The organism is Neorhizobium tomejilense (genome assembly GCF_964254135.1).
Classification (GTDB): Bacteria; Pseudomonadota; Alphaproteobacteria; order Rhizobiales; family Rhizobiaceae; genus Neorhizobium; species Neorhizobium tomejilense.
The window spans coordinates 3394032-3435000 of sequence record NZ_CAXUSO020000001.1 but is presented as its reverse complement, the minus strand read 5'-3'; the positions used below and the strand labels follow the sequence as shown (position 1 = coordinate 3435000).

35 protein-coding genes, 1 tRNA gene, 2 rRNA genes and 3 pseudogenes (2 of these 41 only partly in view) are annotated in these 40969 nt (G+C 57.4%); 26 read left to right on the top strand and 15 right to left on the bottom strand.

The genetic code is table 11. The features are described from left to right. The 3 genes from ACSQ3G_RS17125 to ACSQ3G_RS17115 all read left to right on the top strand — a co-directional run. Nucleotides 1-1644: ribosomal RNA gene (locus ACSQ3G_RS17125) — 23S ribosomal RNA — on the top strand; it begins 1157 nt to the left of the window's first position. A gap of 241 nt (nucleotides 1645-1885) precedes the next feature. After that, nucleotides 1886-2000 (top strand): 5S ribosomal RNA (gene rrf, locus ACSQ3G_RS17120). A gap of 212 nt (nucleotides 2001-2212) precedes the next feature. Then, nucleotides 2213-2289: transfer RNA gene (locus ACSQ3G_RS17115), tRNA-Met, on the top strand. On the opposite strand, the gene ACSQ3G_RS17110 is transcribed toward ACSQ3G_RS17115, so the two are convergent. Beyond that, nucleotides 2246-3145 (bottom strand): hypothetical protein, encoded by a 900-nt coding sequence (locus tag ACSQ3G_RS17110; protein WP_436111733.1) that lies wholly within the window; start codon nucleotides 3143-3145, stop codon nucleotides 2246-2248. The genes ACSQ3G_RS17115 and ACSQ3G_RS17110 overlap by 44 nt on opposite strands. A 165-nt stretch (nucleotides 3146-3310) precedes the next feature. Here ACSQ3G_RS17110 and istA point away from each other — a divergent pair. Beyond that, nucleotides 3311-4880 (top strand): annotated as a pseudogene (gene istA / locus ACSQ3G_RS17105) (IS21 family transposase). Continuing rightward, nucleotides 4810-5544 carry an IS21-like element helper ATPase IstB gene (gene istB / locus ACSQ3G_RS17100; RefSeq protein ID WP_142843351.1) on the top strand — a complete coding sequence of 245 codons (735 nt, stop codon included), beginning with the start codon at nucleotides 4810-4812 and terminating at the stop codon, nucleotides 5542-5544. The pseudogene istA and the gene istB overlap by 71 nt, the downstream one beginning before the upstream one ends. An 11-nt stretch (nucleotides 5545-5555) precedes the next feature. On the opposite strand, the gene ACSQ3G_RS17095 is transcribed toward istB, so the two are convergent. Then, a complete protein-coding gene (locus tag ACSQ3G_RS17095; RefSeq protein ID WP_436110893.1) occupies nucleotides 5556-5885 on the bottom strand; it encodes a dsDNA nuclease domain-containing protein in 330 nt (109 codons plus the stop codon). Nucleotides 5886-6392: 507 nt separating this feature from the next. On the opposite strand from ACSQ3G_RS17095, the gene ACSQ3G_RS17090 reads away from it, so the two are divergent. From ACSQ3G_RS17090 to ACSQ3G_RS17050, 9 genes are all read left to right on the top strand, one after another. Further along, nucleotides 6393-7538 carry a hypothetical protein gene (locus ACSQ3G_RS17090; RefSeq protein WP_436110892.1) on the top strand — a complete coding sequence of 382 codons (1146 nt, stop codon included), beginning with the start codon at nucleotides 6393-6395 and terminating at the stop codon, nucleotides 7536-7538. A 22-nt stretch (nucleotides 7539-7560) separates the two neighbouring features. Further along, entirely contained in the window at nucleotides 7561-8667 is a 1107-nt protein-coding gene (locus ACSQ3G_RS17085) for a hypothetical protein (RefSeq protein WP_436110891.1), read from the top strand. A gap of 30 nt (nucleotides 8668-8697) precedes the next feature. Further along, on the top strand, nucleotides 8698-9876 hold the full coding sequence (locus ACSQ3G_RS17080; protein WP_436110890.1) for a hypothetical protein: 1179 nt from the start codon (nucleotides 8698-8700) through the stop codon (nucleotides 9874-9876). Between the two features lie 12 nt (nucleotides 9877-9888). Beyond that, nucleotides 9889-11559: a hypothetical protein gene (locus tag ACSQ3G_RS17075; protein WP_436110889.1), complete on the top strand. Its 1671-nt coding sequence runs from the start codon at nucleotides 9889-9891 to the stop codon at nucleotides 11557-11559. A 12-nt stretch (nucleotides 11560-11571) separates the two neighbouring features. Next, the gene (locus tag ACSQ3G_RS17070) at nucleotides 11572-12084 is read left to right on the top strand and encodes a hypothetical protein (protein ID WP_436110888.1); all 513 of its coding nucleotides are present in this window, start codon (nucleotides 11572-11574) and stop codon (nucleotides 12082-12084) included. 860 nt (nucleotides 12085-12944) lie between these two features. Further along, nucleotides 12945-14441 carry a Wadjet anti-phage system protein JetA family protein gene (locus tag ACSQ3G_RS17065; RefSeq protein WP_436110887.1) on the top strand — a complete coding sequence of 499 codons (1497 nt, stop codon included), beginning with the start codon at nucleotides 12945-12947 and terminating at the stop codon, nucleotides 14439-14441. Next, nucleotides 14431-15120, top strand: a complete 690-nt coding sequence (locus ACSQ3G_RS17060; protein ID WP_436110886.1) for a DUF4194 domain-containing protein — start codon at nucleotides 14431-14433, stop codon at nucleotides 15118-15120. Before ACSQ3G_RS17065 ends, ACSQ3G_RS17060 begins: the two co-directional genes overlap by 11 nt. Next, nucleotides 15117-18563 carry an SbcC/MukB-like Walker B domain-containing protein gene (locus tag ACSQ3G_RS17055; RefSeq protein WP_436110885.1) on the top strand — a complete coding sequence of 1149 codons (3447 nt, stop codon included), beginning with the start codon at nucleotides 15117-15119 and terminating at the stop codon, nucleotides 18561-18563. The genes ACSQ3G_RS17060 and ACSQ3G_RS17055 overlap by 4 nt, the downstream gene beginning before the upstream one ends. Next, a complete protein-coding gene (locus tag ACSQ3G_RS17050; RefSeq protein ID WP_436110884.1) occupies nucleotides 18563-19768 on the top strand; it encodes a Wadjet anti-phage system protein JetD domain-containing protein in 1206 nt (401 codons plus the stop codon). Before ACSQ3G_RS17055 ends, ACSQ3G_RS17050 begins: the two co-directional genes overlap by 1 nt. Before the next feature lie 168 nt (nucleotides 19769-19936). On the opposite strand, the gene ACSQ3G_RS17045 is transcribed toward ACSQ3G_RS17050, so the two are convergent. Continuing rightward, complete coding sequence (locus tag ACSQ3G_RS17045) at nucleotides 19937-20167, bottom strand: hypothetical protein (protein WP_436110883.1); 231 nt, start codon at nucleotides 20165-20167, stop codon at nucleotides 19937-19939. A 520-nt stretch (nucleotides 20168-20687) separates the two neighbouring features. On the opposite strand from ACSQ3G_RS17045, the pseudogene ACSQ3G_RS17040 reads away from it, so the two are divergent. The 4 genes and pseudogenes from ACSQ3G_RS17040 to paoC all read left to right on the top strand — a co-directional run. Continuing rightward, a pseudogene (locus ACSQ3G_RS17040) lies at nucleotides 20688-20821 on the top strand (mandelate racemase/muconate lactonizing enzyme family protein); the annotation flags it as partial. A 220-nt stretch (nucleotides 20822-21041) separates the two neighbouring features. Beyond that, entirely contained in the window at nucleotides 21042-21680 is a 639-nt protein-coding gene (gene paoA, locus ACSQ3G_RS17035) for an aldehyde dehydrogenase iron-sulfur subunit PaoA (RefSeq protein WP_371674738.1), read from the top strand. Further along, nucleotides 21677-22627: an FAD binding domain-containing protein gene (locus ACSQ3G_RS17030; RefSeq protein ID WP_105420636.1), complete on the top strand. Its 951-nt coding sequence runs from the start codon at nucleotides 21677-21679 to the stop codon at nucleotides 22625-22627. Before paoA ends, ACSQ3G_RS17030 begins: the two co-directional genes overlap by 4 nt. Before the next feature lie 3 nt (nucleotides 22628-22630). Next, nucleotides 22631-24829 (top strand): aldehyde oxidoreductase molybdenum-binding subunit PaoC, encoded by a 2199-nt coding sequence (gene paoC, locus ACSQ3G_RS17025; RefSeq protein ID WP_436110882.1) that lies wholly within the window; start codon nucleotides 22631-22633, stop codon nucleotides 24827-24829. 258 nt (nucleotides 24830-25087) lie between these two features. On the opposite strand, the gene ACSQ3G_RS17020 is transcribed toward paoC, so the two are convergent. The 5 genes from ACSQ3G_RS17020 to ACSQ3G_RS17000 all read right to left on the bottom strand — a co-directional run bounded on the left by ACSQ3G_RS17020 (nucleotide 25088) and on the right by ACSQ3G_RS17000 (nucleotide 29313). Continuing rightward, nucleotides 25088-25507, bottom strand: coding sequence for a cyclophilin-like fold protein (locus ACSQ3G_RS17020; protein ID WP_436110881.1), 420 nt, complete (start codon nucleotides 25505-25507; stop codon nucleotides 25088-25090). Continuing rightward, nucleotides 25504-26190 carry a DUF4405 domain-containing protein gene (locus ACSQ3G_RS17015; RefSeq protein ID WP_436110880.1) on the bottom strand — a complete coding sequence of 229 codons (687 nt, stop codon included), beginning with the start codon at nucleotides 26188-26190 and terminating at the stop codon, nucleotides 25504-25506. Before ACSQ3G_RS17015 ends, ACSQ3G_RS17020 begins: the two co-directional genes overlap by 4 nt. Before the next feature lie 62 nt (nucleotides 26191-26252). Beyond that, nucleotides 26253-26693, bottom strand: a complete 441-nt coding sequence (locus ACSQ3G_RS17010; protein WP_436110879.1) for a hypothetical protein — start codon at nucleotides 26691-26693, stop codon at nucleotides 26253-26255. Between the two features lie 216 nt (nucleotides 26694-26909). After that, nucleotides 26910-28019 (bottom strand): alpha/beta hydrolase, encoded by a 1110-nt coding sequence (locus ACSQ3G_RS17005; RefSeq protein ID WP_436110878.1) that lies wholly within the window; start codon nucleotides 28017-28019, stop codon nucleotides 26910-26912. Nucleotides 28020-28080: 61 nt separating this feature from the next. Then, nucleotides 28081-29313, bottom strand: coding sequence for an MFS transporter (locus tag ACSQ3G_RS17000; RefSeq protein WP_436110877.1), 1233 nt, complete (start codon nucleotides 29311-29313; stop codon nucleotides 28081-28083). A gap of 97 nt (nucleotides 29314-29410) precedes the next feature. Here ACSQ3G_RS17000 and ACSQ3G_RS16995 point away from each other — a divergent pair, with 97 nt between their 5' ends. The 4 genes from ACSQ3G_RS16995 (at nucleotide 29411) to ACSQ3G_RS16980 (ending at nucleotide 32962) form a co-directional block, all read left to right on the top strand. Continuing rightward, nucleotides 29411-30298 (top strand): LysR family transcriptional regulator, encoded by an 888-nt coding sequence (locus tag ACSQ3G_RS16995; protein WP_436110876.1) that lies wholly within the window; start codon nucleotides 29411-29413, stop codon nucleotides 30296-30298. 359 nt (nucleotides 30299-30657) lie between these two features. Beyond that, nucleotides 30658-31380 carry an AraC family transcriptional regulator gene (locus ACSQ3G_RS16990; protein ID WP_436110875.1) on the top strand — a complete coding sequence of 241 codons (723 nt, stop codon included), beginning with the start codon at nucleotides 30658-30660 and terminating at the stop codon, nucleotides 31378-31380. Nucleotides 31381-31517: 137 nt separating this feature from the next. After that, complete coding sequence (locus tag ACSQ3G_RS16985) at nucleotides 31518-32147, top strand: hypothetical protein (protein WP_436110874.1); 630 nt, start codon at nucleotides 31518-31520, stop codon at nucleotides 32145-32147. Between the two features lie 38 nt (nucleotides 32148-32185). Next, complete coding sequence (locus tag ACSQ3G_RS16980) at nucleotides 32186-32962, top strand: L-iditol 2-dehydrogenase (RefSeq protein WP_436110873.1); 777 nt, start codon at nucleotides 32186-32188, stop codon at nucleotides 32960-32962. A gap of 294 nt (nucleotides 32963-33256) precedes the next feature. On the opposite strand, the gene ACSQ3G_RS16975 is transcribed toward ACSQ3G_RS16980, so the two are convergent. Together ACSQ3G_RS16975 and ACSQ3G_RS16970 are read right to left on the bottom strand one after the other, a co-directional pair. After that, nucleotides 33257-34165: a dihydrodipicolinate synthase family protein gene (locus ACSQ3G_RS16975; RefSeq protein WP_436110872.1), complete on the bottom strand. Its 909-nt coding sequence runs from the start codon at nucleotides 34163-34165 to the stop codon at nucleotides 33257-33259. Nucleotides 34166-34182: 17 nt separating this feature from the next. Next, on the bottom strand, nucleotides 34183-34821 hold the full coding sequence (locus ACSQ3G_RS16970) for a LysE family translocator (RefSeq protein ID WP_436110871.1): 639 nt from the start codon (nucleotides 34819-34821) through the stop codon (nucleotides 34183-34185). Between the two features lie 129 nt (nucleotides 34822-34950). Here ACSQ3G_RS16970 and pdxR point away from each other — a divergent pair, with 129 nt between their 5' ends. Then, nucleotides 34951-36459 carry a MocR-like pyridoxine biosynthesis transcription factor PdxR gene (gene pdxR, locus ACSQ3G_RS16965; protein WP_436110870.1) on the top strand — a complete coding sequence of 503 codons (1509 nt, stop codon included), beginning with the start codon at nucleotides 34951-34953 and terminating at the stop codon, nucleotides 36457-36459. Nucleotides 36460-36577: 118 nt separating this feature from the next. Here pdxR and ACSQ3G_RS16960 read toward each other — a convergent pair whose 3' ends face one another. Together ACSQ3G_RS16960 and ACSQ3G_RS16955 are read right to left on the bottom strand one after the other, a co-directional pair. Next, a complete protein-coding gene (locus tag ACSQ3G_RS16960; RefSeq protein WP_046604592.1) occupies nucleotides 36578-36883 on the bottom strand; it encodes a hypothetical protein in 306 nt (101 codons plus the stop codon). A 302-nt stretch (nucleotides 36884-37185) separates the two neighbouring features. Then, nucleotides 37186-37542, bottom strand: a complete 357-nt coding sequence (locus ACSQ3G_RS16955; RefSeq protein WP_436110869.1) for a hypothetical protein — start codon at nucleotides 37540-37542, stop codon at nucleotides 37186-37188. A 497-nt stretch (nucleotides 37543-38039) separates the two neighbouring features. Between ACSQ3G_RS16955 and ACSQ3G_RS16950 the strand changes: the two genes are divergently transcribed. After that, nucleotides 38040-38756 carry a Crp/Fnr family transcriptional regulator gene (locus ACSQ3G_RS16950; RefSeq protein ID WP_105404480.1) on the top strand — a complete coding sequence of 239 codons (717 nt, stop codon included), beginning with the start codon at nucleotides 38040-38042 and terminating at the stop codon, nucleotides 38754-38756. A gap of 75 nt (nucleotides 38757-38831) precedes the next feature. Next, nucleotides 38832-39077: a DUF6894 family protein gene (locus tag ACSQ3G_RS16945; RefSeq protein WP_105404479.1), complete on the top strand. Its 246-nt coding sequence runs from the start codon at nucleotides 38832-38834 to the stop codon at nucleotides 39075-39077. 7 nt (nucleotides 39078-39084) lie between these two features. On the opposite strand, the pseudogene ACSQ3G_RS16940 reads toward ACSQ3G_RS16945, so the two are convergent. Continuing rightward, nucleotides 39085-39797 (bottom strand): annotated as a pseudogene (locus tag ACSQ3G_RS16940) (Crp/Fnr family transcriptional regulator). Nucleotides 39798-39980: 183 nt separating this feature from the next. Between ACSQ3G_RS16940 and ACSQ3G_RS16935 the strand changes: the two are divergent. Further along, complete coding sequence (locus ACSQ3G_RS16935) at nucleotides 39981-40307, top strand: response regulator (RefSeq protein WP_436110868.1); 327 nt, start codon at nucleotides 39981-39983, stop codon at nucleotides 40305-40307. A 191-nt stretch (nucleotides 40308-40498) separates the two neighbouring features. On the opposite strand, the gene ACSQ3G_RS16930 is transcribed toward ACSQ3G_RS16935, so the two are convergent. Together ACSQ3G_RS16930 and ACSQ3G_RS16925 are read right to left on the bottom strand one after the other, a co-directional pair. After that, nucleotides 40499-40804, bottom strand: coding sequence for a DUF982 domain-containing protein (locus ACSQ3G_RS16930; RefSeq protein WP_436110867.1), 306 nt, complete (start codon nucleotides 40802-40804; stop codon nucleotides 40499-40501). A 91-nt stretch (nucleotides 40805-40895) separates the two neighbouring features. Continuing rightward, nucleotides 40896-40969, bottom strand: the 3' end of a protein-coding gene (locus tag ACSQ3G_RS16925) for a sigma-70 family RNA polymerase sigma factor (protein WP_436110866.1). The gene runs 427 nt beyond the window's last position; 74 of the gene's 501 nt are visible here — the last part of the coding sequence; its start codon lies beyond the right edge, outside the window; the stop codon is at nucleotides 40896-40898.

Here is a 40969-nt window from a genome sequence, read left to right as displayed (position 1 = left end):
CTTTGCGCCGAAAATGTAACGGGGCTAAAGCCATGCACCGAAGCTGAGGATACGTGACTTGTCACGTGTGGTAGCGGAGCGTTCCGTAAGCCTGTGAAGGAGGACCCGTGAGGGCCTCTGGAGGTATCGGAAGTGCGAATGTTGACATGAGTAACGATAAAGAGGGTGAGAGACCCTCTCGCCGAAAGACCAAGGGTTCCTGCTTAAAGTTAATCTGAGCAGGGTTAGCCGGCCCCTAAGCCGAGGCAGAAATGCGTAGGTGATGGGAACCACGTTAATATTCGTGGGCCTGGTGGTAGTGACGGATCGCAAAAATTGTTCAACCTTATTGGATTGGTTGGGCAGTGGGGCGGTTCCAGGAAATAGCTCCACCGTATAGACCGTACCCGAAACCGACACAGGTGGTCAGGTAGAGTATACCAAGGCGCTTGAGAGAACTATGTTGAAGGAACTCGGCAAATTGCACGCGTAACTTCGGAAGAAGCGTGACCCCATTTTGGGCAACCATAATGGGGTGGCACAGACCAGGGGGTAGCGACTGTTTATCAAAAACACAGGGCTCTGCGAAGTCTAAAGACGACGTATAGGGTCTGACGCCTGCCCGGTGCTGGAAGGTTAAGAGGAGAGGTGCAAGCTTTGAATCGAAGCCCCAGTAAACGGCGGCCGTAACTATAACGGTCCTAAGGTAGCGAAATTCCTTGTCGGGTAAGTTCCGACCTGCACGAATGGCGTAACGACTTCCCCGCTGTCTCCAACATAGACTCAGTGAAATTGAATTCCCCGTGAAGATGCGGGGTTCCTGCGGTCAGACGGAAAGACCCCGTGCACCTTTACTATAGCTTTACACTGGCATTCGTGTCGGCATGTGTAGGATAGGTGGTAGGCTTTGAAGCGGGGACGCCAGTCTTCGTGGAGCCATCCTTGAAATACCACCCTTATCGTCATGGATGTCTAACCGCGGTCCGTTATCCGGATCCGGGACAGTGTATGGTGGGTAGTTTGACTGGGGCGGTCGCCTCCGAAAGAGTAACGGAGGCGCGCGATGGTGGGCTCAGACCGGTCGGAAATCGGTCGTCGAGTGCAATGGCATAAGCCCGCCTGACTGCGAGACTGACAAGTCGAGCAGAGACGAAAGTCGGTCATAGTGATCCGGTGGTCCCGCGTGGAAGGGCCATCGCTCAACGGATAAAAGGTACGCCGGGGATAACAGGCTGATGACCCCCAAGAGTCCATATCGACGGGGTTGTTTGGCACCTCGATGTCGGCTCATCGCATCCTGGGGCTGGAGCAGGTCCCAAGGGTTTGGCTGTTCGCCAATTAAAGCGGTACGTGAGCTGGGTTCAGAACGTCGTGAGACAGTTCGGTCCCTATCTGCCGTGGGTGTAGGAATATTGACAGGATCTGTCCCTAGTACGAGAGGACCGGGATGGACATATCTCTGGTGGACCTGTTGTCCTGCCAAGGGCATAGCAGGGTAGCTATATATGGAATGGATAACCGCTGAAGGCATCTAAGCGGGAAACCAACCTGAAAACGAGTATTCCCTATCAGGGCCGTGGAAGACGACCACGTTGATAGGCCGGGTGTGGACGTGCAGCAATGCATGAAGCTTACCGGTACTAATCGCCCGATTGGCTTGATCGTTCTCATTGACCATGCTCATCAAGCTTTGCTTGATGATGCCAAAGACCTTTGTCCTGACGCTGTCGCATCCTTCGGATGCTACGCTGCGGACGGCCCGCCAAACGATTGGCGACGGCCGCTGGCCTGTATGGGTGCCAAAAGCACTCGTCAGATCTGGAAAGGTTCAAAGACGTGTTCATAAGACTAAAAAATGAGGCCTCATCGCCTCAACCAGCTTCTCAAAAATGTTGCGCTTCGCTGACCTGGTGGTCATTGCGGGGCGGCCGCACCCGTTCCCATTCCGAACACGGCCGTGAAACGCCCCTGCGCCAATGGTACTCCGTCTCAAGACGCGGGAGAGTAGGTCGCTGCCAGGTCTGCTAAACGCAACATATCTTCTCATTCACGAAAACTAACGGCCCTTAAGCCGACCAAAGGGCCGCCCACAAGCGGCCTTTCGTCGTTCAAGGGAAACTTGCAGTGCGTCCCTTACAGGAGACAAATCGCCTTCGGCAATTTGCTCCGGCAGAAGTGTAAACTGCCAAGCAGTTTACGCACCGCGATAAATCCCGCAGGGATTTACGCTTTACGCGGGGTGGAGCAGCCCGGTAGCTCGTCAGGCTCATAACCTGAAGGCCGCAGGTTCAAATCCTGCCCCCGCAACCACTGACACTTGTAAATTCTCCCACTCGGGAAACTTCTTCAAAAGCTCCTCAGCATATTCGCTGAGGAGCTTTTTGCGTTTCTGCTCCGTATCGATCTCGCCGGACGCAATCCGCGCCAGCAGATCGTTCTGGGCAGCGGCCACGAACTGCTGCTGCATTACGTCGATCACATCCATCGATGCCATGATATTGGCGATGTCGCCGTGCACCTGCAGGGTTGCCGGCTGATGGCCGGGTGTCTTGCCGATCACCACCGTCTGAATGAGGTCACGGATGATCGGCATCAGGCCCCGCTTGGCCTGCTCGTCGGCATTGTTGCGCGCGAGGAACAGCAGCTTCCGAATGGCGATCTCCGTATTGGCCGGATTGAACTGCGCTTTGAGCTTTGCGATCTTTTCCTGGAAGTCCTCCGCTGGCGCCTGCGTGCCGGCAACCTCCAAGACCAGTTTCTCGCGCGTTACTTCCAGTTCATCGAGTTGGTCGTCCAAGATGGCGAGGCGAGGGCGGCCTTCGGCATGACGTTCCTGGATCTGCTGCATCAGGCTCGTCTGCTTCGTTTTGATTTTTGCGAGCTCGGAAGCTACCTGATCCGCACGGGAGGGGACGCTCTTCAGCTTGTTCACCTCATGGGCAATCATCTTCTGCGAAATCCGGTCGAAGATGTCGATGCAGTAGAAGGCAACGGGGATACAGTTAAGCACGCGCTCCTCGAGTTCGTGCCGGGTGATCGTCTTGCTGTTCCCGCAGCAGGCGCCGCCAAGCTCATCAATCGGCAGGCGCTTCTTGCGGTTCGTGCAGCTATAGCGATCCTTGCCCGAGATAGCGTAGGGGCCGCCGCATTCTTCACATTCCAGCATGCCGCTCAGGAGGTATTCCGGCCGGTGTGTTGCATTGAGCCGGTTGCTCTGACCTGTGTTTCGGCGTGGAATATTGACCCCTCTGGCGGGGTGACCGGCGTCCAATTTTGACCCCCCACCTGTTTCGTCTGACCATCTGTCTTTTGAAGGCGGATGGAGGGGGAGTTGAAGCGAGTGGATACGATTGCGCGTGTTCGTCGAGCCTTCCATGTGCAGGGCTGGTCGGTGAAGAAGATCGTCCGGGAGCTGCATGTGTCCCGCAACACGGTCCGCAAGATTTTGCGATCCGATGAGACCGACTTTTCCTATGAGCGAGAACGGCAGCCGTTGCCGAAGACTGGAGCTTGGAAGGCCGAGATCGAGCGATTTCTGGCAGCCAACGAAGGTAAGCCTTCTCGGGAACGGCTGACGCTGATCCGGATTTACGAAGAGCTTCGGGCACTGGGTTACGACGGCAGCTACGATGCGATCCGACGCTTTGCGAAGAGCTGGTCGAAAGATCGAGGCGTTGTGACGGCTGAGGCTTATGTGCCGCTCTACTATGCACCGGGCGAGGCCTATCAGTTCGACTGGAGCCATGAGATTGTCCTGATCCAGGGCGTGACGACGACGGTGAAGGTGGCGCATGTCCGGCTCTGCCACAGCCGGATGATGTTCGCCCGAGCCTATATGCGCGAGAGCCAGGAGATGGTGTTCGATGCCCATGACAAGGCCTTCGCCTTCTTCCGTGGCACCTGCACGCGCGGCATCTACGATAACATGAAGACTGCGGTCGAGGCGGTGTTCGTCGGCAAGGAGCGACAATACAATCGCCGCTTCCTGCAGATGTGCAGCCACTATCTGGTCCATCCCGTTGCCTGCACGCCAGCATCCGGCTGGGAGAAGGGGCAGGTCGAGAACCAGGTTGGCCTCGTGCGTGAGCGCTTCTTCACACCACGCCTCAGGGTTAAAAGCCTGGAGGAACTGAATGTCTGGCTGCTCGACAAATGCGTTGCCTATGCCAAGGCCCATAGCCATCCCGAGCAGACGACCCAGACGATCTGGCAGATGTTCGAGGCCGAACGCGGCAGCCTCGTGCATTATGTTGGCCCATTCGATGGCTTCCACTGCGTTCCGGCCTCGGTGTCGAAGACGTGCACTGTCCGTTTCGACAACAGCAAATACTCCGTCCTGTCGACCTCCGTCGGCCGTCCTGTGGAGGTCCACGCTTATGCTGATCGGATTGTCATCAAACAGGACGGGGTGACGGTCGCTGAGCACCGGCGCAGCTTCGGCCGTGGCGACACCGTCTACGATCCCTGGCACTATGTCCCCGTCCTCGCTCGCAAACCCGGTGCCTTGCGCAACGGCGCTCCTTTCCGGGAATGGGTTTTGCCAGCCGCGATGGAGAAGGTGCGCAAACGGTTGAAGAGCGTCGATGACGGTGATCGGCAGATGGTCACCATACTCGGATGTGTTCCCGCTGATGGTCTCACGGCAGTTGAGGCTGCTTGCCAGGAAGCGCTTGATCACGGCGTCTGCTCTGCCTCGGTGATCATCAACATTCTGGCTCGAAGCCGCGACCAGGCTCCCGCCGCAACCCTGCAAATCCCGGATGCGCTTCGACTGACCCATGAGCCGGTCGCCGACTGCGCCCGTTACGACAGGCTCAGGAGGGCAAGTTGATGGAACGCACGCAGGTTCTCGAACTGATGAGCACGCTGAAGCTCTACGGAATGCGCAGTGCCTACGATGAGGTCATGGGCAATGGCATCAAACGGCAGCACGAACCGCCGCGCATTGTCGGTGACCTCCTGCAGTCGGAGATCGCCGAGAAGCAGGCACGCTCGATCCGCTACCAGCTCAGCATCGCCAAGCTGCCGTTGGCAAAAGATATTGACGACTTCGACTTCGCCGATACGCCCGTCAATGAATCCCTGGTGCGTGAACTGGCCACCGGCACGTTCGTCGCCGACCAGCGCAATGTCGTTCTCGTCGGCGGCACGGGAACCGGCAAGAGCCATCTGGCTATCGCAATTGCCCGTGCGCTCATCCGCAACAGCACACGCGGTCGCTTCTTCAACGTCGTCGATCTGGTCAATCGGCTGGAAACGGAAACACGCAATGGCAAGCAGGGTCGGATGGCGGATTACCTTACACGCCTCGACTTCATCATCCTCGATGAACTCGGCTATCTGCCGTTCGCACAGGCCGGTGGTCAGCTCCTGTTCCACTTGATCAGCAGGCTTTACGAGCGCACTTCGATCATCGTCACCACGAACCTCGCCTTCGGCGAATGGCCGTCGGTGTTTGGCGATGCGAAGATGACGACAGCTCTCCTCGACCGGCTGACCCACCATTGCGAGATCGTGGAAACCGGCAACGAGTCCTGGCGCTTCAAAAACCGATCTCAAAGCTAAAGCCGAAGAGCCTAAACACCCGCACTTGGCCTACCCTCTGCAACCCCGGCCAGCGCCGGGCAGGCCAAGCGCTGATCGCCTACAGGGGGGTGAAGATTGCACGCCGATAAGGGGTCAACATTCCGCGCCGATTGACACTCCGCCAAGAAGTCTTCGTGGTGTTCGCAGTAGAGGGCGATGTAGTTGAACGTGCCACGCCGTACAGCGGCAAGAAGCACCACGCCATATTGATGTTGGTAACGGAAGTTGCGTTCGGTCTCGTCACCGGGATCCCCGCTGGCTGTCGTATTTAGCCGAGCATGGACGTTGACTTCCTGTGATTGAATATCGCCACTACACAAACGCAGCGATCCGTTTGTTCTGATTCATACTTGCCCCCTATGCCATGCTATTCGGATTCCACTTGCTCGACAACGACATACACGGTTGATCTACCATCGCTTTGCACTTGTTTGGAATGCCGCGTCACCTGCAAAACTCGCGCCCCTAAGCAATTAAATCCCAGCATCCGGCTCAGCAGATATTCCGGGCGGTGCGTGGCGTTGAGCGGGTTGGTCAATGATGCGTCACAAGAGTTCGCCTTAACGAAACGGATGTGCCACCCACCGTTGATTTGGACAATTGGTGACATGGCCTGCATCGACTTCGAGATCTCGAATTACACAATATACCGAAATTCAGTGCATGAACGGCAGTCACCACCACGGGCTCGGCTTGGCAATAACAGAAGCCAAGGCAGGTAAAAACCGGTCTAAGCCTTTTGCAATATTAGAAGAAATTTTATAAATCATATTGCAACAAGATGAATATGTGATTTACTTCCGTACAACTAACAGGGGGGGGCGAACATGAATGGTGGACTCTTTAGTCCTAGACTCTGCATTTTTGTGTTTATTATTATATTTCCCTTGGAATCTTTAGCAAAAGATCGAATTTTTGAGCTTTGGCGTGGGCAGTTGTCGCTTTCAAATTACGACTGCGAAAGCAGGGGATCGGACGGCATTATAATTGATGAGCCTGTTACGATTAATGCGAATGGACCGTTGTTAGAAGTTCGCTGTCCGTCGGTGATATTCAAGGGAAATGGTCGTCTAGATGTAATTGGGGATATTACTTTGTACGCTGATCGTTTGGCTGGACCACTTAATATTGTCGCCGCTCATAAAGAAACGATTTTGCCATCTTCGAACCCCGCCCTTGGTGGCGCCTCTGGCAAAAATGGGCGCTATGGAGAACAGGGACATTCAGCCCAACGTGCCCCCAGAGCTATGTTTGCCAAATTCCCAAAATCGCAACGCGATGGCGAGAGGGGAGGAAACGGGGCGAGCGGGACGTCAGGAAGGCCGGGAAATAGCGGAGACAATGGGGCCGCTGGCGCCAAGGGCCCTGACGTTACACTTTTCCTGAACTGGATCGACCCCGGCACCTCCCTCTCTATTCAAATAACTGGAATGAGCGGGCAAAATGGCGGCGTCGGTGGCGCAGGTGGTGATGGTGCAAATGGAGGTAACGGTGGGGATGGTGGCCGTGGCTCTGACGCTACCTATGTTTTCTTGCCGGGCCGTGGCGGCGTCGGAGGTCGAGGCGGAGACGGCGGCTCAGGTGGCAATGGCGGAAGTGGCGGAGACGGTGGACGCGGTGGTAAGGGTGGGGCTATTCATGTCGTCTATTCGCCCAACAGTTTCCTCGAAATATCTGATCTGCCACAAAATCTCCTTAGCGTAGGTGGCATGCCGGGACGCGGAGGCATGGGGGCAGTTGGTGGTATCGGTGGACTGGAAGGCATTAGCGGAAAGGGAGGTATCGGTGGGCGAGGCGGGGCTAGTGTGCCGCGCGGAAAAAGCGGCGCAATCTCAACGAACGGCAGAAGAGGCAAGCCAGGCGCAGTCGGCGCAATTGGCGAAAATGGACTTCTTGGCGATGTGGGAAATATTTGGTGGGGCGACGATAAATACTCACCCGAGAATATTATAGACTTTCTATTGGATAATTAGAGCCTAGCATAGGAAGGGAAAGATGATGCGTCTTAAAGCTTTTCTTACGGCAATAATTTTGGTGCCCACCGGCGCACATGCAGAACCCGCGGTCTGGAGCGGGGAGATTCCTCTTGACGGTGGATACGACTGTAAGCTCGCCAATGCCGAGGGCATTGTTGTCCGCGGCAACGCTGTTCTAGTGAATCCTAACGACAGCCTTACCAATGGTATAGTTCTGAAAATAAGTATCCAATGCCCGAGTTTAGTATTCGAGCCCGGCAGCGAACTACGTTCGATCAGCGCGCTTGATATTCGCATTGGTGGAACATCCAGTGGCCCCATCCTCATTAGAAATACGCGCGGCTACAATGGGCTCGACGCAAGTCCGACACGTGACATTTGGGCGTCACGCAAGATGCGAAACGGCGAGCCAGGCAGGTCTGGAACCAACGGGCAAGATGCCCGGGGCTGCTTGTTTAACGACCGTCAATCATCCACTGGCCAAAATGGCCAGTCCGGCCAGGCGGGTGAATCGGGCCGGTTGTTTGTAGCATCAGCAGGGGCAAACGGAGAGAATGGTGGCACCGGAGGAGATATCACCTTTGTCTCTCGTTTTCTCGCGCCGGGCTCGACTTTGACCATTATCTCCAATGGGGGAGCCGGTGGTGATGGCGGTCGGGGCGGCCGCGGAGCCGATGGTGGCGATGGCGGGAATGGCGGCAATGGTGGAAAGGGTGGTAGCGCCAATGATTGCCATTCGGCAAGCCGAGGCGGAAATGGCGGCAATGGCGGCAATGGCGGCGATGGAGGAGATGGGGGCCCGGGCGGTCATGGCGGACACGGCGGAAATGGGGGAGATGCGCTTGTGCTAATTCAGTCAGTTGTCCCATCGAATTTCGTTCCAAATATCAGCACCCTAGGAGGTGTACCTGGACTAGGCGGATTAGGCGGAGAGGAAGGAAGAGGAGGCAGGTCTGGCCATTCTGGAACTGGCGGCGCCGCTGAGATTGGATTTGCTCAGAATGGTGAATTGGGCATCAATGGAAAAGCGGGGATGAATGGCCTGCCGGGACCTGTCGCTCTAGCGGGCAAGTCCGGACAAGTGGGTAATGGGAGTTTTGGCGTATATAAGACAATTAAAGAATAACATCATGCAACTTTAGTTCAGGAGGCAACAATGTTCAGGAGATTTACTGCACTTTTTCTCACCGGGCTTGCAGCCGCACCCGCGGCCGCTGAGCCTGTAATTTGGAGCGGGGAGATTCCGCTTAGTGGCTATGATTGCAAGATCGCCAATACCGACGGGATCGTGGTCCGTGGCGCCGCAGTGCTGGTGCATCCCAGCGACAGGATGACCAGCGGAACGATTGAAGAAATCAATATCCAATGCCCGAGCCTGGTTTTCGAAGCAGGCAGCGAACTGCGTTCGATCAGCGCACTAGATATTAGGATAGATGGAACCTCCAGCGGTTTTATCTTGATTAGAAATACGCGCGGTTACAATGGGCTCGACGCAAGTGCGACTCATGATATCTGGGCGCCGCGCAAGATGCGAAACGGGGTTGCGGGCGCGTCAGGAAATAGCGGAAACAGTGCTCGCGGCTGCTTGGGAATTGACGAACGCCGGTCGTCTCCCGGACAACACGGCCAGCCCGGTCAACCTGGTGAATCGGGTTTGCTGTTTACAGCACCAGCAGGTGCAAACGGGAAGAATGGTGGCACCGGAGGAGATATCACCTTTGTCTCCCGTTTTCTCGCGCCGGGCTCGACTTTGACCATTATCTCCAATGGGGGAGCCGGTGGTGATGGCGGTCGGGGCGGCCGCGGAGCCGATGGTGGCGATGGCGGGAATGGCGGCAATGGTGGGAAGGGTGGTAGCGCCAATGATTGCCATTCGGCAAGCCGAGGCGGAGATGCCGGCAATGGCGGTGATGGAGGTAATGGAGGCAACGGCGGCCCAGGTGGAAACGGCGGCAACGGCGGAAATGGCGGAAATGTCATTGCAGCGGTCCAGGAAGGTGCTGGAACGAGTGTCCTACCTAAAATTACAAATATCGGTGGAAGAGGCGGGGATCCCGGATTCGGCGGTGAAAAGGGGCTTGGCGGAATTGGGGGAATCGGTGGGACCGGCGGTTGGGGCGGTGATGGCGAAGATGGCATATTTGGCGATAGAATTGACGCCAAAGCCCCCGGTGGGAATGGTAGTGGTGGTGCAAACGGTGTGAAGGGAACTGATGGTTTGGAGGGACCCCTGGGGCAGCCGGGAACCGACGGACAAAACGGTCGAATTGGCAACGGCTTCAGTGGCGCACTTCCAAAGGAAGCGGTCGATAAGCTTTTCAAACTCGGAAGCTGATGGGAGACAGAAATGTTGCGCTTTTATCTTTTTGCTTTTCTTTGGGCGACGCTGACAACAGCGAGTGCCACCGACCTTCAAACTGCACTGGACGGCCTGACAAAAATCAGCTTTGGAAGGGAATCTGCCTTAACGATCGGGGATGCCGTAGATGTCATTGATCCGTCCGTTCCGAAAGAGAGGTGTGTAAAATATGCTTCGGATCAGATAGCCGAGGACTCGCCCGGGGCCGTAGAATCAAAAATCTCTTATCGATTCATCAAAAATATCGATCAATTCGAGAACACATTTAAGTTAAATTACAGTGTAGAAGCGACGTCCTCTGCGAATTTCGCGAAAATTATTAGCGGAGAAAGCACTCTAAAAAACTTTGGAACGTTCGAAAATTTTTTGAAACGAGACAAGGGGAGCGCACTTATAGTCATAGAAGCGACAGCCCTGCATGGTCGCGACTTTATTCGAGATTTTGAACTTAAGGACGATTTCAAGGCCTTAATTGCAGCGCGAAATTTCAAAGAGTTTCGCGCTCGATGTGGAACACATCTGGTTCGAGGCTGGAATCGTAAATCGTCGTTGCATGTAATCATTGAAATTGACAATGTCAGTGAAGAAGCGAAGATCGCCATAGAGAATACTATGGGAGGTTCTGCGGGCGGCACTGTGAACGTAGCAGATGTGATCGGTGCCTCCGGCAAGGTTTCCGCTTCGACCACAATTGCAAATACCCTGCGGCTTGCCAGCCAAGTTGGAAAGGTCTCGGCTCGTGTAGAATCAGTTGGCGGAACCGGCATCGGAACCCTCGCGGGCATCGTCAATGGCGGAAACCTTACAGATCCGAATTTCATCACCAATCTGATGAACGCTATCGCGACGACGGCAAAAGATTTTACCAAAGCTAATGCGCCGCCGGATCAGTTTATTTTAATAACTCACCCTCAAGTGAATGCTGGCGTAGTCGAGTTTGACGAAGTTGACTTTGATAAGCTTGAGAAAATCTACAAGTCACTCGTTCGGGTGGATCAACGAGTCGAGCTATACAGAAGGTATAGAGATACAGATTATAATCTTTGGGCTAATTATCTGCGTATCACATCAGAAAAAGTCAGCCTCCTTCGTGATACACTGGTTAATATGTACCAACGATGCCGAAATAACGGCGATTGCTCGGGGATGGTTCCTGCAACTATTGATGGTTTGATTCTCGATGACCTGTTGACGGCAGGGAATTTTGAAATGCAATGCATTCATTCTTATCCTTTCGAAGACAAAGTAAATGAACAAGTCTTAGACAGCTTTAACTACCTCTCCTCCATCGCAGTCATCTGGAAAGGGAAGGTAAACTTTCTAAAATCCATCGAATTGGACACAGCACGTGTCAGCATGATCACGCCAGATTTCAAAATGTCGGTTGTTCCATTCGAGCCCAATAACAAGCAGCGAATGCGCCCTGAATCCGATGGAAATAGTGGGCGCCTTTACCTGGACATATACAGGGAAACAGTCGATCCCCGAGTGGTCATAAAGGACAACCAACTAAGCCTCGATGCCCTTCGAGAAATCAGGAGAAAGGTTGCCCAAAGTGTATTTGTGATCCGATACCAGAGCCTTGATGGTCACGATCTGGAACAAACACTTGGCCGACCGGGGATAGATCGTTGCCCTATTACGGACAAGGAGAACTAGGTGAGGTTTAGTATGAACTGGAAGTGGAAAACGTTGATCGTGTTATCCATGTCGTGGTTATCATTCCATGATGCACGCGCCGATGATTGGCTTCCGGGCGTGAAGGAGGAAAAATGGATAGATTTGAACTTTGTTCCATGTGACGGAATGGGCGCGACTGCCTCTGGCAATATCGAAGTTAGAATAGGCTATATGAAGAATGGGGATGTGCTAAAGGTCTCCGATTGGCAGTTGAGAACCCGTTATTTCCATGATCATTCCCCATCCGCGAATCTGAGCTACCAAAGTCCAGATGGCGGCAAGGGATCGGTGAGGTTTGAGGCCGCCTGGTTTCCCACAATTGGGCCAGATGATGGATCTAAGTATCTTTTTCTGGCCCGCAAGGGAAATCAAGATGGGGCCGCCGGACAGACACCGTTCACAATGAAAGCCGGAACGCCCGTAGACGTAACCGTGATATCGCTGTTCCCGCAATTTGGAGGGACATGTGTGGCAAGCTTTTCCAAAAATTTGACCTTGCCGTAGAGCTAGAGGCTTCCAAAAAAGAGGTGGTAATTTTTCCTAAAACTCCTCTAGAACTGGAGGGAGGTTGTGTCTCAGATCAACTGCCTGAGCGCTTTGATTCTGTGCTTGCTGTTGGCCCGGCTGTTGGCCTGGCGCGTGGTCTTACGCATCTCGGGCGGCTCGACGCGAATGGCTTTTGTGACATCGTAGATGTTCGCCGATCCATCGCAGAGCTTGCCAATCGATACCTAATTGGACGTGGTCAGATCGAAGAATACGTCTTATGTGCGACAGCACTCGACTTCAGGAATGACCGGCGCTTCTCGTGGCTTTTGGTGGTTCGTAGAGATCGTGAAAGCCCGCATAGGTATCGGGTGTGGCATACCATAAATCGCCTCGCGCATGAACGCGCTTGTTCTCCAGCGGTCTAGACAATTGATTTGTTTGACAGCAGTTGATGTCCTATCAAGGCGGCGAATTTACAAGTCTCCGCTGGTTCAGGCCCCCGCAACCAAATTCCCAAAACTGAGCCCATACATAACAAAGCCCCCTCGTGGGGCCTTTTGCGTTCTAAGCCTCCATACGAAACAAAAGTCCCTGGGACGTCAACGCTCTTCGGGCGTTGCGAACCAGTGAATGCCATCAAATGGACGCTCACTGAACATGATGTCGCAGGAATTTAGGCTCTGTTCGGAGAACAGATAGCGACTTTTGACGCCCTTTCCCCCGCTCGACTTCGAGGTCGCCGACAAGAGTACCGTCAGTCATGCATCCGAAGGCGGACACTATTTACAAAGCTCTATATATGGGTAGATTGATGATGCAACCCTGAGCTTTATTTTTCTATGTCCTTATTCAAGCATCTTCATGACGACGCATTTTTGATCTTTTCGCGCAAGCATCGCTATCTCTATGAGGCGGCGCTGCTTGAAATTTACGACCGTTGCTTTTCAAGCGGATCGAGCTTTCCAACCCGCCAGGAGCTGGTTCATGCGATTTATGATCTCGTGGGTCGCCGGCCGGATCTGCTGCTCGACGAAGACGATCTAGTGGAGGGATTGCCGGAGGTCGTCTCCAAAGGACGACGAAGGCTCAAGTTCGCAGGAACTGGCGGGGAGACCGGCGATCGCGTTCTCAAGGCGGCGCAGCAGATCTATCAAGGGCTGGTGCGAACCGGCTGGCTGGAAGAGGAAGAGTATGGACTGAAAATTACAGTCGATATGCCGATGGGGGCACTGTTGGTCGTCCAGCGACTGTCGAGCTTAAACTCGGATGTGTCGCAGCGGTTTGGCGGTCTCGTCGTGCATATCAAAACCAGTCTTGAGCTGGTCGAAAAGCTATCGGTTGGAAGTCCCGAAAAGACCCGGTCGAGCGCCGTGCATGCGCTGCGCGAAGCACGCGTGCAGGCCGACCAATTCGTCAGGACGCTGCGGGCGATCCTGGCGGACCTGCGGCGGATCCGTAAATCGCTGCTGGAGTCGAAAAACCTTCGCCAGAAGATGGATACCTATTTCGAAGAGTTCATCGGCGAGCTGATCCTCAAGGATTTTCAGGCGATCCTCACGTTCAACCATCCCTATCGTTTCCGCGATCAGATCATTGGCATGGCGCGGCGAATTGTTAACACGCCTGATCTTCTGGATATCGTTGCGGCCGGATATGTCGAAATCGGTATCAAGCCGGATGCGGACGGAGCTCGAGACGAGGCGGTCAGCGATCTACTGTCGATCGAAACGACATTCGAGACCGTCACCGAAATGTTCGAGCGTATCGCAAGCTTTCGTCGAGGACTGGAAATGCGGCTGCGCAATACCGTCAAATATGCTGAGCAGGGCGAACGCGGTCTGTCGTCGCGTGCAAGAGCGCTGGTGGCGCGGATGGAGGCGCTGCTCGCCGCCGACCCGGACCGTTACGCGGAGCCGAGCGTTCCTTCGCAGATTGCCCGGATTTTTGTTCCGTGGTCGGAAAGACAACTGGCACCGCAACGGCAAGCAAGGTCGGCAATCGAGGTAAAGCCGTTGGCCGCGCGGCCCTTCGATCCGGTCTATGAATTTAGAAAACGCATGCGGGCGGAATATCTCGAACGGATTTCTCCGTCTCCCGAGCGAGTCAGGCAATTTTTGCAGTGCATATCGGCCCCCTATCACACAATCGAAGCCCGCTTCGTCGTGCTTCGAACCATCGACGATTTCCTCGCTTTCGATGCGGCCAGGCGTTACGCGCTCACCCAGGAAATACCCGGCCCGATCGGTCGCGAATTCGAACTGCAATACTTGCCCGATAGCCAACCGCACGACTGCGAATGGCTTCGCTGCAGTAATTTTTCCATCCGCCGTTTGGGTGGCTCCACCCGTCAAGAGGTTCGGCATGCTGAGTGAATTCGATGCGCTTGAAGATGCCTATGGCGCGGAAAAAGCGGCGGACCTGCGCAAGGCATGCCGCTACATGTTGCGAACCCAGTTTGCCTATTCCGGAGATCGCGGCACGGCAAATGTTTACAACACTCTGACCGACAGTCGTTTTCGGCGCATTGCCGATCAGTTTTTTGAAAGCATCGGCTATCAGGTTCACAGAAATGCCGAGGAGCAATGGGTCGGTATCCTGTTGACCGATGACGATCCATCCTCCGTTCCCAGGATGCGGCTCGACGAGACCATGGTGGTTCTGGTGCTGGGTAGTCACTGGCAGGAAGAAGCGGATCTCGGCAACCTGTTTGACCGGGCGACAGCGGTGACGACCTTCAATGTGCTTCACGAACGGTATAGGGACATGCTGCAGAACGCCGGCAAGCCTGCGATTGCACCGGGACGTTTTCTCGACCTGCTCAAGGACGTCGCGCTGCGCAATCTGATCTCGGTCGGAGAAGTCGATTACGACGCCCAAGATCGGGAGATCGAAATCCGACCGATGATCAAGTTCGTCAGCGGCGCCGATGCGCTCGCACGTCTTGAAACCTATGTGAAGGCCGAGGAGCGCGGCATGCGTTCGCGCGCTATATCGGCTGTGGGGGAGCTGCTCCGCCCCGGTATCTCCGTTTCGGAAGGGGATACGGCATGATGGAACTATGCCGCATCACGCTGGTCAACTGGCATCTATTCGATGCCGAAGATATCGATGTTCAAGGCAATTTCGGTATTTTGGGAGAAAACCGTTCCGGAAAATCGACGATCCTGGACATGGTTCAGGTGGTGCTGACGGGTGCCAACCGGCATTATCTGCGGCTGAACGCCGTTGCCGGCGAAGGCGCCAAGGGGCGCTCGGTTCCCAAACGCACCGTGCTGACCTATTGCCTGGGGATGCTGGGTGACGGGAATGTTCGCCGCAGCGAGGCCCTGACCTATATCGCGCTTGGCTTCGCTGACCGGGAGAAACAACGGCCGCCGGTCACGATCGGCCTTGCCATCGAAGCCCGGCAGACGGATACCTCCGAAACGGTCCTCGGTCGGTTCGTCGTTACCGGAAAGTTGTTGACGGCGGGAGATTTTACCGAAAAACGCTCCGATGGCGTCTATGCCGCGCATTGGGATGACGTGAAGACCCGCATCATCGATGCCGTCGGGGCCGGGCATTTCATCAACCATCGTGACAAGGCCATGGACTTCGTGCGTGAATATATGCGCCGGCTCGTGCCCAGTCTTCCCAATGCCGAGCAAAGTGCAGCGGCGTTGTTGAAAGCGATCGTCAATGCCATGGCTCTCAACCAGGGTTATTCCGCAACCGAGTTCGTCCGGCGTTTCATTCTCGAAGACAATCCGATCAACATTCGCGATCTGCGCGCTTCGATTGAGACCTATCGAAGCGTCAGCGCAACGATCGTCACCCTGCGTGAAAAGCTTGAGGCTCTGACCGAGATTCGCGAGCTTGTCGTCGCCTTTGAGGAAAGCCTCGCTCAGAAGGCGTTGGAAGTCTGGCTGGCACGTCGGGCGCAATGGCTTGCCTCGAGGGCGGAAAACCGGGCGTTCAAGCAGCAGATCGTCGAAGCGTGCCGTTTCATCGACGCTGAGCAGGAAGACCGGGATATTGCCAACGAGGGGATCAGAGAGGCCGAGCAGGAAATCGAGCGGCTGAGAAAGGCGATCGCCGCGCATGGGGCAAAGACCGGTCGCGATCAATGGCTGGAAGTGTTGAGCGGCAAGATGGCCGAGAGCGATAGGTTCAAGAAAGAGATCGAAAAACGATGCCGATCGGCGACGGCGCTTGACGGACTGATATCGGGTTTCGACGATGAGGCCTGTATCAAGGTCTATTGCGGATTGGTTGACGGGTTGAGCGGCGGTGTTGATCGCTCGGCATTGAAAGTGGCCGAACAGGAGCTTCGCGCGCGGGCGCCCGGCATCGTGGAGGCGGTGGGCAAGCGTTATCGGGAAACATCGGCGAAGATCATATCGCTGGAAAAGGAGCTCGGCGATATTCTCAGGGTTCTGGGTAATACCCGCGGGTCAGGAGGTGCAGCCTATCTTCTGGATCAGACGAACGAGCTGATACGCCGGCTTCGAAGCCGCGGCATGGATGCGAGGCCGCTTTGCGATCTCCTCGATATCAATGACGAAAGCTGGACAGTTGCGGCGGAAGGCCTGCTGGGGCGCGACCGGGAGGCGGTCTTCGTGGAGCGGCACAACATTCTTGAAGCGACGGCCATTTTTCGCGAGGGCCGTCGTGAGTTCAAGGGTGCTTCGCTCGTCAGCCTGAACAAGCTTGAGGAGTTTCGTGACGCGCCGCAACCGGGGACATTTCCGACGCTGTTTCGCTCGCAGGATGCCGACGCCAAGGCATTTCTTCTACGTCGGTACGGCAATGTGCGTCTTGCTCTGACATCGGAGGAGTTTAATCAGCGTGGGCGCGCACTGATGAAGGATGGCCTTTATGACGACGGGCTCGTCCGCAGTCACCGGGCAGCCACCGATCACAAGATCGGCAAGGCAGCGCAAGCGGCTCATCTCGTTATCCTGCAGCAAAGTTTCGTACAGAAGACCGAGGCACTATCTGATCTGCAGATTGAGGAAAAGCTGTTGGCAGGCGCCTTGGCGGCTCTCGATATGCAGGATGCCGATCTGCTGGCGGATGTTCTCGAAGAACGCGATGAATGCATGCGGCGCATGCGCGACGCTCGCGACAGGATCGCGGCCATCGATGCCGCCGGCGACGAGGGCCTCAACGAAAAACTTCGCGCCCAGAGAGTTTTTCAAGACCGCAAGAAGGAAGAACTAAGGACGATTGAGGCACGCGTCAGCAAATATCTTCTTGATGTCGCGGTCGCTGAAAGGAGCTTGAAGGGCGGGGACTCCATCGAGGGCTCCGCCATGAACCTGTCCGTCGCCAACGCGCTCTATCGCGCTGAGCGGCGGCAGTATCAGTACCCGGCGGGTGGCGCAGCCTATCGCCAGCGGTTGAGTTCCCTGCGCCGTCGATCCGACGAGCCCATGCCTGCCGGCCAAGCCGCCCGCAGCGAAGCCGCGGCACATCGCAAACTCGGGAAGCAGGCAGAGGAGGCCGAAGCGCGCGCCCGTGATCGAAACCGTCGTGCCGAAATCGAGGCGCGAAGCGCCTTGCACCGCTATTTCAACAACGCCAAGTTTGGCGTGAGTTCGCAGGTCGGGCCTGAGAGCGACTTGCTGGGCGCCGTAAAACTCTGGATGAACCTGCTGATAGAGGACATCGAAAGCAACGAACTGAGGCGTTACGAAGACAAGGCAAGGGAAGCATCTGAACGGGCGTCCGTTCTGTTCCGCGGCGAATTCGTGAATGCTCTCAACACGCGTGTTTCAAAAATGGAAAGAGATATCGAGGCGCTCAATCGCAGCTTGCGCGGTCATCCGTTTCACAACGAAATCTATTCGTTTCATCGGACCGCCGAAGCGCAGTTCCTGCCGATCCTGAAAATCATCGAAATCAGCCGGATGTCGGACGATGCGCTAGACGCCCTTTTTAAACCCGATCTGCCGGATGATTATCCGCATAAGGACACTATTCAGGCCGTCGAACAATTGCTGGAAGATCCTGACAAGGAGGTTTCGGCTTTTGAAGACTATCGGAATTTCTATGCCTTCGAGATCCATATGGAGGATGTCAGCACGAAGGCTCGCACCCGCTGGGAGACGCGGCGCAATACCGGCTCAGGTGCGGAACAGCAGGTGCCGCTCTATGTTGCCATCGGTGCTTCACTGGCAGCCGTTTATGGCAACGCGGGATCTCATGGCGGGCCAAAAGGCATGGCGCCGGCGCTATTCGATGAAGCCTTCTCCAAGATGGACGGCAAAAACCAGCGGGCGATGATGAGTTTTTACGCCGATCTCGGACTTCAGGTCGTCATCGCAGCACCATTGGAAAAGAAACCCGTCATCATCGGCTATGTCCACAGCCTGGTCGAGATCGACCGTATCGGCGAACAATCCTATGCCAACGTCGTCCAAATCGGCAAACGTGCTCGCGACGAAATTCTGGCGATGAACCCGGAAGCGCTGAGTGATGCCGAGATCGCCGCTCGGATGGCGGCGGAGTAATGTCGGTGGCGCGTGGCCGCAAGTTCACCCATGCGCGCGATCTGCTGCATGATCTGCTCGACCGTTACGAGCAAGGGGTCGCCCAGCCCGTCGGATATCCCGACTATTCCGGTTTTGCCGATGTCAAGGCAGGGGACACCTTTTCGAGATCGATCGAAGCTGCGGAGCGTAGCGGTGGTGTCGTGCGCGTACAGGACATCGGTCGCCGGCGCGGTGAGCTGAAGCTGGTGCGGCTGATCGATGCGCCACTGCTTTATGAGCATCTAAGGCGCACACCCAGCCAGCAGACGGCTTCGGCCGTTGGCGACGAGATGCTGAGCGGGCTAATCATTCACCCGGCCATCCGTGAAACGGCCCTGTCGGCAGTCGAAGCATGGTCGCGAAACCGCAAATGGTCTTACCTTGGCATCGACGATGCGGTGTCGATGCGCAATGCCGTCAGGCTGGCCCAAGCCATCATCGAACAGCAGCATCTGGATCTGGATTACCGGACATTTTCCCGCCGCATCGTCGCCGATAGCAAAGCGCTGGAAAGGCTGGAAGGGGCGGTTCTGCAACTGGTCGGCGCTGTTCTCGATCTGCCCCCGGCCAGCAGTCCGCGCTCGGCTTTTGCCGCACTGGGTCTAGAACGGTTCAGCCCGCCATTGCTGCTCTCCGGCAGATTTTTGCTGGACGGTGTTTCTGTTGCACCGTCGCTTTCCTATCTCGGTATTGCGCCATCAGCGATGATGGCGGTCAGTTTCGATCGGCGGCCCGATTACGTGCTGACGATCGAGAATTTTGCGAGCTTCAACCGGCATGTGCTGGAGGCGGATGTGGATAGACTGGGGTTGACGCTCTATGTCGGCGGCTATCCGTCTCTGGCGGCCCAGAAAGCGCTTGCGGAGCTTGCTGCCAAGCTGCCCGAGACGGTGCCGTTTTTCCATTGGTCGGATATCGACCCGGACGGCACCTGGATTTTCAGAACCATCGAACGAGCGCTCGGTCGCCAGCTATGGCCGCATCTGATGTCCCGCCACCTCGCGGAAACGTTCGGGGAGGCGACGACAAGGCGCATCATGCTGCGAAAGGGGGACGTCGGGGGGTCTATGATAGCAGATCTTGTCAACTACCTTACCCAGCCAGACGCAAAGATCATGGAACAGGAGCAAATTGAGCCTAAGATTCCAAACAGAAGTGATTACTTTGATGGGCGTCCTTTGTGATGCGAGAGGACCCGCTGCTTTAAGCTATTGTTGTCGATCGCCAGCTTGTGGGTCCAGTGGCCGACAGATTGCAATGTTTTTTAAAGCGGCCTAGATGGCAGTCTGCAAGGACCGGACGCGTCACCCGGGTCGCACTGCCCCTCTCGGAGCTTCTCTGTCTCGGCTGCTCTACTGGTGCTGCTGGCACGACTGTTGGCCGGACGCTGTCTCAGCCGTCATGTTAGCCAAGATGGCGACGTATTCATCGGCGGCGTCGGCGAGGATCAGTGCGATTTCTTGCCGGCTGAGCCCTTCCTGCTGAAGGCGCTCAATCATCTCCAGCATCGCGGCTTCGACCCTAAAGCGGTGCGCAGGTGCCGGTTCATATGATTCATCGGGTGTCTGAGTTCGCATGTCCATGATGTATTTCCCCGTGTAAGGGGAGCATTGCACACCGTCCGTTGTCCGCAAGCAGATGCTTAATTAACAGTTAACGCGATCGCCCTGCGGCTGCCCAAGTCAGACCAGACTCGTGCCGTACCTGGATCGGGCGTTTTCCGAGACCGGTGAGGAGGAGACCTCGTAGAGTGGATCACTGGTCAACGCGGATGTTGACGAGGAACAGGCATTGGGAGACGCGCTGAAATCAGCATCCGCGTTTCATCCCTTAACAAGAGCAGTTCACGGAAGTTTCGCGTGCCTGGAAATTTTGTTGAAGCTCTAGAGACGCTCGATCATCCAATGCGGGTTAGTTTTTCGCGAGTGAGAGCCACCTGGAACGTTCCATCCGACAAGAGCTCAACGAGATAGCCATTGGGCGTATAGTAAATCACCGTTGGAGGCGCCTTGTCGCCGGCGGATGGGTCAGCTTCCCGTGTAGCCTCTATGACCGTCACTACGGATCCTCTCTCGTTCAAGCAGCTAATCAGTTGCTCCCTTGGGCCCGCCATATCCGGTCTCGGATGCGCCGGGCCTCGGCGTCGAGTCAACGAGGAACTGATCGCCAGACAGAGCTTCGAGTTCCGGGAGGCTCCGCACCTGAAACGTCGCGATGGTTCTGTTACGAACTGGTAGAGAAACTTATGGTCGCGGGCCGTGGATTTTCGGCATGGCCGAGCAGAAGATGGCCAGCGGTGAAAGGACGCGATATCGGCGAAGTTCGACAATGATTTATGTTCAGCATCGATAGGTCCATGCGAGAATCAGGTACTAATCACCTGTTTTCGCCGCACTAGCTTCAGATTGCGCTGCCGGTCGTAGCGCCTCATGTCCATTTGTGGAACTGGAGCTGGCTATGCAAAACCCAACCCAACTTGAAATCTCCCGCCGGAACTTACTTATCTCGTCTGCCGCAACTGTCGCGGCGACCAGCGCCGTGCCGCTCGCAGCGGCGGCGCAATCTTCGGGAAGTAAGATGAACCTCAGCACCTCTGTCGCATTTTCTGTCAACGGCGAGCAGCGCGAATTGATCGTCGATAACAGGACCACGCTGCTCGACGCCTTGCGCGAACATCTCCATCTGACCGGAACGAAGAAAGGCTGCGACCACGGGCAATGTGGTGCCTGCACCGTCATGGTGGACGGTCGTCGCGTCAATTCCTGTCTGACGCTTGCCGTCATGCACGAGGGAGACGAGATCGCCACCATCGAAGGTCTGGGCGAACCGGGTAGGCTCCACCCGATGCAGGCGGCTTTCGTGAAGCACGACGGTTTCCAATGCGGTTACTGTACACCTGGGCAGATCTGTTCCTCGGTGGCCGTCCTTGAGGAGATCAAGGCGAATATTCCGAGCCATGTGACGGCCGACCTTACCGCGCCGGCTTCGGTTAACGTAACGGAGATTCGCGAGCGCATGAGCGGCAACATCTGTCGATGCGGCGCCTATTCCAACATCGTGGATGCGATCACGGAAGTCGCGGGGACAAAAGCATGAGAGCCTTCACCTACGAACGCGCATCGTCGATCGAGGCCGCGGCCAAGGCGGCCGCATCCAGCCCGACCGCCAAGTTCATTGCCGGCGGTACCAACCTGCTCGATCTGATGAAGCTCGAGATCGAAGTGCCGACCCATCTGATCGACGTTAACGGCCTTGGCCTCGACACGATCGAAAGGACGCAGGAGGGCGGTCTGCGTATCGGCGCTCTGGTGCGCAACACCGATCTTGCCGCGAATGATATCGTTCGCCGCGACTACGGGCTGCTTTCCCGCGCCCTGCTGGCAGGTGCCTCGGGTCAGCTCCGCAACAAGGCGACCACTGCGGGTAATCTCCTGCAACGCACCCGCTGTCCGTATTTCTACGATACCAACCAGCCCTGCAACAAGCGGCAGCCTGGCAGCGGCTGTTCGGCTATCGGCGGTTTCAGCCGCCAGCTGGGAATTGTCGGGGTCAGCGATGCGTGTATCGCGACACACCCGAGCGATATGGCGGTCGCCATGCGCGCTCTCGATGCGGTCGTGGAAACCGTGAAACCGGGCGGGCGACGTCATGCGATCCCGATCGCGGAGTTTCATCGCCTGCCGGGCGACACGCCGCATCTCGAAACCGTCCTGGAGCAAGGTGAGCTCATAACCGCCGTCGTTCTGCCGGCGCCGATCGGCGGACGTCACATCTACCGCAAGGTTCGCGACCGTGCATCCTATGCCTTTGCTCTTGTTTCCATCGGTGCGGTTATTCAACCCGACGGTACCGGGCGTGTCGCAGTCGGCGGGGTGGCCCACAAGCCATGGCGGCTTGAAGCGGCAGACGCCGAGCTTGCGAAGGGAGCCAAGGCGACCTCCGCGGCGCTTCTCGCAGATGCGCGGCCGACGGAGCAGAACCGGTTCAAGATAGATCTGGTCGAGCGCACGCTCGGTGCCGTGATCGCAGAAGCGAGGGGTTGAGCCATGAAGTTCGACACACCAGCAACGACTAACCCGATCGACCAGCTTAAAGTGGTCGGGCAGCCCATCCACCGTATAGACGGTCAATTGAAGACCACGGGCCGAGCGAAATACGCCTACGAGTGGCATGACACCAACATTCCTTACGCTTATGGCTATCCGGTCGGGGCATCGATTGCCAAGGGCCGGATCAGATCGATGGACGTCGCAGCAGCTCAACAAGCGTCAGGCGTCCTCGCTGTTGTCACCACGCTCAGCGTCGGCGACCGCAAGAAGGGGAAATTCAACACCGCGAAGCTGTTTGGCGGTGACGAGGTGCAGCATTACCATCAGGCGATCGCCGTCGTGGTCGCCGAGACTTTCGAACAGGCCCGTGCCGCAGCGGCATTGGTCAAGGTCGACTACGCCGTGGAGGCTGGTGCCTTTGACCTGAAGGAGGCGATGAAAACCGCCGAAAAGCCGGATGAATCACAGCAGCCAGACACCGCAGTCGGCAATTTCGACGGCGCTTTTGCAAGCGCCGCGGTTACATTGGACGAGACGTACACAACGCCGGACCAATCCCACGCGATGATGGAGCCGCATGCATCGATCGCGGCATGGAATGGTGATGAGGTGACGGTATGGACCTCCAGCCAGATGATCGACTGGTGGCGAAGCGACCTTGCCACAACGCTTGATATCGACAAGGAAAAGATCCATCTGATGTCGCCGTTTATCGGCGGTGGGTTTGGCGGCAAGCTCTTCTTGCGGGCGGATGCCGTCTTGGCGGTTTTGGGAGCCCGCGCGGCGAAAAGGCCGGTCAAGGTTGCTTTGCCGCGTCCGTTCATGATGAACAACACCACGCACCGGCCGGCGACGATCCAGCGGATCAGGATCGGGGCAGAGCGTGACGGAAAGATCACGGCGATTGCGCACGAAAGCTGGTCGGGTGACCAGCCCGGGGGCCAGCTCGAAACCGCGGTCGCGCAGACCCGTCTGCTTTATGCCGGGGCGAACCGGATGACGGCGATGCGGCTTGCGGCACTGCATCTCCCCGAAGGCAACGCGATGCGCGCGCCGGGGGAAGCTCCAGGGTTGATGGCGCTTGAGATCGCGATCGACGAGATGGCCGAGAAGCTTGGCATGGATCCTGTGCAGTTCAGGATCCTCAACGATACGCAAGTGGATCCCGAAAAGCCGGAGCGTCCTTTCTCTCACCGCGACCTTGTCGGCTGCATGAAGCTTGGCGCCCAACGCTTCGGCTGGAACAGCCGAGGCCGGCCAGGCGCTCGCCGCGACGGGAACTGGTTGATTGGCCACGGTGTCGCAGCCGCGTTCCGCAACAACCTCGTCCTGCCGTCTGGAGCCCGTGTGCGACTAAATCGCGAGGGGATCGTCACGGTCGAAACGGATATGACGGATATCGGTACCGGCAGCTATACGATCATCGCCCAGACCGCGGCCGAAATGTTGGGCCTACCCCTCGACAAGGTCGCGGTGCACCTCGGGGATTCGCGTTTTCCAGTGTCTGCTGGTTCCGGTGGGCAGTTTGGGGCGAACTCTTCGACGTCAGGCGTCTATGCCGCCTGCGTCAAATTGAGGGAAGCCATTGCGGCGAAGCTTGGCTTCAACTCCGCTGATGTCGTGTTCGAAAACGGCGAGGTGCGCTCTGGCAACCGGTCTGTTCCGCTTGCGCAAGCAGCAGGCGAGGAGGGGCTCGTCGGCGAGGACACGATGACGTGGGGCGATCTGACCGAGACGCATCAGCAATCGACATTCGGCGCCCACTTCGTCGAGGTCGGGGTCGATGTTGCGACTGGCGAAAGCCGTATCCGCCGCATGCTTGCAGTCTGCGCCGCAGGTCGGATACTCAATCCGATCACCGCACGCAGCCAGGTGATCGGTGCCATGACAATGGGAGCGGGCGGGGCGCTGTCGGAGGAACTGGCGGTCGATACGCGTCGCGGCTTCTTTGTCAATCACGACCTGGCAGGTTATGAGGTGCCGGTGCATGCGGACATTCCGCATCAGGAAGTGATATTTATGGATGAAACTGACCCGATGTCGTCGCCTATGAAGGCGAAAGGTGTCGGCGAACTCGGTCTCTGTGGTGTGGCCGCAGCCATTGCCAATGCTATCTATAACGCATCGGGCGTCCGAGTACGTCACTATCCGATCACGCTCGATAAGCTGATCGGCGGTCTTCCTGAAATTGCCTGAGCAGGAGAGGCGGCGGCTTTATCGAGCCGCCGCCAGAGAATTGGCTCGAGCAGGTGACGGACGAACAATACGGCAAGCAGTTTTCCCCGTGATGGACGGGGTCGCGAGTGGGTATTTCTTATTGTCAGCAAGGGTTGGCGCTGAAGCAAAGAGAAAGCGTCGTAGCGGCAAGGTTCTGCTTGATGATCAGGTCCTTCGATTGGCTGACGATCGAACACCTGTTTCCCCGGTGCCATAACAGAATGTTTTGCGAACATCTCAGCGAGTTTTTTCGACTTTGATGGTGAGTTTACCGGGTCGGTCAAAGATCGAGACGTCGCCTTGGATCTGGCCCAAAATCACGATGCCAGGCTGCGGTACGCGTCCCTCACGGTAGTAGATGACGAAATCGCCCGAACTCCAAAGACCGAGTGTACCGGCGGAGAAGTCTCGCTGACGGGGAGCGGCTGGCAGGGCGGCGGGCAGGTCGCCTGTCTTTTCCTGACGAAGATGATCGTCCATCTCGATTGTCAGCGGCAGCATCGCGGCAAGCGCTCGAGCGGCCGCGTTGTCAGCCAGTTCGGCGGTGACGTTGCCCCAATCAGATGAAATCACAATGCGGTCCTGCGCCAAGGCGGATCCTCCCAGGTTAAGCGTTAGAACAGCTGCGAGAAAAGTCGCACCCATGATCTGTTTCACGTCTCACCCTTCGTTGCCGGAATACGCGTCTTGTTAACTGCTCTCAGACAGAGCATCGCGTAGTGTGAAATCACAACCACGCCTGCCATCACACCCGTCCAGTGCGCGAAAAAAGGCGCCAGGGAGCTGGTGAAACCCCAGAATTCCAGGCTGTAGCCGAACATCAGCTTGGTCGACACGCCGAGAGCCGCAAAGCTCCAGGCGCCAAAGCACAGGAGCAGCACAGCGATCAGCCGTAAACTAGTGGTTCCGATCCGAGACGGAGAGACTCTGAAAACGGTTCCCGCCACTGTCATCACGCGCGCCCAATGGGTGCCGGCATGAATTGCAACGATTATCGCGACCCAATAGGCCGAGAACCAGTGAAGCTCTATGACGCTCACATTATTGGTGAACTGCGCGAAGCTCAGTACCGAGCGTGAGATCAGCACGCTGGTCACCACCAGTACCGCCATGGTGATCCCAAGCCAGGCATGTATCACCACGACCATCCAGCGACGAACATCGTAACGACCGCTACGGAGCTTCAAGAACCAGCGCCTGTTCATGGTCAGGTGCCATCCAAGAAGCCCGAACATGGCCATTCCAAAGATCTCATGCGGACCATTGTCGAGCCACCAGTAGGCGAGAGCCAGCATAAGCAGCGCCGCCATGCTTGCGGGAAGAACGAGGCGATCGGTCATCAATCGAAGCATTCAAGTACCTCGTCGGCGTCAAAGCGGATCATCATCGGAAATGGCGCCGCTCAGCGTGAACATGAATTGTTCGGACTGACGCGAACGATGGCAGGAGTAGCAACGGGCGACATTTTCGTCGGCCTTGACGGTCCGATCCGGCAGAACCACTGGTATTCCCATTGATCTGCGCCGGCTCCGATCTTCTGTGCCACGAGATAGCGCGTCAGAACGTCGCTTTGATAATCGACGAGAACCATATGGCTGCCAGTCGGAACAGGTTGCCCGGCTTTGAGCGCCGAGAGAGCGGCAGGGCTCGTCAGCATATGCTCGCGGGTGATCCCCCGTCGGACCGTCGTATAATGCTCGAGCTGTTCGAGAGGCGGAAACGTAACCGAGTTGGATGCCGCAAGCGCTGAGGTTCGCAATAGCTCGGTCTCGACGACCAAATAGCCTGTCAGGACAACTGCGAGGGGCGCAACCACCAAGCCGGACCAGTGAAAGAATTTCATGGGCTTTACCCTTTAAGTGGATCGTGAAAGGGCATCACGCCCGTCTGCTCGGTCCGCCGCCTTTAAGAGCGGCCGATATGGGTTTGCCGCTGCACAGAGTGCTAAGCTTGGGATTGGAGTCTTCCCGCGCGTCTCGACCGAATGTCGAACAGACATCAGCCGAGACGAGGTGGGGATGGCACCAAGAAGCGTCAGTTGACTTCCTGGCTCCTGGTTTCAGACGAGGTGCTGGTCGAAGAAGCCCTTCAGTTTGTCGAAGGGGATGAGATCGACGCGGTCATAAAGATCGACATGGCCAGCACCCTTGATCCAGACGAGTTCCTTCGGCTCCGAAGCCCGATTGTAGGCGTCCTGGCTGAATTCCTTCGAATGGGCCTGGTCGCCAGAGATGAACAGCATCGGGCGGGGCGAGATCGTCTCGATGTCGTTGAAAGGATAGAAGTTCATGAACTTGACGCTGCTGCTCAGAGTCGGCTTCGTCGTCGTCTGTCGGGCCACTCCAGCAGGTGTGAACTCGCCACGCGGCGTCCGGTAGAAGTCGTAGAACTCGCGCTGGACAGGATCCGTATCGGCCTTCAGTTCGAGCGTGGTGCCGCCGATATACTGGATTTCAACGCCATCGGACTCGGCCCAGCGCTGTTCGGCGGCCATCGCGATAAACTGCTTGCGCTGTTCGACCGTCTGCGACTTGTTGAGCGCATCGCGGAAAGCAGCGCCCATGTCGTACATGCTGACCGTGGCAATCGCCTTGATGCGCGGATCGATCTTGGCGGCGCTGACAACAAAGCTGCCGCTACCGCAGACCCCGATCGCGCCGATATTCCGTCGGTCCACGAACGCGTGCGAACCGAGGAAGTCGACGCCGGCGCTGAACGCTTCGGCATAGGCCTCGGGAGATACGAGATTGCGCGACTGTCCTTCGCTCTCGCCCCAGAACGGAAGGTCGATCGACATCGCGACAAAACCCTGCTCGGCCATTTTGGTGGCATAGAGGTTTGCGCTTTGCTCCTTCACCGCTCCCATGGGGTGGCCGACGATAATTGCCGGATTTTTCAGCGCCTGGTCGATGTCCTTGGGGAGAAACAGGTTACCCGCAACATTGGTCTGATCCTGGGTCTTGAACCCGACCTTCTGCAGGGTCACGCGATCACTGGTATAAAAGTTGGATGCGCCTTTGGACATGTCTTGGGCCTTTGCGAAAGTGGTGTCGAGGATGGACATGGCGCCGAGAGCCGCTGCGCCAGCGCCTGCCATCTTGAGCAAGTGGCGGCGGTCGATCCCGGTGCTCGTGGTCTGTGCGTCGTCCTGGTTTGTTGCGACGGTCATCTGCAAGTCTCCTTGAGTGGTAATGCGATGGAAAATGATCCCGATGGTACGCTGTTGATGTTCAGCGGTGTGACGAACGCCATGCTGCCGCAGCGAGAAGGGAAGAGCCGGCCAACAGGGCTGCGGCGAACAGGAAGGTGGTCCACCAGCCGATGGCGTCGAACAGGACGCCGCCTGTTGAAGCTCCAAGCGTAATGGCGAGCTGGATGGTTGCGACCTGAAGCCCACCTCCTGCCTCCGCGTCGTCAGGCATGGTGCGGCTCAGCCAGGTGCCCCAACCAACCGGTGCGGCCGTGCCGAACAGACCCCAGCCGATCAGAAGGATTGCGGTGAAGGCGGAAGATGAACCGAGTGCGACCAGCCCCAGTGCAATCACGGCCATGATCAGTGGGATAACGACAAGAATGCTGAACAGGCGCTTCTGCAGCAGATGGCCGATGATGTATGTTCCGGCGACCCCCGCCAAGCCCATCAACAGGAGCAGCAGGGAAAGCGTGGATATCGACACGGCTGTCACGGTCTCCAGAAATGGCCGCAGATAGGTGAACAAGGCGAACTGCCCCATGAACAGGAGCGTGATCGATCCCATGCCGAGCGCGACTTGAGGGCGAAGAAGAAGCCGGAAGACATTGGCCGACCTCTCGCTGCGACGCGGTAGTAAAGACGGTAGGCTGGCCCACTGCCACACGAGCGCCAGAAGGGCGAGCGGAACGACCGCAAAGAAGGCGCCTCGCCACCCGATGTAGCTGCCGAGCAGACTTCCCAGCGGCGCGGAGATTGTCGCGGCAACGGCATTGCCCGCGTTCAGCATAGCCAGTCCCTTGGGTACTGAGTCTTCGGGAACCAGTCGCATGACGATCGAGGTCGACATCGACCAGAAGCCACCGATGGCGATACCCAGCATCGCGCGCCCGATCATCAGCACGACATAGTTCGGAGCAAAGGCGACGATCGTCCCGGAGACCATCAGGATCAACGAGAATGATGCGAGGACCAACCGCCGATCCAGTCCCCGCGTCAGACCGGCCACGAAGACACTCGTGAGGACAGCAAAAATACCGGAAACCGAGATCGCCTGGCCGGTGCGGCCTTCCGTGACGCCAAGTTCGGTGGCGATCGGCGACAGGAGGCTGACCGGCATGAACTCCGATGCGATCAGGACAGCAACGCACAAGGCCATCGAGACAACTGCGCCCCAGGCGGGGTTCGGGATAGCCGAACTGGCGGTTGTAAACGGGTCCAGTTTCCTGTCGTCATCCTGAAAGTCGGATCGTGTGAGAGCTTGCTGTGTCATGGCGGCAACATACGCCGGCCTCAGTTCGATGATTAGCCATTGCAATTCGCTTGGACTTATCGGCTAATGATATCAATCATCATGTTATGAGGCGGCCATGAAGCGGGAAGATCTCAACGACATGCTTTGGTTTCTGGCAGTTGCGGAAGAGCGGAGCTTTACGAAGGCGGCTGCGAAGCTTGGCACATCGCAGTCGACGATCAGTCATACGATCAAGAAGCTCGAAGCGCGATTGGGACTGCGCCTCCTGACCCGGACCACTCGCAGCGTCGTCCCGACGGAAGCGGGTGAGCGGCTCATCCGTTCGCTTGCACCTCGAATTGAAGAACTCGAAACCGAGATCGACGAACTGATGGAAATCAGGGACAAGCCGTCGGGATCTGTACGGATAACCCTATCGGACCATGCATTGCAAAGCGTCGTCTGGCCGAAACTGCGGCCGGTACTGCGGGACTATCCCGACATCAAGGTCGAGCTGAACAGCGATAACGGTTTCAGGAACATCGTCGAAGAGAAGTTCGACGCAGGCGTACGACTCGGCGAGAGCGTGGACAAGGACATGATTGCCGTCCGAATAGGGCCTGATTGGCGCCTGATCGCCGTCGGGTCTCCCAAGTATTTCGCGGCCCGTTCGGTCCCTGAAACACCGCAGGATCTAGTCGGCCATGACTGTATCAACCATAGGCAGTCGCAGTTGGGCGGATTGTACGGCTGGGAGTTCGAGAAGGGTGGCCAGGAGCTTCGGGTGCGCGTTGCCGGACAACTGACGTTCAACACCTCCTATGCAATGATCGACGCTGCCGTCAATGGCTACGGCATCGCCTATGTGCCGGAGAACCTCGTTGAGCGGGAACTCGCTTCCGGACAATTGGTGCAGATTCTCGATGACTGGACGCCGCCGTTTCCCGGATACTACCTCTACTACCCGAGCAGGCGACAGAATTCGCCGGCGTTCAAAGTTGTTGTTGAAGCACTCCGCGGCTGAGGCCATTCCGAACGATGGTTTCTGTTCAAGGCTTGATGTCCGACGGAAGCAACGACAACATCGTCTGCTCGCCCGATGAATGGATTGCAGGCAGAAATGCTGCAGCCCATCTGCAGGACTGGAAACACCGGCGGTCGTGTCTGGTGCTGGTCACGACGCAGAGGTCGTCTAATTCTTTAAGGAGAAGCCTCACAATGATGCGTAGGCAGGAGCGCCCACCCGTTTATGAGCCAATCGTTCCGCCACCAACCGAGTGTTTCGTCTGGCGAACGGATGACTATCCCCTTTCCTGGAGCGTGTGGAATGCCCATCCCGAGTGCGAGATACACCTGGTCAAGAATGCTGGAGGCACCTGCCACGTGGGCGACCATATAGGCGCGTTCACGGATGGCGATCTTTTCATCATCGGACGCGGCCTTCCCCACAACTGGGTGACGCCGCTCGCGGCGGGCGAGAAGGTGGAGAGCCGGGACGTGATCCTTCAGTTCGACGAGGACAGGATCATGGAAGCGGCAGGCCCGTTTCCGGAGTTGACGAAACTGAAGCAGTTCCTGCTCCTTGCCCGTCGCGGATTGGCCTTCACGGGAGAAACAAGAAGCAGGGGGGCGGAGATCGTCGAAGCTATCGGAAGCAAGTGCGGGTTGGAGCGGCTGTCACTGTTCTTCGCTCTTCTGCATATTCTTTCGACGAGCGACGAGCGGCAGTTGCTGTCGTCGGAGAATTTCGCACCCCAGATCGATGTCCCCACCAACCACGTCCTCCGCGACATCCTCACGTGGATGTCCGTGAACTACAGAAACGACGTCCGCCTTCATCAGTCTGCTGAAATGGCCGGCATGACAGAAACCTCCTTCTCGAGATTCTTCAAGAAGAACACCGGGACCACGTTCAGCAGATACCTCAGCGAACTGCGCATGGCCAAGGCTTGTGAGCTTCTCGACAGGAGCGAACTGGCGGTGACGGAAATCGCTGCCGAGGTCGGTTACTGGAACCTGTCGAATTTCAACAAGACCTTTCGGGAGCTTCGAGGAATGCCTCCGCGCCGCTACCGCCAGTTCAGGCGATCTCGGGAACCGACGTGATATTGTCTTAAGTGATCGCGAGAACCCCTGATCGCGAAATGAAAACGGATATAAAAGCGTCATTTTCGCGCATCCGAGACGCTAGTTCGCCCCATCGCCTCACGATATGACTTCAGCAGTCTTCGGGGAGGTCTATCGTGCTCAGCAAAATAGCATTGTCATCCGGCGCTCGTAATATCGCGTTTTCAGGTTTTGCGCAGACGCATTGCGCGGTCTTGGAGGTTCCTGATGAAGGAGTCTACCAGTTCTTTGTTCGTGGACGCGCGGGTGCCGTCCCCGTGGCGCCCCACTCGCCTGACAAAACCGTTTCATTGAAGGCCGCCTGGCAGGAGCTCGAGCGTACTGTCAACTCTACCTGTGTGGGAGTGGTTTTGCGATCGCAGGAGGACCCGGACGCCCTTGCCGACCTCATCGGCGACGCATTCAAGGGCGAACCTCTGCCGGGCGCAATCGTGGTTAGCGGTCGCGCCAAAGGGTTTCTACGGCGTCTCACCGAAATCGCTGCAGTGCAGATGTCCCCCTTTACCATACGTTTAAAGAGCGGCTTAACCCTCCCTTTCGAATGGCCTCCGATCCTTGTTATCAGCGATTTCCGGGACCCCGATCTGCCGGCAAATCTTAGCGTCTGTCATAGGCTGAGAGACCACGGGCTTCCTGTAGAAATGTCCGTGCAGGAAGATGCAGGCAATCTCGATGGCCGCACTGCAGACCTCATAGAGGGCTTTTTTCAACGGTATCTCCTCGAGCATTTCCCAAAAATGCTCTGAAACATTCAGATAACCGGAACAGACGTCGGAGGTTTTAGATGCCAGGAAAATTGGAGGGCAAGACAGCCATCATCACGGGAGCCGCGCGAGGCATCGGCCTTGCCTTTGCCAAAGCATACATTGCCGAAGGTGCGGGCGTGGCAATCTGCGACATCGACATCGCCCGTGCGGAAACCGCTGCCATGCACCTTGGCAATGGCACCATCGCGGTGAAGGTCGACGTCACGAACAAGCAGAGCATTGACGAGGCTGTCGCCAAGGTGGCGGGTGCATTCGGGAGCATCGACATCCTGATCAACAACGCGGCGCTCTTCACGGCGGCCCCGATCGTGGAAATCACTGAGGCCGACTACCGGAGAGTCTTCGACGTGAACGTCTACGGTTCGCTGTTCATGCTGCAGGCCGTCGCGAAGCAGATGATTTCACAAGGCAAGGGCGGCAAGATCATCAACATGGCATCCCAGGCGGGCCGCCGAGGAGAGCCGCTTGTGGCGGTCTACTGCGCCACAAAAGCGGCAATCATCAGCCTCACTCAATCGGCTGCATTGAACCTCATCGAACACAAGATCAACGTCAACGCCATCGCTCCAGGCGTCGTTGACGGTGAGCACTGGGACGGCGTCGACGCCTTCTTCGCCAAATACGAAAACAAAGCTCCTGGGCAAAAGAAAAAGGAAGTCGCCGCTGCCGTTCCTTTCGGACGTATGGGTAGGGCGGAAGACCTCACCGGAATGGCAGTATTTTTGGCCTCCGCGGATGCCAACTACGTTGTTGCGCAATGTTACAATGTTGATGGCGGGCAGTGGATGAGCTGAGGTCTCGCTGGCTCGGTCTTTCTAGATTGGAACTCCGACCCGACTTGTCGGTGGTTCGAACCTGTTAAAGAGAAAAATATCTGCAAGCCTCCGTGCGCTCAGGCCCCCGCAACCAAACTTTACAAAGCTCCCGAAGCTTAGCTCCGGGAGTTTTTTGTTGCTGAGGCCCGATGCTGAGCCCCGAGATCGTGCAAAGCCGAGTGACCCAGCTTGGTCCGTCGAGCTGGCCTAGTTCGGAACCGCCGCTGAGCAAAGGCAGATGTGGACGATGTCCCCGAATCCGCGTCCGGCACATCAAAACCTCTGCCGGCCCGCGCCCTCGATCATCTCCAATGCCAGCCTGACGTCATCTTCGGCGTCTTTCGGCAACGGCAACACCGGACGTGGCGGCTGGATGTGCGCCAGATCCAGGAGGTCCGCAATGACAAACATAACGCGGAAGCTTCCGTAGCGCTTGAACAAGGTCCAGAGCGGTTCGAAAGCCTTGTTCAACCGCGCGGCCTCGACAATGTCGCCGGCCTGCGCTGCACGCGTCAGCGCAAGCGCCGGGCCTGGCAGCAGGCCTGCCGCAACGCTGTACCAGGTGTCGCATCCGGCAAGCAAGGCATCGGCCGCCCCCCAATCGCTGCTATATCCGATCGTGAACCTGCCAGGGGTGATCTGTCGCAGGCGCGCGAGTTCCCCGGCGTAATCGTCACCTGCCGCCAGAGGCATTTTCACGGCGACCACGTTGGACACTTCCGACAGCCGGGCGATCAACGAATCGCTGAACGTGAAGCGCGTGGTGCTGGGATTGTTGTAGATGCATAAAGGCAATTCCCCCGCCTCGGCCACAGCGACGAAATGCTGAAAGACTTCGTCCTCGTTCAGGGGAACGTATGACATCGGCGCCAGGAGCAGGCCGTCGGCGCCGGCGGCTTTGGCGTCGCGCGCCAAAGCCTGAGCGTCGTCGGTGCGCAATGCTCCTACACCCACCACAAGAGGCGTCTTGCCGCCAATACATTCAACGGCAACCGCGACGGCACGCTTGCGCTCTTCCTTCGTGAGGTATGCATAGCCACCCGTGCTGCCGAGCAGCCCGATGGAATCTGCACCCGCGTGATGGATACGCTCGAGAAAACGGGCCAGCGCCTCGGCGTCGACGCGCCCTTCAGTATCGGTCGGGGTCAGGGGGAACGCAGACAGGCCATGGAACAAAGTCATTATCGAACCTTTCGTAACTAAATACGGGAGAGCAGCAAGCGCAGCCCCGCGAACGCAAAGAACAGCGACAGCAGGCTTTCGATCCAACGGCGGCAGCGGCGGTACAGAGCCACCATCGGCGCTGTGGAGAAGACAATGGCGTAGCCACAGAAGATCGCGACGCTCAAGACGGCGCAGCCACCCAATATAGCGGCGATGCTTTCCCACGAAGAACCCGGGCCGATACCCAACGTGACCAGCGCGATCCATGCCAGCACGGATTTCGGGTTCGCCAAATGCATCAGGAGGCCTCGCCGGTAGAGCGCGGCCCGAGAAAGAGCAACTTCATCCGCCGACACGCGCGCCGCCAGCTTCTCGTTCGACATCAGCGCTGAACGTCCCGCCTTGAAGGCGAGAAACAGCAGATACAAGCCGCCGAAAATCTGGAGAGCGATCAGCGCCTGGGCATACCTGGCCAACAAGGCGGAGATACCCGTCGAGGCCATCAGACCCCAGAAGATAGAGCCGCTGACAACGCCGGAGGCAAGCATGAGCGCAGCGCCTCTGCCGCGCGCCATCGCCACGCCCATGATGCGCATGTTGCTGGGGCCGGGGCTACCCGCGGCGATGACATATGCCGCATAGACTATGAGCAACTGATGCAGGTCGGAATTCATTCCTTGAAGCCCTTTAAACCCTATCCAGCATCGAAAGATGCAATTGCTACCGGTGACGATTGACTTGACTGCAAGCGACCTATTGCAGTTCATTGGTACAAACTAAACTGCCAGTTTTGGAGATTTTCATTGGTCCAGTACAGGCAAGGGTCTCGCAGGACCGGAGCGACGCGCCGTATCTATCATTCCCTGCTCAAGCAGATCGAGGCTGGCGTCTATGGTGTCGGTGACGCTCTGCCTTCAAGCCGCTCGCTTGCGGAAGAACTGGGGGTTTCGAGGACGACGGTGACCGCCGCATTCGACCAACTTGTTTCGGAGGGATATGTCCGGGTGCAGCAGGGACGGAAAGCGTGTGTCGCTTCAGCAGGTCGGCTGAGCCAGGTTGATCCGCCCGACTGTTCGGCGATCCCCGCTCGCCCGCTTTCCGCCTATGCAACTCGTGCGATGGCTCTGCCGCCGAACAGCATCGCAGGCAGGCTGCCGCTCAAATTCGATTTCCGCTACGGTGATATTGCCGCAGAGGACTTTCCCAAGGGCCCCTGGCGAAAAGCGCTGAATACCGCCTTCCTCAGGCATCGCGACAGATTGGGATACGATGATCCCGCTGGAAGCCGATCCTTGCGGGAGGCGTTGCAGGGCTATGTCTGGCGGTCAAGGGGCATCAGCTGCGATCTCGGCCAGATCATCGTCGTCAACGGATCGCAGCAGGCGCTGGACCTATGCGCTCGGGTTCTTGTCAATCCCGGCGACCGTGTCGTGGTCGAAGACCCGTGCTATGCCATGGTCAAGAACGTGATGCATGCCGTCGGAGCAAACATCGTTGCCGTACCTTGTGGCGCTCAGGGGATAGATACCACGAAGCTTCCCGAGGTTGGCGACATCGCGGTCGCCTATGTGACGCCAAGCCACCAGTTTCCTCTGGGAGGAGTCTTGCCCGCTGCGCATCGCCAAGCCTTGATGGAGTGGTCCATGTCGGCGAGCGCTTATGTCATCGAGGATGACTACGACAGTGAGTATCGGTACGATGTCAGCCCCATTCCGCCTCTCTATCTCTCGGGGCAAGGGCGCGTCATCTATGTCGGAACGGTCTCAAAAACCCTGTCGCCGACGCTCAGGCTCGGCTACGTCATACTTCCGCATCCACTCGTCGAGGCCTTCATCGAATGCAAGCGGATTGCCGATCGGCACACATCCACGTTCGAACAGGAGGCTCTCGCCGCGCTGATCGAGACCGGTGCCTACGAGAGGCATGTCCGGAGGATGCGGAGGCTTAACGCAGAGCGACGCGCCGTATTCTTGGCGTCGATGACCAGCGCTTTTGTGGACGACATCGAGATCGTTGGCACCACTGCGGGACTTCACGTCGTGGTGTGGTTCAACACCATTTCCGGCCGACAAGAGGCGCGTTTCGCGGATATTGCCCGAAGCCACGATATTGGAATCTATCCCATCGCTCGCCTGTTCTCATCGCCGAGCGACGAGCGAGCCGGCTATATCTTTGGCTATGCCTCCATGTCCGTCGATCAACTCGCCAAAGGAGTGGAAAAGTTGCATCGCGCATACCTCGGCTTCATCGGCGAAGAGGTCCCTCCAGGCGGGAGCGGGAGCCAAAACGGCAAGTCTTCGAGCGCCACATAGTTTCGACCGGCGGCTACGCGACGCATCCGCTGTTTCTGTGACTTCGAGAAGGAACGTCTTCCGGTGGAGGGTCGATTTCCGGATCTGCGCAGATGACAGCGGACGTCTGCGCTATTTCCTAAATCCCTGACCCGTCGAACTGCTGAGTGTCGCGGCCTTCCCAGGGTGAGGGCAGCGAAAGGCGATTGAGGCTGGCCGAGGGCATCGGCATCCAACACTTCAATTCCGGCTCGGCGTATTCGATGATGTGGCCGGGCGAGGAATCAGAGGCGCGCCAGCCTTCTCCACCGAACTGATCGCCATTCGACCAGTACGCGAGGTCAACTTCTGCCGGCCCCTGTTCGGACGGCCGGATGGTGACCAAAATCCGGCTACCGTCCTTCGGCGCGCTTGCCATATGGCGCCAGCGATCTGTCTCGTCCATCGTTTTTCCTCCTGCCTTGCTGCAGGTTGAACTGTCGCCTCGCTATCGAAAACGGTCAACTCAAACTTTGCAGAACCATCCTCCGTCGGTCGACGCCGGTTCGCCGGAAGGCATAGGCTTCGCCACCGCTGAACCCGGACTTGCCGGGAAGACGACGGTGCGATGTCCGTTGACGAAGGTGCGGTAGTCCGCGACCATTGCGGCGCTTGCGAAAATTGTGGACCTGTCAGCGAACTTCCGACTTCCACTACAGTTTGCGATAGGTAAGTGATGGATGAGTAGAAACCTCGCGTCTAGCAGGATCACAGGTGAAGCCGTACCGAATGATCGTCATCGGGAACAAGAACATCGTTTCTTCCGAAATTCGCGATGCCTGGAAACAAGCGGGGGTCGGGTTGCGAGGCCCCGTCTTGCCGTCGGCTTTCGAAATGGGCCTCGTGCGGGCCGCCCATGGCGTGCTGATCGATGCCACGGAGGATGCCAATTTCATGTTTCGAATATCCGAGCAGCTTGAAGCGGCTTCGGTTCCATTTGTCTTCGTGGTCCGTGAAGAGCGGGTTCTCGGACATAAGGGCCCTTACGTGCTCGGAGTTCGGCCCGAAGATATCAAAGACATTGTCGAAGAACTGCTTCAGCAATACGACAGCGGCGTCCGGCATTAGGATTGGTTTCGTTCGGTCGATGGATGTGCCGCGAAATTTTTTAGCATCAGCCTGAACAGCTGGAGGCGAAGAGCCTGGCTCGTTTGCCTCAGAGGACGTTGAAGTTTGGCCTCTATAATCGTTCGATCGGCAAGTGCACCGGCTTCCCCGTCGGAGCGGACGAAACGACGCGCCATACGGTGAACCCAGGGGATGAGATCGTCCACCCGAGGGTTCACGTCTTCCTGGCTATCGGGATTTGGCGTACCTGGGACGACAGTCATTCGTAGCTCCCTCCTTACGCCAGATAATCCAGCAGGCTGTCGTGTCGTTCCGGTACGCTAGCGGACGCTCGAAGTGCTGGCCGCTCGCTGCATCCCTACCTGACGCCAGCGTGCAAAGCTTGCTGGCGAAGATCCAAAGGAGTAGACTTCATCTTATCGTTCGCAGACTAAACAGGGCGCGAACGGCTGAGGGTTACAGTGTGCTCTTGCCCCCAATCGTGGGAAGCACACATGGCCGCGCCTCTGCAATTCAATATGCCGAACAAGCTTCTGGCGTTGCTTCCTCCAGCCGACTACGACCAGATCGCGCCGGACCTGGCCCATGTCGTCCTTCCGAGAGGAAGCTTGCTCGGCGAAATGGGAAAGCCCATCAAATATGTCTATTTTCTCACGTCCGGGATAGGTTCCGTCGTCGCAACGACGCCCGAGGGTCATCGCGCCGAAGCAGGCCTGTTTGGTCTTGATGGGTATGTCCCCACCTCGGCTGTCGCGGGCGCGGAGATCAACGCGCACGACGTCGGCATGCAGTTGGAGGGCGATGGCTACAGGATGGACTACGATGCGTTCCGCGGCTGGATGGAGCGGAACAGGAGCCTATCCAAGGTGATGATCCGCTCGCTGGAGGCGTTTTCGATTCAGCTGGCCTATACGGCCACATCGAACGCTCTTCATGACGTCACGGAACGATTGGCTCGCTGGCTGCTGATGTGTCATGATCGGGTTCCTGGCAATGAAATCAACCTCACTCACGAGTTCATTTCGTTGATGCTGGCCGTCCGCCGGCCGAGCGTGACGACGGCTCTGCACGTGCTTGAAGGCAATGGATTCATCAAGTCCGAGAGAGGTCACATTACCATTCGCAACCGGGCCGCTCTCGAAGAGTTTGCGCATGATGCGTATGGAAGGCCGGAAGAGGAATACCGGCGTCTGATGAGAGATCTTTTCTGACGCATCAGATGCGTTAGATTTGCCGTCGATCGAGCTTTCAGGCAGGGCAGGCAGTCACTCACCGAGCGAACCGACATGACACGCTATTTCTTCCATATCCGGCGTAACGATGAGACGGTCCTCGATGAGGAGGGCGACGAGTTCGCCAGCCTCGACGATGCGCGGGTCAGCGCCGTCAATGCCATCCGGGAATTGGTGGCGGCTAAGATCAAGAGAGGACTGATGATCCTGAACGAGCATATGGAAGTACGCGACGAAGCGGACGCGCTGCAATTGGTCATCTCGTTCCACGAGGTGATCGAAGGCCAGCTCAAACGCTGAGACCGGTTCAGAATTCGCCGATAAGGCGACGGAATTCCACTTCCGGCTTGCCGTAGGCATTGCCCGCGAATTCCTCCATGCCCTTCCTGTCCCGGATGGTGATGCGGCCGCGTTCCGCACGGATGAGTTTCTTGCCTTCAAGGACAGCAAGGCGGTGGTGACGCTGGGTCTGCGAACGCCCAGCATCAACGAGATGAAGTCATGCGTCAGCGCGATCTCATCGCCGTCCACACGGTCGTGGCACATCAGCAGCCAACGTGCGAGACGTTCATCGACCTGGTAGGTGACGTTGCAAAGCGCCGTATAGGATATCTGCGAAGCAAAGGTCTGGATAAATCTGGCGAGGAGATTGGCAAAAACCGGATGTTGCGAGAGTGCCCGAATGACGGCGTCGAGTGGCATGCGAAACCCATGTCCCTCGACCTGCATCAGCACTTCGTGGACGCTGATCGTACCGCCGACGCCGGCGGAAGTCGGCGAAAAACCCTCGCGGCCGAACATTCCAGCCTCAGCCCGCTGACCGTCCGACGAGATGGTGACGACCGACCCGATCCCGTTGCTGAGGAAATAGACATAGTCGATCGGCCTGTCTGCCTTGACGATGATAAAACCTCTATCGAGATCGACGGGCTCAAGCGCGGCGGCGACACTGCGGAACTCATCGTCCGGCAACAAGGCTATCAGTCGGTTTCGCTTTTCTGGGGGGTCTGCGGCGGACATGGCTCTCGCTGAGGTCGGGCGGGAGCCCACGGCTTCCGGCCGCCATGCCCTGAACTGACGGACGGTTGTCGATTGTATAGCATCCTGTTGTTCCAGGTGTTTTTGCGTACGCTGGCAGACGCTCCGCCCCTTTTTTTCCATGAAGAGTAATCTCATGGCTCTTCATTTCTGGAGGGCGTAAAAATGGAGAACCCGGGACACGAACCGGTCTTGCTGCTGGAAGACCAGGCTCTTATCGCCATTTACATGGAGGAGCTGCTTCATCAGGCCGGGTTTGACAATATCTGCACGCACTCCTCCTGCGCTGCCGCGGCCGAGTGGCTTCAGAAGAACACGCCTAAGCTTGCCGTGATAGAAACCCGGCTCAGAGACGAGCCATGTGACGCCATCGCCGCCGTTCTCAACCAGCGCGGCGTTCCATATATCGTCCATTCGGTAGGACGGCAGTGGAAATCACCCGTACATGGGCACGAAATGCAGGTGGATCGACAAACCGTGCGATCCGGATGAATTCGTGAAGGCCGTGAAAGAGTGTGTGCCCAGCCGCAGGGAACCAGCGCCCGCCGCCTCGGGCACCCAATACCAGGAGCAGTGCCATCATCGGTAGACAAGTTCCTTCTCATGCAAAGTGGCCGGTGCCGCGGTAGGGGCCGGCTGGGAGGGGAGGCCGTTGAATCAGCCTCCCCACCCAAGGGGACTGGTCAGGCGGGAACAGCCAACGGGAGCGCTCTGGTCGATGAGGATCTTCCCGTTGCAACCGCCACCATTGGCATGCCGGCTTCCAGGCATGCCGCGATGAAGGCTTCGCGGGCGATCTCGACTGGCGCTATCCTCTTCAGCGCCGCCCGGCATCTCTGGACGGCGCGGTCATAACGCTCCCCACGCTTGAGGGGCCATTCGTTCTCGAGAAAGTCCAACGCGTCGTAGACGTTGTGGAAAGTATGGTCCAGGCCGTTCGGCAACCGGATGTTTACCGGCGCGCGGAACGGCATTTCCGGGATGTTCATGATCTCCTCCTTTCACATGCCGGATGAAAAAGAAGCAGAATCGATTTGGTTATTGACCGCCAGGATTCAAGAGGTCGTGCGGTCGCTGTAATTAGTTGTTATCGCCGAGCTGAGCCGCAAGATGAATGCGGGCGCGGTTGACCCGGCTCTTGATGGTACCGAGCG

What these genes read in the sequence shown, in the direction of transcription:
- ACSQ3G_RS17110 (WP_436111733.1), bottom strand. Translation starts at nt 3,145, where the DNA reads ATGCTGGAATGTGAAGAATGCGGCGGCCCCTACGCTATCTCGGGCAAG.
- istB (WP_142843351.1), top strand. Translation starts at nt 4,810, where the DNA reads ATGGAACGCACGCAGGTTCTCGAACTGATGAGCACGCTGAAGCTCTAC.
- ACSQ3G_RS17090 (WP_436110892.1), top strand. Translation starts at nt 6,393, where the DNA reads ATGAATGGTGGACTCTTTAGTCCTAGACTCTGCATTTTTGTGTTTATT.
- ACSQ3G_RS17085 (WP_436110891.1), top strand. Translation starts at nt 7,561, where the DNA reads ATGATGCGTCTTAAAGCTTTTCTTACGGCAATAATTTTGGTGCCCACC.
- ACSQ3G_RS17080 (WP_436110890.1), top strand. Translation starts at nt 8,698, where the DNA reads ATGTTCAGGAGATTTACTGCACTTTTTCTCACCGGGCTTGCAGCCGCA.
- ACSQ3G_RS17075 (WP_436110889.1), top strand. Translation starts at nt 9,889, where the DNA reads ATGTTGCGCTTTTATCTTTTTGCTTTTCTTTGGGCGACGCTGACAACA.
- ACSQ3G_RS17070 (WP_436110888.1), top strand. Translation starts at nt 11,572, where the DNA reads ATGAACTGGAAGTGGAAAACGTTGATCGTGTTATCCATGTCGTGGTTA.
- ACSQ3G_RS17060 (WP_436110886.1), top strand. Translation starts at nt 14,431, where the DNA reads ATGCTGAGTGAATTCGATGCGCTTGAAGATGCCTATGGCGCGGAAAAA.
- ACSQ3G_RS17055 (WP_436110885.1), top strand. Translation starts at nt 15,117, where the DNA reads ATGATGGAACTATGCCGCATCACGCTGGTCAACTGGCATCTATTCGAT.
- ACSQ3G_RS17050 (WP_436110884.1), top strand. Translation starts at nt 18,563, where the DNA reads ATGTCGGTGGCGCGTGGCCGCAAGTTCACCCATGCGCGCGATCTGCTG.
- ACSQ3G_RS17045 (WP_436110883.1), bottom strand. Translation starts at nt 20,167, where the DNA reads ATGGACATGCGAACTCAGACACCCGATGAATCATATGAACCGGCACCT.
- paoA (WP_371674738.1), top strand. Translation starts at nt 21,042, where the DNA reads ATGCAAAACCCAACCCAACTTGAAATCTCCCGCCGGAACTTACTTATC.
- ACSQ3G_RS17030 (WP_105420636.1), top strand. Translation starts at nt 21,677, where the DNA reads ATGAGAGCCTTCACCTACGAACGCGCATCGTCGATCGAGGCCGCGGCC.
- paoC (WP_436110882.1), top strand. Translation starts at nt 22,631, where the DNA reads ATGAAGTTCGACACACCAGCAACGACTAACCCGATCGACCAGCTTAAA.
- ACSQ3G_RS17015 (WP_436110880.1), bottom strand. Translation starts at nt 26,190, where the DNA reads ATGACCGATCGCCTCGTTCTTCCCGCAAGCATGGCGGCGCTGCTTATG.
- ACSQ3G_RS17010 (WP_436110879.1), bottom strand. Translation starts at nt 26,693, where the DNA reads ATGAAATTCTTTCACTGGTCCGGCTTGGTGGTTGCGCCCCTCGCAGTT.
- ACSQ3G_RS17005 (WP_436110878.1), bottom strand. Translation starts at nt 28,019, where the DNA reads ATGACCGTCGCAACAAACCAGGACGACGCACAGACCACGAGCACCGGG.
- ACSQ3G_RS17000 (WP_436110877.1), bottom strand. Translation starts at nt 29,313, where the DNA reads ATGACACAGCAAGCTCTCACACGATCCGACTTTCAGGATGACGACAGG.
- ACSQ3G_RS16995 (WP_436110876.1), top strand. Translation starts at nt 29,411, where the DNA reads ATGAAGCGGGAAGATCTCAACGACATGCTTTGGTTTCTGGCAGTTGCG.
- ACSQ3G_RS16980 (WP_436110873.1), top strand. Translation starts at nt 32,186, where the DNA reads ATGCCAGGAAAATTGGAGGGCAAGACAGCCATCATCACGGGAGCCGCG.
- ACSQ3G_RS16975 (WP_436110872.1), bottom strand. Translation starts at nt 34,165, where the DNA reads ATGACTTTGTTCCATGGCCTGTCTGCGTTCCCCCTGACCCCGACCGAT.
- ACSQ3G_RS16970 (WP_436110871.1), bottom strand. Translation starts at nt 34,821, where the DNA reads ATGAATTCCGACCTGCATCAGTTGCTCATAGTCTATGCGGCATATGTC.
- ACSQ3G_RS16960 (WP_046604592.1), bottom strand. Translation starts at nt 36,883, where the DNA reads ATGGACGAGACAGATCGCTGGCGCCATATGGCAAGCGCGCCGAAGGAC.
- ACSQ3G_RS16955 (WP_436110869.1), bottom strand. Translation starts at nt 37,542, where the DNA reads ATGCCGGACGCCGCTGTCGTATTGCTGAAGCAGTTCTTCGACAATGTC.
- ACSQ3G_RS16950 (WP_105404480.1), top strand. Translation starts at nt 38,040, where the DNA reads ATGGCCGCGCCTCTGCAATTCAATATGCCGAACAAGCTTCTGGCGTTG.
- ACSQ3G_RS16945 (WP_105404479.1), top strand. Translation starts at nt 38,832, where the DNA reads ATGACACGCTATTTCTTCCATATCCGGCGTAACGATGAGACGGTCCTC.
- ACSQ3G_RS16935 (WP_436110868.1), top strand. Translation starts at nt 39,981, where the DNA reads ATGGAGAACCCGGGACACGAACCGGTCTTGCTGCTGGAAGACCAGGCT.
- ACSQ3G_RS16930 (WP_436110867.1), bottom strand. Translation starts at nt 40,804, where the DNA reads ATGAACATCCCGGAAATGCCGTTCCGCGCGCCGGTAAACATCCGGTTG.